Genomic DNA, 43,297 nt, shown 5'->3' with positions numbered 1-43,297 from the left:
ATCTCTTGAAAAGAGAAGTACACTACATATACAAAAAATAGTCTTTGCGTATGAATGTGATATTTAAAATTAGAACAAACAGGAAGGTTGGACATAAGGTAATCAACGGCCTAGAAAACCAAAGACATATATTAGTTTGAAGAACGATGTCACTGGATAGTACAGAAATTCTTACTAATGCCCAGGAGGGCACTTTTAATAACGAAGTAAAGATTGATTTTACTTCGGAAGGGGAAATTTTGCCCCAATATCAAGAACCAAAAGTATGGTGTTATCTTTTTGTTCACCATAAAAAAGTTGATATAGTAAGAGTTAAATTAGAAACACATTTCCAAACTTTTGTGCATAAAAATATTGTCTATAAGCGTGAGAATAAACTGATAAAGAAAGAAGAGCGACCTACAGTTGCTGGACTCTTATTTGTACGGGGTAAAGTTCAAGAGATACAGGCTTTTCTTTCTGAAAATTTTTGGGGGCTGCACTTAATAAAAGATTGTAGTACCAAAGATATCGCAATTATCCCTGATCGTGTAATGCAATCATTTATGAAAATATCGGAAGTAAGTCCTACCCGGATTCGTTTTATGCCACATTCTTTTGGACATTACTCAACTGGTAACACTTTAGTTCGTTTAACGTCGGGCCCCCTTGTTGGGTTCGAAGGTTATCGGATACGTATTGCACGAGATAAATGCCTTGTAACTTCGCTGGGTGGTATGACCATAGCTATAGGAGGGATACACAAAGACAGCTTTGAAAATATAGATGAATATGTGCGGCAAAGAAGAATACGACTTCAAGAGAGAATTCGGTTTCCAAAAGTAGCTTTAACCCCCAATCAATCTAAAATAGAGGCTTGTTTTTTTATGCCACAAAATCAGTTAGATATTTTAATTATAGCTGAAAAACTTAATCATTGGATTATAATGGCTAAATCGTTAAAAACAGATAAAGATTTTGAGGGTGCAGTGGAAATAGCTCTTTTTATTTTAAAAGAAATCGGAAGTCACTATCAATCTATATATGGTAACACTCGAATAGGAGATTTTACAGAGTTGGACATAGTTTGTCATTCTGCTGACTATGTTTTGAAATCTATTTTAGAAAGTGAAGATGTTTCTGTAGATCTAAAAGAAATTGTAGAGACTGAAAAACAGTTTTTAGTGACTTATTTCCCTTTCTTACCCATAATGATATGATTATTGCAGTTGATTTTGACGGGACGATCGTAGAAAACAAATACCCCCAAATAGGAAGAGAAATACCTTTTGCCATTAGCACTTTAAAAAAATTGCAGTTTGATGGACATATGTTGATCCTTTGGACAGTTCGGGAGGGGAAATGTTTAGAAGAAGCTATAGCTTTTTGCCGTCAGCGTGGTATTGAATTCTATGCGATAAACCGTAATTATCCGGAAGAGACTGATAATAGTATTATTCATTATAGAAAAGTTAATGCAGACTTTTTTATTGATGATCGTAATATCGGAGGATTACCCGATTGGGATACTATTTACAAAATGATTACCGAGGGCTTATCTTATAAAGAGTTAGTACTTCATCTTCATTCTAAAAAACGCAAAAGATTATTCCATTTTTTTTAATAGATCAAAATATGAGTATAAAAAAAGCAATCTTACTACTATTTATGGGATTTTCATTAGTTGGGTGTACTTCGTATAGGAATGTGCCTTATCTACAAAATCCTGAAATAGTTAATGATTTTGAAGCAGATTTACCTATGTATGATGCCAAAATCATGCCTAAAGATTTATTGGTCATAACAGTAAATGCGACAGACCCTTTAGTTGCCGCTCCTTTTAATTTAACAGTTCAAAGTTCAATTAATTCATCTATTACCGCTACTTCTCAACCAGCTTTGCAGCAATATTTAGTAGACAATAATGGTGAGATTAATTTTCCGGTATTAGGGCGGCTTAAAGTCGGTAATTTGACTAAACGGGAAGCAGAAGATTTGATACGTAATAAATTAAAATCCTATATAATAAATGAAGAACCTGTGGTTACGGTCCGTATGGTCAATTACAAAATATCTGTACTTGGAGAGGTGTCTCGTCCTGGAACATTCACGGTAAGTAATGAAAAAATCAATATATTAGAAGCATTAGCCATGGCAGGAGATATGACTATTTACGGTGTCCGTGATGATGTGAAACTGATCCGTGAGAATTCAGAAGGGAAAAGAGAAATTATCAAGCTGAATTTAACTAATGCAGGCATCGTGACTTCTCCCTACTATTATCTAGAACAAAATGATATTTTATATGTAAAACCTAATAAGATAAAAGCAAAAAATTCGGATATAGGGAATACTACTTCTCTTTGGCTCAATACTACTTCGATTTTGGTTTCTATAGCCAGTTTATTAGCAACAATTCTTCTGTAAATTAAAAAGTGATGAATAACAACGATTTATTGAAAGAACAAAAAACTAAAAGTTTTTACACCTTACTTTTTAGATACTTATCTTATTGGCCTTGGATTCTATGTAGCGTTTTCACATGTTGCATTGGTATGTTTCTATTTATTAGTTACGTTCCATCTGTTTATAATATAACATCTTCAGTCTTGATAAAAGTGAGTGACCAAAACCGTAATCCCATTTTTATGAACGATGGGATTATGACGGGGAGTCAGAACCTCGGGATGTTCTCAATGACCAGCAAATTTGAAAATGAAGTGGAAGTGCTTTCTTCCAGAACATTAATACAAAAAGTCGTTTATGATTTGGGATTGTATATAGAGGTAGAAGAAAAAGGATTATGGGGCTATAAACCTCTCTATAAAAACAGTCCTATTAATATTTACATGACACCACAGGAGGCGGACAATTTAAATTCCGAGCTTGAACTTCAAATTAAATATTCTGAGAATGGGAATTTATACGTAAAAGCTGAATACGTTTACATTGATAAATTTGGAGATAAACAAGAAATTGAAGAAGAGAAAAGTTTCAATGTTTTCCCGGCAATACTCCCGACTAAAGTAGGGACTATCAGTTTTACCCGAAATGATTCAGTGGAAATATTAAGCGAAGATAAAAGTGTTCAGCTAAGAGCTTATATCAATTCACCTTTGAATGTAGCAAGTGATTACAAAAAAAACAAACTGATTATCAAACCAAGTTCGCAGATGACAACTATTGCCTTAATATCTGTGGAAAATACAGTAAAAGAGAGGGGGATAGATTTTGTGAATTGTTTAATCGATAATTACAATAAAGATGCTAATGATGAAAAAAATGAAGTCGCCCAAAAAAGCGCTGATTTCATCGAAGAAAGACTGGAAATTATAAATCAGGAATTAAGTTCAACAGAAAATCAACTTGTCAGTTTCAAGCAACAATCCGGATTAACGAATTTGACGAACGATACACAAATCGCACTAGAAGAAAATGCTAAATATGAACAAAAACGTATAGAAAATTCAACCCAAATACGTTTAGTTGAATATTTACAGGAATATATTAATAACCCCAAGAATCGCAATGAGGTAATACCCCTTAATATTGGTTTAGAGAATGCTGATTTGAATATGATTATAACTCGATACAATGATCTTCAATTAGAACGCAAACGCTTGCTTCGTACATCGTCCGAAGCTAATCCTACAGTGATTAATTTGAATACGAGCTTAAATGCAATGTTCTTGAATGTACAAACAATGATACATAATGTCCTTGAAAATTTATGGATTACCCAAAGTGATCTTGATAAGCAAGCTCATAGATATGAAATTCAAATAAACAAGGTTCCACAAAAAGAAAAAGAGTTTTTGACAATATCCCGACAACAAGAGCTTAAAGCATCTCTGTATTCCATGTTATTACAAAAGCGAGAAGAAAATGCTATAACACTAGCTTCTACAGCAAAAAATGGACGTGTTATTGAAAGTGCGGCTGCTGGGAATAAACCAATATTCCCCCGTAATTTACTATTTATGATAGCCGCATTTGGTATAGGTTTGATCATACCTATAGGTATGATTTATTTCCGTGATTATTTTAAATATAAAATAGAAGATATTGATGATGTTAAAGAGAAAATAGATGTGCCAATTTGTGAGATCCCATTTGAAAAGTGGAAAACATTTGGTGGAATAGTCCTCGAAAAGAGTCGTAATATCATAATTGATGAAGCTTTCCGTATATTACGAACAAACTTATTGTTTCGTATGAATGGGAATAATAAGGTTATTCTCGTGACATCCAACATGCCAGGTGAGGGGAAAACATTCATAGCGGGAAACTTGGCGGTGTCTCTTTCTTTCTTAAATAAAAAAGTAATTATTGTTGGCGTGGATCTTCGCAAACCTGGGCTTAATAAAGTACTGAATGTCCCTAACACGTCCAAAGGATTGGTTAACTATCTTGAAGGTACAGAACATGTGCAACTATCAGAATTAATTCAAACATCTTCTTTTTTCGATGGATTAGATATATTAACAAGTGGAAGCATACCTTCTGACCCTACAGAATTACTCGCAAAAAAAGATTTTAGTGAAATAATAGAGCAATTGAAAGAACGTTATGATTATGTTATACTAGATACCGCCCCTATATCTTTAGTAGCTGACACGTCTCTTATTACACACGTAGCAGACTTAAGTATTTATGTATGCCGCATGGATTATACACCTAAAGAAAGTTTGGATAATATTCAACTTCTGAGAAATCAAGACAAGAAGTCGGAAGTAATTTGTGTGTTAAATGGAATTGATATGAATAAGCGAAAGCATAGTTATAAATATAAATATGGAAAACGATATGGCTATCGTTACGGTTATTAAATCCCCTATGATAATATTATAAACACCCATTTCCATACTTAATTTTTAGGTTTCTATAAAACATAATATCTTATGACAAAAAAGTTAATTTTCATCGGATTTCTCTTGTCTGCATTACCGATTGTAATCAATGCCCAAGAGATGAAAAAGGACACGATTCGTACAGAGTTACAGTCTGAATTTATCAAGGCAGTTGGTGATTCAACCGACTTAGTTATAGCCGGAAATGGAAATTCTAATTGGTTTATTAGTTTTTCTGGAGGCATTAATTCTCTTGCTGCAGAGGCAAACCGTAAATATGACAACTTTCTAGACCGTTCAAGGATGTCTTTTAGGTTGGGAATTGGTAAATGGTTTACTCCAATATGGGGATTTCGTGCCCAAATGGGAGTCGGTAAACTGTCCGGTCATTCAAGGCTGCAAACATTTTATTATTACAATATATACGATCAAGGTGACCACACAACCATGCCGGATGAAATGAAACCCTATTTGTCCGAGAAAAATGGAGAATATTGGATACACCGTAAATTTACGTATATGGATTGGTCGGTTAATATTATCACTGATGCTGTTCGTTGGTTTACGAAAGAGCCCCAAAAAGTCGGATTGATATTGTCTGCCGGTCCGGGGTTTAGTCATGCCTTTGGTTCACAAGGATTGTCTGCCAATAATTCTTTTTCTTTTAATGCGGGGCTGCAATTAAATGTAAGCTTGCATGAGAATTGGGATGTTTTTGCTGAATTTCAAGGAACTATTGTGGATGAGACATTTGATGGGCAAATTGGAGGGGAGAATCATCAACGTAATCGGGCAGTAGAAGGCTATGGAGGATTATCGCTTGGTATTACTTACAAGTTCGGAGGAAAAAAATTCAAACGTTATGCGAAGGTTAATCCAATAACTTATGAACAAATTCGTTATATCCCGGCTCCTGAGATCATTTCGACAAGAATACATGCGGATGAAAAAATTACAGATTTTACAGTACGCTTTTTTATTGACAAATACACAATAGAAGATGAGCAAAAACTTAATATAGACAAAGTCGCTCGCTACCTAATACGCAATCCTAAAGCACATGTACAACTGACTGGATATGCTGACAAAGAAACTGCCTATCCGGAATATAACATGAAGCTAAGTCAACGGCGGGTAAATAATGTGCGTGATTATTTAGTAGATTGTGGCATAGCCCCCTCTCGTATTACAACAGAAGCAAAAGGAGATACACAACGTGCATATGATGAGGATTTCCGTTGGAACCGTGCGGTTATTATGAAGATTATTGACAATAAAGAAAAGAATTAATAGTATGAAAAAGATATTGACTGCAATAGGCATAGTTTTAAGCTGTTTTACTGTAGTACAAGCTCAAAACAAAGAAATTAAGCAAATAGTACGGATGGATACAGTTCGTGTTGATTATAAAACGCGCTATACATCCTCTTTTGGGGACAATTTTTATATTGAAGCGGATTTTGTCGGTCGTATGTTGATGGGAGAAGATGACTCACAATTATCGTTCGGAAAAAGACTAAAGCCGGGATTTAGCCTGACATTAGGTAAATGGTTCCATCCTGATTTTGGTGTCCGACTTAATTTTGGCGGGTCACGCTTAAAAGGTTGGAATAGCGGTCCGACTGGAATTTACTCATATGATCATGGATGGGTAACAGGAGACGACCCGGTTCGCCTCTATTGGGAAAATCAAGGTGTAGAAACAAAGAATGGCTATCGACAAGATATAAAGTATTATGAGCTGAATGCGGATTTATTATTTGATTTGTACAATGTATTTCATTCCAATAAACGGTTAAACCGTCGTTGGACTGCTCAAGGATATTTAGGTGTAGGAATGTTGCGAGCGAAAAATTATCATGGAATGGAAGGTAATTTGAAAATAGGATTTAGATTAGGTGTTATTGGAAATTACAACATTACCTCAAGATTGGGGGCACACTTAACAATTGGAAGTGAAATCACCAATTCAAGTTTTGATGGGGAATTAGGTAAAGGCAAGAAATTCTTAGGAATATTAAGCGGATCAGTAGGTCTAAGTTATCGTATAGGTAAGCAAGGGTTTAAAATTGTCCGTCTGGTTCCGGAAGAACAGATCTCAGCGATGAATGAAGCTATATCTTTGATTCGTGAGGAAAAAACCCTTTCTCCAGATACTGTAAGAATTGTAAACAAAGGTTATGCCCATGGCAGTTTATTAATGCCATCAGTCGTTTTTCATAAAAAACAGTTGTCTTTTAATGAAGAGTTACAAATGGTTAATATTTTCCGTGTAGCTCGTTATATGCAAGAACATAAAGATGTCCGGGTTTGCATAGTAGGAAACACCGGAGATGTGAATGAACGTTTAGCACGCAATCGGGCAGAACACATTCGGGATATTTTAATTAACAAATATGGAATAACTCCGGAAAGAACGGAAATACAAGTCTATGATGTAAATGAGAAATATGGAGTAACAGGTTATGAACAATCTGTCAATTTCTCTATCATAGAATAGCTTTAATTATGTCTTCAATAGTGTTTTCTTGATAGATTAATTCTTTCTTAATGGCGAGTTTACTATTAGTCTATTAAGAAAAACACTATTAGAAAAATATATTAAGTTCTCAATATGTATCCCAAAATATCTATAATTATTCCTGTATATCAGGCTGAAAATTATCTTTCACGCTGTCTGGAAAGTTTACTTACCCAAACCTTTTCTGATTTTGAAGTAATTTTAGTAGATGATGGGAGCTCGGATAAGAGCAGAATGATTTGTGATGAATATGCCTTGAAAGATTCTCGAATGCGGGTATTCCATAAAGAAAATGAAGGGGTGTCAAATGCGAGACAATATGGATTGAAACAAGCCAAAGGAGAATATATTATCCATGTAGATCCAGATGATTGGGTAAGCTCAGAAATGTTATTTGAACTTTATCAAATTGCGGTAGAAGAAAACGCCGACATGGTAATATGTGATTTGATAAAGAAATACCGGAACAAAACAAAATATATTATACAGAAACCTTCTCGATTAGATCATATAAGCATATTGAAAGAAATCATAACGGGAAAATTACACGGAAGCCTTTGTAATAAACTGATACGGAAGGCGTGTTACGATAGGTTTACTATCAAGTTTCCTTCAAATATGAATGTATGGGAAGACAGCTATGTATGCTGTAACCTGTTAAAGAACGATATAAAAATATCTTATTTGCCAAAGGCCTATTATTTTTATGACCAATACTCGAATCCGGGCAGTGCTACACGTCGTATATCATTATCAAAAGTTGAATCTCAGAAAATGTTTATACAAAGCATGGAAAAAGAATTCGAAGATACGGATTTTATTGAATGTCTTTATTACAAAAAATCAACGACAAAAGAATCCGCATTTCTTTCCGGATTTTATTCGGATATAGAGATTTGTGAATTATACAAAGAAATCAACTCTCGATATTTACGTGAACATCTTCATTTTAATTCGATAAATAATATTTGTGGCTTCTGTGTATGCCTTTTGCTTAAAGGACATGGATGGATTGCTAAAATTTTACGGGATGTGGCTTATTCAGAAATAGCGTCCAAATTTAAATCTTTTGTATAATGAATGCGGTTGTAATATCTGCTGTACAATCTATAATGGTTTATTTGTCTCTTTCTAGTGTTATGGTTTGGCTTTCTTCTATAAAAAGAGATGGTAAAACCCAGTATACACCTATTTTGATAGCCTTGCTTTTATACTCCATTATCATGGGAGTTCGCTATGGAGTAGGTATAGATCATTTAACTTATAAATATATATATGAAGAATGTTTGTTGCAGGGAGACATTTTCTCTCTACCCAATCTCGAACCCGGATTTCAATTTCTGGTTAAACAAATATCTTCATTAGGTCTACACTATTTATTTTTCTTTACCATAATAGCTTTTCTTCAAATCTTCTTCGTATTTTATTCGGTTAAAGAAACACCTTCAATATACCCATATCTGACATATACTTTTATGTTCAGTTGTGTCTGGTTTAGCTATGCCAATGGTATGAGACAACAATTAGCTTTTTGCATATTCTCATACTCAATGGTATGCTTATTTCATAAAAAAATATTTTGGCATTATTTGTTTATATTGCTGGCTGTATCCGTACACAAATCAGCTATCATACTTGTGATATTCTATCCTATATTCATGTTTAAGAAAGAATGGATAAAGAATATCAAGCTGCAATACCTATTACTTGCCGGTTCGCTTGTATTAATGACTATGAATATTGTTTTTGATGTCATAGGTATTGTTGAAAAATATTTAGTAGCAGCCGATTTTTATTCCGGATACATTGATACAACAGACAAATCAAAACTTGAATTCCTTTCGCGAGATACAGGTTTCGGTGTAGGATTCGTTTTAATGCTTACCATTAATATTTGTATCATATATTACAGTAACGAAGTCAAAAAGCAATTCAAAGACACGTGGGTACCAATCATATATGATTTATACTTTTTCGGAATGCTTTGGAATTACATTTTTATACAGAGTTTAATGTTTAACCGTGTGGCATATTATTTTTATGGATTCAATTTCATAATAGGAGCTTATACCTTATATTTTCTGTATCAGAAAAAAAGAAAACAGTTTTGGGGATTTGCCGGATTATATGCTCTCGTTTTCCTTGGAAACATAAGCCACGTAGGAAGTGGAAATATTACATATATTTTCTTTTGGCAAGATTACTTGTACCATTTAAAGCCTTAAAATAATCAAAATGACAGTAGAAGTCCTTATTTCTTGCATGTATCAAAAAGACTTTTCTATTATTCAACGTAGTAATGTGCAAACTGACGCTTTAATAATAAATCAATGTGATATAGAAAAAGTCGAAGAGTTCCAATTTTATAATACACAAGGGAAAATATGCCACGCCCGAATGATTTCCACTAAGGAACGTGGATTATCCAAAAGCAGGAATATGGCTATAAGATATGCAACAGGAGATATTTGTTTGTTTTGTGATGATGATGAGACTTTAGAAACTGATTATGAAACAAAAATATCAACTTCTTTTGAACGCTATCCTAAAGAGAGTATTCTAATTTTCAAAATTAAACATCCTAAAAAGAGATATTCTTCACAAACATACAGAATCGGATATTTTAAAGCACTTCGTGTATGCTCTTGCCAAATAGCTTTTAGACGAGAACGTATTCCTGTTTCATTTTGTGAGAAAATGGGTAGCGGCACAGGAAATGGAGGTGGCGAAGAGAATAAATTTTTAATAGACTGTTTAAAAAAAGGATTTAAAATCAGATACATCCCATTGTTAATCATGTCTGTGTCACAAACCGATAGTATATGGTTTCATGGGTATGACGCAACGTATTGGATTAATCGTGGCTGGGTAGCAAAGATGATTTACGGAAAATTAGTAGCCTATTTATATATAATATACGTCTTGACCATAAGGAGTCACAAAATAGATAACACTAATTCATGGTTTAAAAAAGCATATTGGATTCACAAAGGTTTCTTTGAAAAACGCTAAGTTCAATATCGATAGAAAATATATCATATGTTACTTTTAAGGAAATGTGCAGACTTATTTTATCGAATAAGCCCACGATGTTATTACGCCACACGGTATTTCCATGTAAGGAAACAATGGCCTAATTTCACAAAACCGACGAATTTATCAGAATATTTACTGTCAGAAATGCTGAAGCCGGAATTTAAGCGGTTTGCAGATTATACGGACAAAATAAAAGTTAGACAATATGTTGAAGAAAAAGGGTTTGCCTCGATCCTTCCAAAACTTTACGGAGTATGGGAGAATGCAAATGACATAGACTTTAATATGCTACCTGAAAAATTCGCGTTGAAAGTGAATAACGGTTGTGGAAATCATATACTATGTAAGACAAAAAGAGAACTTCCTATAGCAAAAGTGAGACGGCTTTTAAATCATCTCATAGCCAAACCCTATAGTATAAGAGAACCACATTATCCATATATTATACCCAAAATATATGCCGAAGAATTTATTGAATGTGATGACGGTTCGTTTCTGACTGACTATAAGTTTATGTGCGTTAAAGGAAAGATCCAGTGTATATTAATATGTAGTAATAGAAGTTCGGATTTTCACAAGATCGATAGAACAACTGTTGATAAAGACTGGAAGCTATTACCATGGATTGTTGGAATAAAAAAATTCTCTCCACCATCTCGACCTACGCATTTAGAAGAAATGAAACATATAGCAGAAACCTTGTCTGCCGATTTTGATTTTGTCCGGGTGGATCTGTATGACACTGGTAAACAGGTTTATTTCGGAGAGTTAACGTTTACGCCTAATAGCTCTCTTCTCACGTTTTGGACAAAAGAAGCCATTACGAATATGATAAATGATTTAAATTAAATATTATGAATATAGTAATTGTCGGTACAGGTTATGTCGGTTTAGTATCGGGTACATGTTTTGCCGAAATGGGAGTTCATGTAACTTGTGTAGATGTATGGGGAAAATCTGTATGATATGCTTACGGATGCAGATGCTCTGTTATTACTATCCGAATGGAAGCAGTTTAGACTACCGGATTGGGAACGGATAAAAAAGTCCATGAAAACTCCATTGATATTAGATGGCAGAAATATCTATAATGCCAAAGAGCTTAAAGAAAAAGGATTTGAATACGAAGGTATAGGTTGTTGATTATGAAAGATTATGGTTTAGTATCCATAATAACCGCTTCTTATAATTCATCTTGTTTTATTGCGAAAACAATTGAGTCTATTCTTTCTCAAACTTATCAACATTGGGAATTATTGATAACAGATGATGCTTCTACAGATAATAGTGTTTCTGTTATTGAAAAATATGCGCAAAAGGATTCAAGGATAAAGATTTTCAAGATGGAGAAAAACAAAGGAGCAGGAGTTTGTAGAAATAATTCCATCAAAGAAGCGCAAGGACGTTTTATCGCATTTTGCGACAGTGATGACTATTGGGAACCTGAAAAACTAGAGAAACAATTATCTTTTATGGTACAAAATCAGTTTGAGTTGACTTATACCTCATACAATGTCATTAATGAGCAAGGCGAAAAAATAGGTCGTATAAAATGTAAAAAGAGAATTTCCTATAAGAGCTTATTACAAGATAACGGCATCGGTTGTTTAACAGCTATTTACGATACGCTTAAATTAGGGAAATGTTATATGCCGGCTATGCGTAAACGACAAGATTGGTGTTTGTGGCTTTTCATAATAAAAAAAACGAAGTATGCCTATGGTTTGCCGGAATATCTTGCTATATACAGAAAAAGGAAAGGTTCTGTATCCTTTAATAAAATTGAAATGCTGAAATACAATTACAGAGTTTATCGTGAATTTGAAGGATATGGCGATTTTATATCATTCTTTCTTTTATTTACATATTTTCTTCCTTACTATTTCTATAAAAGAGTAAAAGATAAAATTTTGTTTCATTTTTAATTTTACCATGCAAAATAAATCCCAACACACATTCATTCCTGATGGCATGAGCGCTTTTGAACGTAATCTAAAACGTATAAGCGACTGTATCATTGCTTTTATATGCCTTATTATTTTTTCTCCTTTATTTTTAGCTTGTTACTTTGCTGTAAAAAGAGAAGATGGAGGACCTGCCATTTTTAAACAGGAACGTATCGGGAGATTTGGGCGTCCGTTTTACATATACAAATTCCGCAGCATGAAAATAAATGCAGAAAAAACTGGACCAGCCTTGTATAAAGGGAGAAATGATGAGCGACTGACAAAAATCGGACGTTTTTTAAGGGTACACCATTTAGATGAATTACCACAATTATGGAATGTATTTGTAGGCGATATGTCACTTGTGGGATATCGTCCGGAAAGGAAGTTCTATATTGACCAAATTATGGAAAAAGATTTGCGCTATGCCTTTCTGTTTCAAATACGTCCGGGTGTAACTTCTTATGCTACATTATATAATGGTTACACAGATACAATGGAAAAAATGTTGCGACGTTTGCGTTATGACCTATTTTATCTTAAACATCGCTCATGGCTTTTTGACATGAAAATATTAATCTCAACTTTCTTGAATATTGTTTTTGGAAAGAAGTTTTGAAAATGACCAATGTATTGAAGACCATTCTATAACTAAATTTTCGAGAATAATGAATAACGAAAAAAATCAAAATACCAATAGACCTGTTCTTGTCAGCATTTGTTGTTTGACATATAACCATGAACTATATATTGAACAATGTTTAAAAGGTTTTTTGTCTCAACAGACAGATTTTGCATTTGAGATATTAATACATGATGATGCCTCTACGGATCGAACACCTTTGATTCTTAAGGAATATGAAAAGAAATATCCCGATTTGATAAAAGTGATATATCAATCTGAAAATCAGTATAGCAAAGGAGTTAATGTACATTTAGTATATAATCTCCCAAGAGTTAAGGGTAAATACATAGCTTTTTGTGAAGGTGATGATTATTGGACAAAACCTTATAAGCTGCAAAAGCAAATTGAGTTTTTAGAAACGCATCCAAATTATTCTTTGTGTTGCCATCATGCTCAGTTATTGATTCAAAAAACATCAGAAATGAAAGATTTACCCCTACCTGCCAAGGCAAAATATATGAATTTTTCCTTTCTGTTAAGAGACTGGATTAAGTTAGGATGGTTTTTCACAACAGCATCTATTGTATTTCGGAAAGATTGTATTGATGAATATTTCTTAAATCAATTTCCAGACTGTAAAGATGCGCATGTTTTTTATTCCTTATTACGAAGAGGAAGTGGATATTTCATGAAAGAAAGTATGTCTGTATATCGCAGGCATAGTGGAGGGGTTTGGAGTTCACTTTATAGAGAACAACAAAATATTATTAACTTAAAGACAGTTTATGAGATTCATAGAATAGAACAAACTTCATATACAAGGGAATGGGTTATTATGAGACTGGCTGGATTAAGTTTGTTTTACATCCGCTCCGGATACATACGGAAATTTATAACGACTTTTTCTTTAACCTATTCATACTTAGGTATTAAAGGAATTGTTGATTTATTAGGTTATGTTTTTAAGAAAATGATTTGTAAACCGTTTCATAAAGCATGAAACCTCTCCAAAAAACACTACTGTTAATGTTAGTCATTTCATGCGGTAAATTTGCTCAATTCTACCCATAGGACTGCCCGGTTTTACCGTTAGCGTTTTTAAGCTCCGAATAATAACCGAATAAAGTTCAAATAAGCTCATTATTCACTATACTTTTATGACTCTACGAAAAAAAACTTTTAATAGTTTTTTATGGAACTTGTCGGATAATTTTTCCGTTCAAATTATTAATTTTCTGACTGGCATCTATATGGCTCGCATTCTATCTCCATCTGACTATGGACTGATGGGGATGTTGTTAATCTTTACGGCTGTTTCAGATGCCATCATGAATGGCGGACTATCTACGGCTCTGATTAGAAAAACTGACAGGACAGAAGTCGATATGTGTACTGCTTTTTATTTCAATATCATTACGGGTATTGTACTCTACACAATTTTGCTTTTATCGGCATCCGCTATTGCATCTTTTTATAGTGCGCCAGAGTTAAAAGATTTGGTGAAAATCGCAGCTATTCCTTTTGTTATCAATGCGTTTAATTTGATACAACGTACCCGCATGATTATACAAATGGATTTTAAAACTCAAGCAAAATATTCCATTGTTTCTGCGTTGATAAAGGGCGGCTCGGGCATTGGATTGGCATATAACGGTTGGGGAGTATGGGCGATTGCTTGGTCCGGGGTGATTGGTACTTTGACATCTTGTATACTTTATTGGTGGCATTCATCTTGGAAACCGAAACTTATATTTTCCATGAAGTCATTCCGTGAATTGTTTGGTTTTGGCTCTAAATTAATGCTGTCAAGCGTGTTAGACGTATTCGGGAACAACTTATATACGCTGATTATCGGTAAATATTTCTCTGCATCCAGTTTGGGTTATTATACAAGAGCCTTCGGGTATGCCTCTTTACCATGCAATGTTTTTTCCGGAGTACTTTCGCGGGTAACATTACCTATGTTAAGCCAAATACAAAATGATGATGAGCGGTTGGCATTTATATATAAACGGTTATTAAGTCTGTCTGCTTTTGTCATATTTCCTTTAATGGTTGATTTGGCTTTGCTGGCACGCCCGTTAATTGTATTGATGATTACTGAAAAGTGGTTGCCCTGTGCTGAATATTTGCAGTTGCTTTGCTTTGCTTTCATGCTTTACCCCATTCATGCGCTAAACTTGAATTTACTTCAAGTGAAAGGACGGTCAGATTTATTTCTTCGCTTAGAAGTCATAAAGAAAGGTATGATGTTATTACTACTTATTATAGCCATACCATTTGGTATCCGTGCAATCTGTATAGGAGCGATTGTCGTTTCTTTTCTTTCTTGGATTCTGAATACATATTATACTGGGAAATTGATAGAAGTAGGATTTATAAAACAAATAACAATTTTGATGCCTGTATTTGGTTATACAATAGTCATGGGGGCTTGTATGTATTTTGTTCAGAAAATCTATACTGAGAATTATATAGAAGAATTGCTATGGGGCATATTTGTTAGTATAACTACATACATAGCTGTGTCATCGCTCTTTCATTCAAAAGATTTAAAATTTTTTTTAGCCCAAGTAAGGCTAAAAAAATAATATAAATCTTCATACAAGATTGAATCTTGAATTATTCGTCTATAAATCAAATATTAAATGTAATGGATAAATTTTTTGTCAAACTAGCTAATGATGAAAGTACTTACAAAAAAGTAGTAGAGTATATGAAAAAAACGGATGCCGATTATGACATTCCAATGAGTATGCGGGTAAATATTGGAGATTATGTAAAAAAAATAATTTCTAAAGCTGTAACTATAGCAGTGATGGAAAATGATGAAATTATAGGTATGGCAAATTTCTATTGTAATGATATGGAAACTAAGACATGTTACATAACCAATGTCAGCATTAGTAAAAAAGCACAGGAGAAAGGCTATCATCTTAATGATTTTGTTCATGCAATTTTAATAATCGCACAAAAAGTAGGAATGAAAAGATTACGTGCAGAAACTACAGATAGACGTGTATTGATATTGCATAAAAGATTAGGGGCTGTTGAGTTTAAACGAGAAGAAATCAACGGAGTTATTCATTATCACAGTTACTTGGAAGATATTGATGGCTGGTTAAAAAAAGATTCGGCACGTCGGATTACTGTTTTGAATTTATAAATAAAAGGTTATATGGGAAATATATACGAAAAGAAAATTATTACAGTTACGACCCCATTATTGCCTGAACTACAGATTTTTAACAAATCTCTTGAACACATTTGGGCACATAAGTGGATAACCAATGGGGGGCCTTTACATCAACAATTAGAAAATGCCTTATGTGAATACCTAAAAATACCCTATATCAGTTTGTTCACTAATGGAACGTTACCCTTAATTATAGCATTGCAAGCCTTGCGTATTACCGGTGAAGTTATAACAACTCCTTACAGTTTTGTTGCAACAACCCATGCTCTATGGTGGAATAATATTACTCCTGTTTTTGTAGATATTGACCCCAAAACAGGAAATATTGACCCCGATAAGATAGAGGCTGCTATCACACCGCATACTTCTGCCATTATGCCTGTACATGTATATGGAAACCCTTGCGATACAAAACGTATACAAGAAATAGCTGATGCATATGGTTTGAAAATAATTTACGATGCGGCCCATGCTTTTGGCGTAGAGATAAACGGAAAAAGTATCTTGGCAGAAGGAGATTTATCAACACTTAGTTTTCATGCTACTAAAGTATATAACACTATAGAAGGTGGAGCAATGGTAATGAGTGATGAATCTACCAAAAAGCGAATTGACAATCTTAAGAATTTCGGTATAACTGATGAAACTCATGTGATAGCGCCGGGTATCAATAGCAAAATGGATGAAGTACGTGCTGCGTATGGTTTGCTAAATTTAAAGCAGGTTGACAAGGCTATTGACCATCGCCACAACGTGGTACTGCGTTATCGGGAAGCATTAAGAAAGGTAAAAGGTATTTCGTTCTTTGATGATTTGCCGGGTGTTAAACATAACTATGCCTATTTCCCAATTTTTGTGAACGAGGAAGAATATGGCATGAATCGAGATACTCTTTATTTTAAAATGAAGGAACAAAATGTGTGGGGACGCCGCTATTTTTATCCATTGATAAGCACGTTTACTCCATATCGGGGATTTGACAGCGCAAGACCGGAACATTTACCCAATGCTACACGAATGGCTGAGCAAGTAATCTGTCTCCCATTACACCATCTTTTGACTGATGAAGATGTAGAACGAATACTTAAATTGGTTGTGAAATGAAAGTAGGGATTATGCAACCGTATTTTATGCCTTATATTGGTTATTTCCAATTGATGAAGGCTGTTGACATATTTGTAGTCTATAATGACGTGAATTATATTAAACGCGGTTGGGTGGCGCGGAATAATATTCTGATCGGAGGGAAGAAACAACTTATCAATATCTGTCTACAAGGGGCAAGTCAGAACAAGCATTTTACAGACATCCGGATTATAGATGATTTTAGTAAGTTGACTAAGACATTGGATTTTAATTATTCTAAAGCTCGTTATTTTCCATCGGTGATGGAACTGATGAATGTGATCTTCTCTTATCCTGAAAAAAGACTGGATTTGTTCCTGACACATAGTTTCAAGCAAATATTGTCGTACTTGAATATCGACACGAAAATTATATTGTCTTCAGATATTGAAAAAGACAATTCATTGAAAGGAACAGATAAAGTGCTGGCAATTTGCAAGAAACTGGATGCGGATACGTATTATAATGCTATTGGTGGGCGGGAATTGTATGATAGAGAAATATTTCAGCGTCATAATATCGTTTTATCTTTTGTGCAGACCGACCAAGAGTTATCATATAAGCAATTCGATAATATGCCATTTATACCTAACCTTTCTATTATAGATGTATTGATGTTCAATTCTCCTTACGAAACTAATCATTTATTAGATCAGTACGAATTAGTTTAAATTATCGATAAAATGATGAGAGGATTGTCTTTTTTATTATTTTCTATTTTATTCTTGATCAATATCATCTCTTGTTCTTGCACGACTGATAATGAATTTGAATATTCTGCCTCAATTATAACATGTATACCTACTGATGAGAGTGGTAATCTTTTAATAAAACAAAAGATTAAGCCATTGAACGGGATGGGAAATGGTCCTTTATATTGGTTTCAGGACAATCGTTTTCATATCGATTGGCGTACGGCTTTTGAGGATTTGAATATTCCGATTATTCGTTATCATGATGTGGAGTTTACGAATGAAAAACAAAATGAGGCAGTCAATGTCAGCAAGATATTCCCTGATTTCAATGCAGATGCTTCTCTGCCGGAATCATATAATTTTGAGGCTACCGATACATTACTCAGTACAGCAAGTCATCTCAAAGCTAAAATAATTTTTCGTTTGGGAGAAAATATAAAAAATGAATGGTATTTTGCTGGAAATAATACCCCACCGAGTGATTTCAAAAAATGGGCATATATTGTAGAACGGATTATCGCTCATTACGAAGATGGGTGGGACAATGGCTATCATTATACAAACATTTTGTGGGAAGTATGGAATGAACCTGATAATAAATCATGTTGGAGTGGTACAATCGAACAGTATTGTGAGTTCTATAAAACAGTGTGTCAGCATATATTGTCTAAACATCCGAACATTGATATTTCACCGGCTTATGCTTTACATCAGAAAAATCGTTTAAAGATATATAAGTGTATAAAGGAAAACAATTTAAGAATCAATCATTGCTTTGTTCATGTTTACACCCATGATTTTTCATCAAGTAAGAATCGGGTAGAAATGTTAAGACAAGAGTTGCAATACTATGGTCTTAATGCTGATCTTATTTTGGGAGAATGGAATTTTTACTCTCCTAATGGTAATATGGAACAAACTTATGATTTTATCCAAACTCAACAAGGAGCCGCCTGGGTTGCAAAGCAACTTGTCCATTTTCAAGCAATCGAAGAATTGAAAGGGGCTGTATATTATGCATCCGATATGCCGGGATTTTGGACCGGACTATATAAGTTGGATTATGAAAAAAGGAATATAGTCTTACTTCCCACCTATACTGTGTTCAAGTATTTTGGCGAGTTATACCGTTTGGGCAATGAAATAATGTTGGAACATATACCGAAAGATATTTATGCGTTGGCCGCAAGTGATGGAAAGGAAACCGGTATCATGGTAGTAAACTATTCAAGCAAGGTCAAGAAAATTAGTATTCAAATTCGGAATATGCCGATAATAAATAAAGCCATACGAGTCAAGGATAAGATATATGAACCGAAAAACGGAATCATATCTTTGTCTTTAGAACCTTATGATGTTTCCTATATCAATATAAATGAAATAAACTCTTCTCTCACAAAATTAGAAATAACAACAGAGGCTTTACATCTCAACAAGGCCAAGGAATAAGAAATACGGTATGCCCATGAACGAGCACCTTTATATATTGTAAACCTTGCAAATCATGGAGAACAAAAACTGTTTTATCCGGCCTGTAAAAACAAAAATGCGGGGGAAACACATGAGGAGCAAAAAGACTATTAAAATAATAGTAAAACAATTACAAGAGAAGTACACCATTTTTTATAAAGATGAATGAGGGTTACGATAAAAGATAGTTTTGATTTTATATCGAACTCACGTTAAATAGCAGGGATTTGTTGTCCAAGGTAACAAGATTATTAAAAGACAATCATGGTTTTACTCGTTGGTAATCATCTATTGGAATACATGTGTTCATAATAATTCATGTAGATACCAACCCAATTCGGCTTGGATCTTAGATGAATCGGCACTATAAAATATTTATAACCTAATCACCTCATCCGCCAACAACCTTATCTCATCCGGATTATGTGATGTAAAAAGAATAATTCGCTCTTCTTTCGTTTGCTTTTCTTGTATTCGTCTTATAATGCGATGGCTTAAGGCTTCATCCAAGCCCTTGAATGGTTCGTCCATCAAAAGGAGGGGGGAAGGGTAGGTCAATGCTCTTGCTATGGCGATACGTTGTTGCTGTCCGTAGCTGAGTTCTTTCGGATATCGGTTTCTGAAAGGTTCCATTTCCATTTCCTGTAAATGTTTTTGGGCGATTTGCCGAGCTTTCTCCTCCGTGAGAAAAGAGGAGAGGGGGAACATGATGTTTTCTTCTGCGGTTAGATGGGATAGGAGTAATGGCTCTTGAAACACGGTGGCGATTCTAAAGTGTATCGTAGGACGTATCTCCCCTTCCGTAGGCGATAAGATACCTCCGATCAAGTTTAATAACGTTGTTTTTCCTTTGCCCGAAGGTGCGCTAATCCCGTAAATAACACCTTTCTGAAAAGAATAAGAAAAATGCCGTATACCGTATAGATAGCTTATTCCTCTGGTGTCTAGAGCAGATAATGTAAGGGTTGGGATGACCTTGTCCTTACTTGCAAATGATATTTTGGGTATGATAACCGATATTTTGCTAATACCCTTGTCAAAAAAGAAACTGATGAATACCGCCACGATAGTCCAAGCAAGCAGCTCAGGGACAGCGATAAAGTTTTGCGCCTTTTTCATCTCGCTTCCGATTCCGAATGCGCATTGAGACAGGACTTCTCCCATAATGATCGCACGCCAACCGAATCCGGTGGCAGAGGCAAGCCCGCTATATAAGAAGGGCTTTAACTGCGGATAGATGATCTGGAATAAGACATTGGAACGTTTGATCTGGAATTGACGAGCCATAATGGATAAACCCGGGCGCAGATCGAGGATTCCCCGTGTCAGATTCTCCGTTAATAACGGAAACATGGTGAGAAAAGCGATCATCAAAGGGATACTTTCCGGGTTTAGGAATATAAGAGCTAAAAGTATAAAGGATATAACCGGGATTGAACGCATGATAGCGAGTAGGGGTCTGAATAATTCATACACCCACTCAAAACGAGCGAATACCCCAGCCATCCCTATCGCGCAAATGAATGAGATCAATATACCTAGGATTCCCCGGAGAATGGTCGCTCCGACCGACTGATAGAAATTACCGGAGACGAGCAGTTCACAAAGTGTCCGTACAAGTTGCGGAAGTGAAGGTATCAGCTCCGGTTGGTTGGCTATAACGGCGAATAATTGCCACCCCGCCAACAGGATAATGGTAGCGACTATCGTTGTGATCGTTTTTCTCAATTTCATTCTTCCTCAGGGATAAATCCGGCATCGGGAAGCTTCCCGCCAACGGCCTTGGGTTCATACTGTTCGATGAGACGAAGGAAATCCATGACAGCGTTTTTCGCCTCGATAGCCGATAAATAATGGATCTTACACCGCTCGACACTTTCTGGGGTCAAGGCCCCTTGGGTGAAGATTCCATGCTCTTCCAAGGATTGGATGGTCTCTTTCGGGTATTGTATTGCTTTTTGGCAAGAGGCTCTTAAGGCATCCTCAAAGACGATACGATATTTCTCCATCGCAGGGGTATATACGACCGCTGTTTGGGCGAATCCGATGGTATCGTTATCTGTAAAATGATTTAAGTCTGCGGTTATTCGTAAACTGCTGTCCTTCCGCAAAGCGATACTTAGAAACGGTTCCCCGAGTACGGCACGATCTACTTTTCCGGCTAAGATACCTTGGGTGATTTCCCCGGCGGTATTGAAAGCATGATTCAAAGGAAAATCCAATCGTTGGCGACTTAGGTAATACCGGGTAAGGATATCAGGAGTCGTACCATTGCCGAATACGTACAACGATATTTCTTTCACCGGGGATCTCTCTACGAGGTAAAGGGTTCCCCAGATCGGACATCCCGCCAACTTAATCTTGATCCCTTTGTTGTATAGGTTCGCAGCGTTAATCATGGGGAGAACGGCTATGTCGGTCTCTCGCTTGATCAATGAGGCTTGTACCAGGTCGGGCGAGTCTACCACTTTCACTTGTACTTTTTTGTTATCTATAGCTGGAGGATTCTCAAGCCAATCGGCGAATGCGATAACGGATGGGCCGCGAAGTACCGAAACCTTGATTACGGCATCTTCTTTTTGTGCGTGCCGGCAACCGGAGCAACAAAGTATGAATAGCAAAAAAATGTATTTAATCATATCTAGACCTCTATAAAATAATTAAGGATTGCCTCCCGGCAACCCCTAACCAACTTTGTTAACCTTAAATCTAATACTATTATGAAAAAACCACAGTGCAAATATACTGCATTCTATATATCTGTCAATAAAATAAGTGCTAATTAGTGTTTTGCGGTTCATAAGAAAAGCTAAACAGTCTTTCTTTGGGTTACCAAGCTAACCAAAACAATCGTTATCGCAGATAATGGTAAAGCGAATAAGATCGGATCTATCGCATACCACGGATATACGTCGATCAAGACATCCTGCCCGAACAAGGCCTTGCAAAACCCAACCGGGGCCGCTTCTGCCTTATGAAGGAATAACATGGCGAATAAACTGGCCAAACCTCCTACCCATAAACTAGCCACGGCCCCTTGCCGGGTAGCCCCTTTCCAGTATAGCGAGCAGAAATAGGCTGGCAGGAATGTTGCCGCGCAAATACCCATGAATAAAGCGGTACCTCGTGCGATGATACTTGCGCTTAGCGCATAGCAGATCACGTAACTAACCAAGATAGAACATAGCACGCCGATACGTACACCCAGCGTAGAGCTCGGATTCTTGCCACGTCCCAGTTTGGGGAATGCGTCTGCTCCGAAAGCCGCTCCCATGGTGTGGAACTGTGCGCTAAGGGTGGACATGCTGGCAGAGAGAATGCATAGCATGAAAACTGCCCCGAACCATTCCGGCATCGCTTTGTTGATAAATAGGGGGATGATCTTATCCATATCTTTCACGGCCTCGGATGCGACTACTCCTTCTGTCTTGAGAAAAAATAGGTTAGACAAGGCACCCACATGGTAAATCGCCCCTACCGTGACAATTAAGAACACGCAACCGATCAACACCCCCCTGTTTAGTTGTTTGGTGCTTTCTACCATCATGAAGCGTACGACTAGCTGTGGTTGTGCCAAGCAACCGATTCCTACGCCAAGGATCAATGAGGTGACCAATGTATACCATTGGGGAGAACCTGCGATGGGCATAGCTGTCCACCCTTGATGCCCCAATGACTTGAAACGCTCGGGCACCATGGGAGCGATATCCGTCAACCTCTGGTTTGCCTCGATAAAGCCCATGTCCATGATATGGTAAAACCAGAATAGTAGGAATAGCATACAGACGAACATGATGACCGCCTGTAGCGCATCAGTATAAAGTACTCCCTTGATTCCACCAGTGATTACATAGGCCGCTACGATCAAGGTGAAAATCAACAAAGCCAGATGGAGATCTATGTGAAACATCTGTTCGATGAAGACGGCACCTCCTTTCATTACCACGGCTGCGTAAAGGGGCATGCCGATAAATATGATCGAGGCAATGAAGATCTGTATGGACCGGGATTTATAGTGCAATCCCAATAATTGCGGGAAAGTCCGTGCGTTATGTTCCTCACCTAGCTTCCGGGTTCTTCGCCCGAAGAAGATGAAGGCTACCACTACGCCCATGAACATGTTCAATAAGCAGAGCCATTGGATTCCCATGCCAAACGTAGCGGCTACACCACCGAAACCAACGATCGCCGATGCCGAGATGAAGGTGGCCCCATAAGACAGGGCCATGATAATGGGGTTTACTTTTCGTCCTCCTAATAAATAATCACTGGCGTTTTTCGTTTGCTTGTATCCGAGATACCCTAACCAAGCGATTACAAACATGTAAATGATAACAATAATGCCTAATGTTAGCGTACTCATTCTCGTGATTCTTTAGTAGAGTTTGTTTTTTCGTCGTCTTCTTTATTCCAGGTGGTTATTCCGAACCAAATGGAAAACAGGAGGCAGGCGAACGCTAGAAGGTAAGCCAGCCAAATACCGGGGTTGCTGATTCCGAACATATATCTGTATCTGTTAAAGTTTAATTAGGTCGCTCTCACAGATATACTCAAGGTTCTGTCGGCGGATTACCTCGCGGGCGCTTTCCCGATTGTTTGTTCGCAAGATCAAGATCGCTTTCTCGCGGATGGAGAAACAATACATATACTCTATACTGATTCCCGCTTTCGTGAAAAGAGATAATGTTTCGGCGAAACTTCCGGCGCACGAGCTGGTTACGATCGCCAATACATCGGTCAGGTTCGCGCTGACATTGTTCTCTTTTAATATCTTGTATGCCTTCTGGGGATCGCTTACGATGACACGAAGGATTCCATACTCGGACGTATCGGCTACGGTAGCTGCGATAATACGGATGTGTTCTTCCGCTAATAACGCTAATATCTCGCTTAATTTCCCGTACTTGTTTTCAAGGAAAATAGAAATTTGATTGACTGTCATAAGGTATTATTTTAATTGTTTCTTTTTAACAAAGCTTGCGATGGTCTTTCACTCGTACAGCCTTACCATCGGTAATTGGCAAAGATCCTTTGGCTACCAGCTTAATACGTGGCGTAAGTAGTAATTCATCCTTTAACTGTCGGGTGATATCTTTTGTCAAACGCTGCAAAGCGGAGTAATCATCGGTGAATAGGTCGCTTAGCTCTACTTCTATTAACATCTCGTCGCTGTTACCGATCGTCTCGAGCGTAATCAAGTAGTTACTACCTAATTCCTTGAACTGCATCAATATCTTCTCGATCTGGATCGGGAACAGGTTCACGCCTTTCAAGATAATCATATCATCGCTACGTCCTTTGAAACGGGCGAGGCGTTTGTGAGTACGTCCGCAAGGACAATCGCCCGGCAGTACGCAGGTAAGGTCACGGGTACGGTAACGGAGTAAAGGCATTGCCTCCCGGTTGATGGTCGTTAATACCAATTCGCCAACTTCCCCTTCGGGTACCGGTCGCAAGGTAACCGGGTCTACGATTTCTACGATCACGTTGTCTTCCCAAATATGCAGGCCGTTTTGCTCCGTACACTCGAACGCTACACCCGGCCCATTCATTTCCGACATGCCAAAACAGTTGTAGGCTTTGACACCCAGAAGCTGCTCGATGCGTTTGCGTTGCTCTTCCGAGTGAGGCTCGGCTCCGATACATACGGTATGCAGTTTGGTATCCTTTCTCGGATCTATCCCTTCCTCATACATCACCTCAGCTAAACGGGTGGCATAGCTCGGTATGATATGTAGGCAGGTCGTGCCGAAGTCGGTGATGAATTTGATTTGCCGCTTGGTGTTACCTGCGGCGGCGGGTACGGTCAACGCTCCGAGTCTCTCTGCGCCGTATTGAAAACCAAGGCCCCCTGTAAACATACCGTAGCCGGATGTATTCTGGAATACGTCCGTATCCCTTAGCCCTACCATATACATACAACGAGCTACTTGATTAGCCCATTGATCCAAGTCTTTGGCAGAATGTAAGACAACGGTAGGATTGCCTGTCGTTCCACTGGAGGAGTGGATACGCACGCATTTCTGTAGCGGGATAGCTGCCAATCCGAACGGATAGTTATTTCTAAGATCATCTTTCGTTGTAAACGGAAGTTTTTGCAGGTCTTCCAAAGACTGAAAGCTGTCCGGGGTGATTCCTCTTTCTTTGAATATCTTACCGTAAAAAGGAGAGTTTCCCGCTAGCTTTATGGTTTGTTTCAGTCGTTCCAGTTGAAGTTTCTCCAGATCTTTACGATCCATGGTCTCTATTTCTTTCTGCCAATACATCATCGTTTTTTCAATTAGAGTGTGTTAATTCATGAAATTAGATTGCAAATGTATCTTTTATTTTGGATAATGCCATGCTTTTGTGTCAAAATATTAGTAATAACCATTTAAAAGTGAGAATTATTAGGAAGTAAGCCGTTGTAAATAAAAAAATAATAGTTATTTTTGTCCGTTACGCAATTTAACTTTATATATAGGCCATGGGAAAATATGACCACCTTTCCAAAGAAGAATTGATTCAAAAGATCGAGAAACTGGAGGCCGATCTGGAAAAAGCCACTTTGACACCATCTGCAAGCGATAACGAGCGTGAGATGCGGCAAAGCCAGCATACGATTAACTTCTTGAATATCTTAATGGATACGATCCTGTCGAACGTATTTGTGGAGATCATGGTGAAAGATATTTTCAATGGTTTCCGGTATATCTATTTTAACAAGGCGGCTGAGGAGTTTATGGGAGCTAAGGCCGCAAATATTTTGGGGAAGACGGATTTCGAGCTTTTCCCCGATTCCCGGCGGGCACACGAGATACGGACGGAAGATTATCATACGATCAAGACAGGGCGTATGGTGAAGGAAATGGCCGAGTATGAGAAACCGAATGGAGAGGTGAGTATTGTAAATATCGTACGTCTGCTGATTACGAATCCAGATCCGGGAGCCTCGCCTTTGCTGTTGGTCATGCTGAGTGATATCACGAAACAACGTCGGGACCAATTAGAGCTGGTGAGAGTACAGGAAGCTGATAAAATGAAAAACGCTTTTATCGCAAACATGAGCCATGAGATCCGTACTCCGCTGAACGCTATTGTTGGTTTCGCCCATCTCGTGACGGAAACGGGCAATGCCAGTGAACAAAGGGAATGCTTCTCGATCATAAATAAGAATTGCGATTTGTTGTTGAAATTGATCAACGATATCTTGGACTTGTCGAAAATTGAATCCGGTTTACTCAATTATAACGTATCGGAAGTTGAGTTGAAGGATATTTGCCAAGAGGCCTATGTGGTACAATCTCTGAAGATGACTTCCGATGTGGCATTGTTGTATAACTCGGTCGCTATGCCTTCCGTCCGTCTGTGGATTGATCCGCACCGGGTAGAACAGGTTCTGTTGAATCTTCTATCTAATGCTATAAAGTTTACTTCTAAGGGGTTTATCTCACTCTTTTATGAGGTGGAGGATCTCTTTGTGCGCATCTCCGTGATGGACACCGGAATCGGGATACCGGAAGATAAGCTGGAGTCGGTCTTTGGACGCTTCGTGAAACTGGATGATTTTTATCAAGGAGCAGGTCTGGGACTATCAATCTGTAAAATGATCGTAGAGCAATTGGGAGGCGAGATCGGCGTACGGTCGGAGCTTGGCAAAGGTTCCACTTTCTGGTTCACCTTGCCATTGCTTGTTGCGAATAAGGCTGCTATGGAATGTAGGTGATCTTTCTGTTTAGAATACATTCTACTATTAAATAAAAAAGAAATGAAAAATGCGGTTGTCTTTTTAGCGACAGGCTTCGAGGAGATAGAAGCCCTGGGTACGATTGATGTCTTAAGACGTGGTGGCGTACGGGTTATGATGGTATCCATTACGGGAGACCGGTTGGTGATAGGGGCGCATGACATTCCTGTCATGGCTGATTATCTTTTCGAGGAGGCGAATTTCTGTTGCGTCGATGCCTTGGTCTTGCCGGGTGGAATGCCTGGGAGTAACCATTTGAACGCACATGCTCGTTTGAAAGAACTGGTCAAGGTGAAAAACGAGGAGGGCGTACTTATCGGGGCTATCTGCGCCGGACCGATGGTTTTAGGAGGCTTGGGGTTGTTGAAGGGGAAAAAGGCTACGTGTTTTCCTTTCTTTGAACCGACGATGGTTGGCGCTATTCCTACAGATAATGGGGTAGAGCAGGATGGAAATATTATTACAAGCCAAGGCCCGGGCTTTATGTTCGAGTTCGGCTTGGCCATCTTAAGGAACTTGAAAGATGAGGAAATCGCCATGGAAGTGGCAGATGCCTTATTATATGACGCTTTATTGCATGGAGCGCAACGTTAGCGCCAGAGATCAAAGTTAAAATCCATTGAGGAAATACCTATAGGCATTCCCTCAATGGATTTTTACCGTAAATGAGTTTCCTTTTCCTGAGTTATTTCTGGAAAGATTTTTTCATTCGTGCGATATCTGTCAGATAATCTTGCAGATCTTGCTCGTGTTCTTCTTCCTCGGCCAGGATGTGCTTGGCGATATCACAGGTGGTGAAATCGATGCCGTCCGTGAATTTAGCGATCTCTTGATAACGTAAGATAGCGCAACGCTCGGAGGCCACGTTCTGGTTTAGAAGGCTTACTACATCAAAGTCTGTCGGTGAATCGTATTTACATCTGGCTAACTCGAACCATTGTTTCGGATCGAGCACCGGGATTCCTTCCAACTCAATGATCCGGTCTGCCAATAATTGGGCATGGTGCCTCTCTTCCTCGGCATGTTCCTCAAACTCTCCTTGTACGTCGGAACGCATGGCTCCTTCTACGACCAAGGCTCCTACCCAATATTGATAATATGCTAGCCATTCTTCCGCTAACGCAGCGTTTAGCTGGGATAATAAATAGTCGACATCCAATTTTCCCCTTAAAATCTTGACGCTTTTTTTTGCCATAGCTGTATAAATTTAGAATTAAACGTATTGTTGCTCATTTTTATAGTTCTAACAACCTTGCTAGGGCATTGTTTATTGTTTGTCAAAATTTTAACGTTATGCTGGGATCGTTACAACTTGGGTAATTCCCAAGGAGCTCTGTAATATGCTTTCGACAAAGCAGTAGCCTCATCATCGCCGACAAACAAGTTGTTTTTGTCATCCCAATGAACTTCCCGTTGAACCCGGCAAGATATATTCGCCAGGTGAGCCATCTTCGCTACACGGGCACCTATAGCGACATCTGCGTTTGGAAGCTCACGGCTTTTAATGCAACTCAGCATGTTTCCCACATGGTTATAAAGCCCTTTACCTTCTCCTTTCTTAAAAGGAACGGCTTCCATGCGGGCAACGTTCTCGGATACGACCGGTATAACTTCCCAACCAGCCCTATCGAGTACCATCGTGCCATTCTCTCCATAGAACGCTAATCCTTCCTTACGATTATAAAGTCCATGATTGATCCCGCAGGCATGGTCCCAGATGATATTAAAATCTTTATAGGCATAAGTAGCCATCAGCGTATCTGGCGTTTCCATGGCATCGTCCGGATAGGCGAATTTGCCACCGCCCGAGAATACACGGGTGGGAAGGCCTGCGTTCATTCCTTCAAGGGCATAATCCAATAAATGTACACCCCAGTCCGACATCAAGCCTCCGGCATAGTCCCAGAAGAAGCGGAAATTATAATGAAAACGATAAGGATTGAACGGACGCTTGGGAGCCGGGCCCAGCCACATATCATAATCCACGCCGGCAGGAACGTCGCAGTCCGGTTTGACCGGAAGTGTTGGCTTGCCATCTTGGTAAGCCCATACCTTGACCGTACGGATTCGTCCGATATTACCGGCTTTCAAGAAATTGGCCGCTTCGTCCCAATGTGGGTCGCTACGTTGCCATTGGCCTACCTGTACGATCCGGTTGTATTTACGGGCGGCTTTTTCCATCAGATTACATTCCTCGATCGTATTGGAAAGAGGTTTCTCTACATATACGTCTTTTCCCGCTTGACAAGCCCATACCGTCGGGAGGCAATGCCAATGATCCGGCGTACCGATAATGACTACGTCTACGTCTTTGTTATCGATCACCCGCCGCCAGTCTTTATATAAGTGAGGTACTTTTTTCCCTGTTTTCTTCTCAACATCGGCGGCCCGTTTGTTCAGCCATTCGTCATCGACATCGCAAAGCGCCACGCATTCCGTCTCCGGATAATCAAGAAAAGTATTTAAATCCCCGTATCCCATGCTGCGGCATCCTATGAGAGCTACTTTTACTTTGTTGCTAGGGGCGGTTTGCCCGTATATAGAGGAATACGATTTACCGATAAGCGGTGATAAAGTAAGCCCGGACATGATAAGCCCGGTTTTTTGCATAAAAGTACGTCTGTTCATGATATTAGTTTTTTATACTGTTATAAATATATTCCATATCCACGTGCTCCCTTACGAGAGCGGCGAGTTTGTCATACTGCTCTTCCTTAAAAGCGGCATAATCGAAAGGGGCTGTAGTCGTTTCCGTATCAAAACCCTCGGCTAAGTTATCCAATACGACCGGATTATCAAGGATACCATGCATATAACTTCCCCAACATCGGTTGTCGAGGTAATATCCGTCTGTCCGTCCGTCTTCCAGCCGGGCTACGGGTTGCTCGGGAGAGCCGTTTAATAGGGTGGTTCGTCCCATATGTATCTCGTATCCTTTGCAATGCTTGTTTTCGGAGGAGGGGAGGAAAACGAAATCGCTCTGTCTCGTGATTTTTTCCTGTTCGATGATCGTGCATTGAGGTAATAGACCTAGACCGGGAATCGCCGGGATATTTCCTTCGATACCTTCAGGATCTTCCAAGCGGACTCCCATCATTTGATAGCCGCCGCAAATACCGATCACCTTCTTGCCCGCTTTATACGCCCGGATTATCGCCGTCGCTATCCCGTTGGCCCGTAGGCTCTGTAGGTCTGATAGCGTATTTTTCGAGCCGGGAAGCAGGATGATGTCTGCTTTCTCTATCTCATCGATGTTATTGGTGTAATACGGATTGAAACGAGAGTCCATCTCCAATACATCAAAATCGGTGAAATTAGACATTCGTTTCAGCAGAATGATGGCGACATTGATTTTTCCGTCTTTATAGGTGTTGTTTTTCATATCCAACGCGACAGAGTCTTCTTCCTCTATCTTGATATCCCGAAACCATGGGATCACGCCTACCACGGGAATTCCGGTCAATTCCTTTAGTAGGTTCCGTCCTTCATCGAATAAAGAGGCATCTCCACGAAACTTATTGATGATTATTCCTTTCATTAAAGCCCGTTCCTCCGGCCGTAATAGCTCGATCGTCCCATATACGGAACCGAATACGCCGCCCCGGTCTATATCCGCTACCAAGTAGGTGGAAGCTCCAGCGGCCATCGCCATACGCATATTGGTGATGTCTCGGTCTCGCAGGTTCAATTCAGAGATGCTTCCGGCTCCTTCCAGTACGATCGGATTATAGCGGGCTTCCAAGCGATTGAAGGCTTTGATGGCTTCCTTGAATAGCTCCTCTTTCTGGCTTTGTATCCCGAAATAATCTTTGGCAGACATATTGCCGACCGGCTTTCCGTTTAATACGACTTGCGAGCTTTTATCATTTGTCGGCTTCAATAATATCGGGTTCATATCCGTATGCGGGGAAATACCGCAGGCCTCCGCTTGCACGACTTGCGCCCGGCCCATCTCGCCACCTTCCGGGGTAGAGTAAGAGTTGAGAGACATATTTTGTGCCTTGAAAGGTGCCGGCTGATAGCCATCTTGCTTGAAAATACGGCAAAAGGCTGCGTTAATAACGCTTTTACCCGCATCAGAGCAGGTTCCGACAAACATGATAGGTCGTAGGTGTTGCTTCATCTGTATAGATTTTATTTACACAGCGTACAAAGGTAGTATTTTTGGCTTTTTATTAAGGAGAAGATATGAAAAAAGAAGAAGATTTTGTTATGGGCCTGTCGATCTACATGGCTTGTCTGCGTGAGAAAAAACGGTATTCCACGGCTAAGAGTTATCAGGATGCCTTGAATTCGTTCAAGCGTTTCTGCGGTATGGAGTTGATTCCTTATATCCATATTAATAGGAACAGGCTTTTGTGCTATCAATCATGGTTGTTGGACAAGGGGCGTTCGTTGAATACGGTATCTACCTATATGCGCCGGATTCGTCATATTTATAACTTGGCTGTAGAGGCGGGTGAGGCTCCCTTTGTTCCCAACCTGTTCAAAGATGTTTTCACGGGCGTTGAGAGTAAGCGGAAGAAGGCGTTGCCGCAAGAGATGCTGGAGCGTATGTTTAACGCTCAATTGGAGGATCGGTCTTTGCGGCGTGTGCAGTTGACCGTCCGGTTGATGTTTGCGTTCAGCGGAATAGCGTTTGTGGATCTTGCGCATTTGAAATGGGAGAATATTCGAGATGGGATATTGCTGTATCATCGGCAGAAGAGCGGGTCTCTCATACAGTTGGAGATCCCTTCCGGGGCGTTGCGACTGCTGGAGGAGTTGTCTGCTTGTACAGCAAAGGGATCCCTTTATTTATTTCCTTTTTTGAGTGGAACGAGAACTGGTGAGGCGGCCTACAAGGAATATAACATGGCCTTGTCTCGCTTTAATCGCGACTTGAGGTCGCTGGCGAGATCGACAGGCGTTACGCTTCCGGTCACCTCGTATACGATCCGTCATTCATTCGCCTCGTTCTTGAAGGAACAAGATGTATCGATCGAGGTTATCAGTGAGTTGCTAGGGCATAAGTCTATTAAGACAACACAGATCTATTTGAAGAGCTTTTCGTTGGAACGTTTATCGACGGTAAACCGGAATTGTTTTGAGAGCGTGTGTAAACCGATACCTAAAGTGGGGTAAGAGGCTTGCTACTTGGGAAGTAGCGTATTTCTTTCACGGCGCAAAAGTAATAAAAAATAACAAATAGCAAACAATCATTGGGCTTTTGTTTGTGCTCCGATCTCGATTCTCCTTAAATCTTCGTTCTTATTCCTAGTGTATAGACATGGCAATAGAGACGAAATGATCTCGTATTTCCTAAATCATCACGTCCCCCTTAAAAATTGAACATACATTCTTGTAGAGACGGGGCGTGCCCCGTCTCATCCCCTCAAAATGGTATTCAAAATTACTATCAGACGGTGGGAGACGGAGCACGCTCCGTCTCTACAACTGGGTGATAACCATTTTCCAGCCTGCTACGCTACTTCCCAAGTAGCTTAATATTTCAAACGATGGTGATTTTCAGAAAAGCCATTTTGAAAAGATATAAAGTGTTGTTTATCAGGAGTAAATAGGGCGCTCTTGGTAGGGCTTTGAATTGTTGTGAGACTTGGGTGAATATCTTGATATAATCTTAGGAAAAGATAATCATAATGGTGAATGTTTTGAGAGACGGTTACTCGGAGAGGGGTATGGCGCAAGTTGGTAAGCGCTATGATCTGAAGGTCGTACGCTGGTACGTGCTCACGCTTCCAACCGCAGGTGGTGGGAGGCGCGACAAGATCAGCCCCGCAAAAAGCTTGGATGCCGAGCTTTCCCGGCGCAAGCGTCGTGGGGAAACGTTGTTCGAGTATTTCGCCCCCTCATATGTGGAAGTAAGAAAAGTGGACGGAAAGATGGTTAACACGAAGCGGCCCCTGCTGTTCAACTATGTGTTTGTCCGTGCCTCGGTAGAGGAGATCTTCCAGATGAAACGTACACTTCCCCTATACAATTTCCTTCCCCGGGTTTCTTCCGGAGGCATAACCCATTTCCCTTATCTCTCGGATGACGAGATGGGGAATTTACGTTGGGTGGCGGAATCTTATTCTAACGAGCTTCCAGTGTACGTGCCGGACAGCGATCGCCTGCTGAAAGGTGATTGTGTGCGTATCACGTCCGGTTATTTCGCCGGAATGGAAGCGGAGGTGGTGATCCAGCCGGGTGGCGGGCATAAAAATGTTATGGTGCGTATCCTAGATTGTATGTGGGTTCCCTTGTTTGAGGTGAAAACGGGTGAGTATGAGTTGATCGAGCTGAACACCAAGGGTAAGCACGTCTATACCCATTTGGACAACGACCGCCTGCGGGAGGGTTTGCACGATGCTTTGGGGCGTTATCACACCTCCGGTAGCGTAGTGGAGGAGGATACCCGCTTGGCACATGAGGTGTTGAGGTGCTATGGTTCCCTGTGCGTGGAGACGGATGTGATGCGTTGTAAGATTTACTCGTCTCTTCTTCCTGCCTACAAGCTGTTGGGCGAGGAGGATGAGTTCGTGCGCTTGCTCGCCACGATGCGAAGCATGCTCCCTGTGGTAAAGGCGGCGCAATCTCGTGCCTTGTTGCTGGTCACGCTCTACGGCTGTACGGACAGCAGTCTCTACCGACAGATGGCACACGAGGTGGTAGATCCGTGGCGAGGTGAGTCTTCACCCAAGAAAAGCAAGTTGTCCTTGATCCGTAGGCTGGACGATTACGATCGCTGGCTAAAACACCAATAGAGTTGACAAGTGACAGTTTAAATCAAAATTCATAATTCAAAATATGTCTTCCCTTCCTTCCGGCGTTCGTTTGGTGAGGTTGCTGAACGAGCATTTGAGTGATATCATGAACCGTGAGCGTACGAATACCGCTTCCATCCACCTGTATTGTACGGGTCCTTACTGGGTGGCTTTCGAGTGTTCGGCCTATCAGTTGCGCCGCACGTTCCCAGATAGCGAGACCACGCCGATGCGTTTGTTCGGCTACCCGTTTCCTGTGGTGATGGTATCTGTGACGGATCGTTCGCTCCGTTCGTATGCCCGCAAACACATCTTGCGAAGGAACGATAAGGATTACAAGCAATTAACTGTACCCGGAATCTCCTTGGAGGACTACCAAGAGTGGCACGCCGGCGAGGTGAAAGGATTGCCTTTATTGAATGACTGATTAGACATGATTATAAAAGAGAGTTTGGAAAAACCTGCTGATTTTATCCCGGATGGGATGAATGCCTTCGAACGGAATGTGAAACGAGTAGGGGATTGCTTTTTGGCTTTCATCGCCTTGATCATATTCTCTCCATTGTTTTTAATTTGCTATATCGTCGTGAGGCGTGAGGATGGCGGCCCGGCTATCTTCAAACAAGAGCGTATCGGTCGTTTCGGCCGTCCGTTTCATATCTATAAGTTCCGCAGTATGCGGCTGGATGCTGAGAAATTCGGACCCGCCCTTTACAAAGGAGGTGCGGACCCCCGTATGACCCGTGTGGGCAAGTTCCTGCGTGAGCATCATTTGGACGAGTTGCCTCAATTGTGGAATGTCTTTATCGGTGATATGTCTTTTATCGGCCCCCGTCCGGAACGAAAGTTCTACATCGACCAGATCATGGAACGTGATCCCCGCTATCGTTATCTTTATCAGATCCGTCCGGGCGTGACTTCTTACGCTACGCTCTACAATGGCTATACGGACACGCTGGAGAAGATGCTTCGTCGTTTACGCTATGACTTGTTCTATCTGGAGCACCGCTCGTGGTGGTTCGATTTCAAGATATTGGTGAAGACTTTCTTGAACATAGCGTTCGGGAAGAAATTCTAATAAGGACAACCAAGGAGAGCGATTCTGCCCTCCTTTAAATCAAAAATACCATGAAGAAAGTTTTGAAAGGTTGGCTTATTGACAATGCGGTGACCACCGACAACAAGACTGACAACCAAATCGTCATCACCATCATCTTCCCTCCTCGCTCACGCTGCTTTTACCCGCTGGCTTGACCGAGGTCAAGTACACGTTGACAGTGACAATGCAGTTGCTGGCGCAGGCCATCTACTAACGCCCTATAGTGTGAGTACGTAAGTCTGGATCGGCGGCAAACCGACTGATGGCGGTGGTGATAGTGAAAGTCCGGATGAGATTTGACGGACCTGATAAGTCACTATTACCTGATCGGGTAAATGGCTTAGAAGTGTACTGTATCCCATGCCTTGGGACAAATTGAATGTAGTAATAAATCAAATAACAATATGTCAAAAGAAATCAAGATCGCCGTGGCCGGAACTGGTTACGTAGGATTGAGTATCGCCACTTTGCTGGCGCAGCATCATCCGGTTACGGCCGTGGACGTGATACCGGAGAAGGTAGAGCAGCTGAACCGTAGGCAGTCTCCTATCCAGGATGAGTATATCGAGAAATACTTGGTAGAGAAGAATTTGCGATTGACGGCCACGTTGGATGGAGCGTCTGCGTATCGTGATGCCGATTTCATTGTTATTGCGGCTCCCACGAACTACGACCCGGTAAGGAATTATTTCGATACGCACCATATAGAGGATGTGATCGACTTGGTGTTGAGTGTCAATCCCCATGCCGTGATGGTGATTAAATCCACTATTCCTGTAGGCTATTGCCGGAGTCTTTACTTGAAATACGCCAATAAGGGGATTGAGAGCTTTAACCTGTTGTTCTCCCCGGAGTTCCTACGCGAGAGCAAGGCCCTATACGACAACCTCTATCCCAGCCGTATCATCGTTGGTTATCCGAAGCTGATCGCCGACGAGCGGTTCAAGGAAGAAAACGAGGCCATCTGCCGTATTGCTAATCTTTCGGTATTGGAAGAGGCGGCTCGAACATTTGCCGCCCTGTTGCAAGAGGGAGCTATTAAGCAGGATATCCCCACCCTGTTCATGGGCATGAAGGAGGCTGAGGCAGTGAAGTTGTTTGCCAATACCTACCTCGCTTTGCGTATCAGCTATTTCAATGAATTAGACACATACGCTGAGGTAAAAGGGCTGGATTCGCAAGCCATCATCCAAGGGGTAGGCTTTGATCCCCGTATCGGTACGCATTACAACAACCCCAGCTTTGGTTATGGGGGCTACTGTCTTCCCAAGGATACGAAGCAATTGTTGGCCAATTACCAAGACATTCCCCAGAACATGATGACCGCCATCGTGGAGAGCAACTGCACCCGCAAGGACTTCATCGCCGATCAGGTATTGGCGAAGGCGGGATATTACGGTTATAGCGAGCGTAACAGTTTCCTTCAAACGGAGGAAAAGGAATGCGTGATCGGTGTCTATCGCTTGACCATGAAATCGAACAGCGACAACTTCCGTCAGTCCTCTATCCAAGGCGTGATGAAACGTGTCAAGGCGAAAGGGGCTACGGTTATTATCTATGAACCAACGCTGGAAGACGGTAGCTCATTCTTTGGTAGTATCGTGGTGAACGAACTCTCCAAGTTCAAGGAGATGAGCCATGCCATCATCGCCAACCGCTATGATAGTTGTTTGGACGATGTGGTGGGGAAGGTTTATACGAGGGATATTTTTAGGAGGGATTAAAGATTTTATTCGAAAGGATGAGGTTCTTGAAGGAAAGGCTCGGTAGGAACAAGACCGTATTGGCCAATTTCTCCTATTTAAGCATATTGCAGGTATTTACGATCCTGTTCCCTTTACTGACCTATCCCTATTTGCTGCGGGTCATCGGGTTGGAATTGTATGGGGTGATCGTATTCGCCCAAGTGATCATCAACTATGTATCGTTGGTGATAAATTTTGGGTTCAATATGTCTGGGACGAGGAGTGTAGCGGTCTATAAGGAGGATAAGACGTTATTATCTAGGATTGTATCATCCACATATTTGTGTAAGTTCATCCTTTGGTTCATTTGCCTTGTCATCTATTTATCGGTTATAACCATCGTTCCGTTTTTTCGGGATCATTATTGGGTTTATCTCCTCTCTTTCCTGTTGACATTCAATGAGCTTCTGTTACCCATCTGGTTCTTCCAGGGGGTCGAGAAGATGAAGTATATCACGATCGTGAACCTGTCAGCCCGCCTGTTGTTCGTGGCGGCAATCTTCCTGTTTGTCCATGAGCAAAAGGATTATCTGATCGTTCCCCTGTTAAACGGGATCGGGTCCATGTTTGCGGGTTGCCTTTCTTTGTATATCGTGTTGAGGAAGGAGAGGATAAAGTTGTCTGTGATATCTGTGCGGGAATTGAGATCGGCTTATAAGGAGAGTTTTCCGTTGTTCGTGTCCAGTCTATCCACACAGATTTACGTGAATGTAAACAAGTTGGTGATAGGGTCCTTCCTGGGGATGTCCGAGGTCTCCATTTATGATATGGCAGATAAGGTATTGCATTTGATGAAGCTCCCTGTCTCCATGATGGCGCAAGCTGCTTTCCCTAAGATTTCTCGGGAACGTAATATCCGTTTCGTGAACCGGGTGATGTTTTTGGTGGCGGGAGCCGTGTTACTGGCTTACGTCTGTATGTTTGTTGGTAGCAACTGGATCGTGTATCTTTTCACCGGGGAATATATGGAGGAAGCCTCTACCGTCATGCGGTTGCTGGGTATATCTGCTCTCTTTGTCTCTTTCAATTCTTTTATGGGAGGGAATCGGCTTGTCCCATTCGGATATTCATCGGTATATATGAAGGTGATGGTAGGTAATTGTCTGTTTTTCTTGTCCGGCATCGGGCTGTTGGGGCTCGCAAGTAACATCTATATGTATACGGTGACAATGATGGCGGTAGCGGTAGAGGCTTTTTGTTTTGTTTCTTTACTTTTTCTGAATAAGAAATTAGGATTATTATATAGCACAATATGAATATATTAAAAAACTAGGAATAGTTATTATGGGTGTTTTGTTGGGAGAAAGTCATGGAGCAGTCAAGAATTTTTCATATGTAGACATGAATGAAGTCTTAAATAATATAAGAGTAATCCTATGGCAGGATGTGAATAGTTCTAAGGTTCTAGATCAAGCTAAGAAATGGAAAAAACTATCAAGGAAAATAGCAGTTGGACAGATATTGATTATCAAGATAAATCAAGGAATCCTTGGTCTCCACAGCAACATTTGAATCGTATATTGGAAATGAGCTTCGCTTATACGGGTGAGGGCATGGATACATTAAAAAATATAGATCTGGGTAATACCATCGTTGCCGCATTAAACTATTGGATGAATGTATTACCGATATGTACGAATTGGTGGTTTAATGATATATCTGTTCCTCAGACGATTGGTGAGATATTGATTCTCTTAAATGAAACGGAATGTCTGAATATGGAATTACGGGATCGGTTGATCTTGTGTATGAAAAAAGGAGATCTTATAAAACATGAGGGAGCAAATAAGACGGACATTACTTTATATTATCTGTTTCGAGCTACTCTGACCGGAGATGAAAGGTTGATGAGAGAGACCGTAAAAGAGGCTTTCGGTGTACTTTCGAAAGGAAAGCGGGAAGGCATACAAATAGATGATTCCTGTCATCAGCATGGAGATCAGTTGTATATATCTGGTTATGGGGATGTGTTGATCGAGGGCGTATTATCTATTGCCCGTTACCTGAAAGGGACTGATTACAGTTTATCAAAGGAGCAGTTAAATGTTTTGTTGGACTTCGTGTTGAATGGATATGGTTCTATTTTCAGATCTGTTTATAAGGACTATAATGCCGGGGAACAGCTTCTTTTGCGGAAAAGCGTATTAAAAAAGAGCGATATTATAAAAAATTAGAGTTGTTATCAGAACTAGATATACAGAATGAACTAAAATATCGAGAGCTTGTGCGGGAAATAGCATCGGTGTCTAACGTTAAGTAATGAATATAATCGATTGTTTTGGTGTTCCGATTATATGGTACATAATAATCCTTCCTATCAAGCATCCGTACGATGTTATAAGGCTGAGACCGGAGGTAATGGAGAGAACTTGAAAGGGACTTTATTGTCTGCAGGATCATTTTCTGTACGTGTATCGGGAGATGAGTATTTTAATATTTTTCCTTGTTGGGATTGGGCGAGAGTACCTGGTGTGACATCATTGTATCGGGTCCCGTCTTATACCAAGGAATGGGGAAAATCAGGCAAGACAACTTTTGTGGGTGGAGTTTCTGATGGAAAGACTGGGACTTTTGCTATGGATTATGCGGAATATGGTGTGAAAGCTCGTAAAGGTTATTTCTTTTTCAAGGATGAGATCATTTGTTTGGGGGCTGGCATAGAAGGGAATGGCCCAAATGTGGAAATCATTACTTCTATTAATCAATGCTTGCATAGAGGAGATATGATACAAGGTATTGGATCTGTTTGTCACGATCATATAGGTTATTATAGCATAGATTCTCCTGAAATGATAGTAGAGACAGATGTCTACCAAGGAAGTTGGAGAGATATCAATTTAACTCAATCGAGGGATCTTGTACAACAGAAAATATTTTCTCTATATATAGATCATGGAAAAGGTATAAAGAATGGGAAATATTCGTGTGTGATTGTTCCGGGTTTAACGCAGGATGAATTCAAATCTCATTCGATCCATCATATGGAGGTGTTGCAAAATGACATATTTGTACAGGCGGTAGCTAATACTGAAACACATACGTTACAAGTCGTGTTTTATGAGGCTGGAGAGTTTGATTGTAAGGGATTAAAGTTACTTGTGGATTCTCCTTGTGCTATTTTAATGCCCGATTATAAACGGCTTGATAAGCTCTATATCAGTGATCCTTCACAAAAGAAGGAACAAATCACCCTCAACCTTAATGAGAAAGAATATACAATCCGGTTACCAAAAGGAAATCTGGATGGTTCTTCTATATCTATACATATTTGAATATGGAAACACTCTCATTACGTATAAGCAAGGACACTATTCGGCAATGTTTGTCTAAAATAAGCATAATGATCCTTTGTGTCATAATGCTTTATTCGATGAAGCCTTGGTTCTTTTGGAATGAAACAACGCCTATATTATATGTTTTGATCCTTTTATTTATTATCGTAAGGATTCCCTTTTTAGGAAAAATATTAAAGAGGAAGCAATTTGTTCTTTGTTGCTTGTGCCTGCTTATGTATAGCAGTGTTGATTTGTTAGATCTTGTTCATCCGGTTTTTATTATACAATATTTATTTAGGAATTTACTGCTGGTCTTCTTTGTTATTCTTTTTTCGGATGATGAAAAAAGGAATTTAGTGAGGCTTTTTACCAAAGTATATTCAGTTATACTATTTATGAGTATAATAGCTTATGTATTTTACTTATTGGATATAAGTATGCCATATACAATCATGAGGTATGAGTATAATACCGGGTATCCTAGTTTTAGAAATTATACATTCTTGATAATACGGAACGAAACAGAATTCTTCTCTCGTTTTCAGTCTATTTTCTTGGAACCTGGACATGTGGGGATGATTTCTTCTTTATTATTATATGTAAATCAATATAATTTAAAAAGGATACCAGTATTTGTTATTTTTATATCAGTGCTGCTTTCTTTCTCCTTGGCAGCGTATGTGTTGCTTGTGTTAGGTATGACATTGTATTATGTGATGAAAAGTAAACATTATTTTAGAAGAGTTTTGCATGTGTCTTTTTTTCTTGGTTCTGTTGTGGTGATCTCTGTGATCTTTTATGTAAATAATCCCGATTCCGTTTATTCAAAATTTGTTGTAGCTCGGTTGGATTATGATGAGGAACGAGGGATCTCTGGAAATAATCGTACGAACAATCAGTTTGATTATTATTATGATAAAGTTTTTTTGCAAAGTAATGATGTTTTGCTCGGAATAGGAGATGAGGAATTTGCTAGGAGATTTGGTAGTGGAAATAGCTCTTATGAAACATTTATAGTTCAAAATGGGGTAATAAGTTTGATCTTTCTGTTTGTTTTTTATTGTATACTTGTTTGTCGTTGCTTATCTCCTGTTTATGTTGGATTGCTAATTCTTTATGTTGCGTCGTTCTTGCAAAGACCATATGCGTTATGGGAGGTTGAGTTGTTTCTTTTTATGAGTGCAGGATCTATCTTAAAGTATAAATGTAATGATAAATTATTCGATTATTATTCCACATAGGAATATACCAAAGTTATTGCAGCGTTGTTTGGATTCTATTCCGTATAGAGATGATATTCAGATTATTGTAGTGGATGACAATAGTGATCCTAAAGTGGTGGATTTTGATAATTTCCCAGGGATGAATGCTCCTAACGTAGAAGTATATTTTACAAAAGAAGGGAAAGGAGCTGGATATGCTCGGAATGTAGGATTAGAACATGCAAAAGGAAAATGGATATTGTTTGCAGATGCTGATGATTATTTTACTCAAGAATTGGTGACAATTCTTGATACATTGAAAGAATCAAATAATGATCTAATATTCCTTGGGTCTAAATGTATTGATGGAGTCACGAAAAGAATACATAAAAGAGATCTTAAGTATTCTAAATTAATGAAAGAAGCATTAGCAGGAAATAAGGATAAGTATAGATATAATGCATATGTTCCGTTTGCAAAGATTATTCGTTCTGATTTGATACGGGATAATTATATTTTATTCGATGAGACTATAGTTGCGAATGATATGATGGGATCAATCAGAATGGCTTATTGTTCTAAATCTACAGGATTTGATGATAGATGTATTTATATTAGGGAAGTACGGAATGGATCTTTGATGTCAAAACGAAGTATACAATATTTGATTTGTCGATTTAATGTTTGGTTAAGAGTTAATGATTTCTTAACTGATATAGGTTTTTCTAAATATCATATAAATCTAATACCAACGTTAATAAAAATATTACTTAAAGGTAATATAGATGTTTTTTTTGATCTTATTTTTATATTATTGAAAGATAATAAAGTTAGTGCTAAAAAACAAATATTAGATTTGTTTATGTATCAAATATTAAAAATAAAAAAATCATGAATGTATCTTTAATATTTGCAGGAGGATCAGGCCGTCGGATGAATACGAAAGGTCGCCCTAAACAATTTTTGGAATTTCGTGGAAAGCCTATTATCATTTATACGTTAGAATTGTTTGATAATCATTCTGAAATTGATGCTATTGTAGTGGTGTGTCTTAGAAATTGGATTCCTTATTTAGAAAAGATGCTCCGTAAATTTGAGATTACGAAGGTGAAAGCTATAGTCTCGGGTGGAAGTACTGGACAAGATTCTATTTATTCAGGTTTAAAAGCGATAGCGGAGAACTTTTCGTTAGACAGCACTGTGTTGATTCATGATGGAGTGAGACCTTTGATTACGGAAGATACCATTAGTGAAAATATAGAATGTGTTAAGGAACATGGTTCTTGTATCACTTGTATTCCTGCAACGGAAACTTTTATTGTCTCACGTTGGGATGGTAGTTTAAATATTCCTTCTCGATCGGATTCTTTTATTGCTCGTGCTCCTCAAAGCTTTATTTTATCAGATATTCTTTCTGCACATAAAAAGTCTTTACAAGAGAATAGGCATGATTTTATAGATTCTTGTTCTATGATGAGTTATTATGGTTATAAGTTACATACAATTATAGGACCTATGGAGAATATAAAGATTACTACACCTACTGATTATTTTATATTCAAAGCAATGGTTGATGTACACGAAAATCAGCAGATATTTGGATTTTAATATTGAATATTCATGAATAAAATAATAGATAAACTACGGTCTAAATCTATTTTGATAACTGGGGCCTCTGGTTTAATTTGCTCTTCTTTTATAGATCTCCTAATGTACTATAATAAACAAGGAATCCATATAAGTATTTATGCGATGAGTAGAAATGAAGAATATGCTCACAAGCGCTTTGAGACCTATTGGGGGAATCCATTGTTTACTTTTATCGAACATGATGTAATAGAGCCTTTTTCATTGGATCTATCGTTGGATTATATTATTCATGGAGCAAGTAATGCGTCTCCGAAGCGTTACACTACCGATCCGGTAGGAACTATGAAGTCTAATCTTTGGGGTGTATCAAATTTATTGGAGTTGGCAAAAGAGAAAAAGGCAAGGCTCCTATATATATCTTCAGGAGAGGTGTATGGAGAAGGAGGTGGGGTGGATTTTGTTGAGGGTTAT

43 protein-coding genes and 1 pseudogene (1 of these 44 running past the window's edge) are annotated in these 43,297 nt (G+C 39.2%); 35 read left to right on the top strand and 9 right to left on the bottom strand.

From position 1 onward, the window contains the following. The first annotated feature begins 146 nt into the window (after positions 1 to 146). From Q0110_RS06480 to Q0110_RS06390, 20 genes and pseudogenes are all read left to right on the top strand, one after another. Positions 147 to 1,199 (top strand): transcriptional regulator, encoded by a 1,053-nt coding sequence (locus Q0110_RS06480; RefSeq protein WP_297904493.1) that lies wholly within the window; start codon positions 147 to 149, stop codon positions 1,197 to 1,199. Then, on the top strand, positions 1,196 to 1,603 hold the full coding sequence (locus Q0110_RS06475) for a BT0820 family HAD-type phosphatase (protein ID WP_297904489.1): 408 nt from the start codon (positions 1,196 to 1,198) through the stop codon (positions 1,601 to 1,603). The genes Q0110_RS06480 and Q0110_RS06475 overlap by 4 nt, the downstream gene beginning before the upstream one ends. 11 nt (positions 1,604 to 1,614) lie before the next feature. Continuing rightward, on the top strand, positions 1,615 to 2,406 hold the full coding sequence (locus Q0110_RS06470) for a polysaccharide biosynthesis/export family protein (RefSeq protein ID WP_297904486.1): 792 nt from the start codon (positions 1,615 to 1,617) through the stop codon (positions 2,404 to 2,406). A 221-nt stretch (positions 2,407 to 2,627) separates the two neighbouring features. Further along, positions 2,628 to 4,808 (top strand): tyrosine-protein kinase family protein, encoded by a 2,181-nt coding sequence (locus Q0110_RS06465; protein WP_297904483.1) that lies wholly within the window; start codon positions 2,628 to 2,630, stop codon positions 4,806 to 4,808. 72 nt (positions 4,809 to 4,880) lie between these two features. Then, on the top strand, positions 4,881 to 6,119 hold the full coding sequence (locus Q0110_RS06460; RefSeq protein ID WP_297904480.1) for an OmpA family protein: 1,239 nt from the start codon (positions 4,881 to 4,883) through the stop codon (positions 6,117 to 6,119). A gap of 4 nt (positions 6,120 to 6,123) precedes the next feature. Beyond that, the gene (locus Q0110_RS06455; RefSeq protein WP_297904477.1) at positions 6,124 to 7,329 is read left to right on the top strand and encodes a hypothetical protein; all 1,206 of its coding nucleotides are present in this window, start codon (positions 6,124 to 6,126) and stop codon (positions 7,327 to 7,329) included. Between the two features lie 114 nt (positions 7,330 to 7,443). After that, positions 7,444 to 8,427: a glycosyltransferase family 2 protein gene (locus Q0110_RS06450; RefSeq protein WP_297904474.1), complete on the top strand. Its 984-nt coding sequence runs from the start codon at positions 7,444 to 7,446 to the stop codon at positions 8,425 to 8,427. Beyond that, positions 8,427 to 9,575 carry an EpsG family protein gene (locus Q0110_RS06445; RefSeq protein ID WP_297904471.1) on the top strand — a complete coding sequence of 383 codons (1,149 nt, stop codon included), beginning with the start codon at positions 8,427 to 8,429 and terminating at the stop codon, positions 9,573 to 9,575. Before Q0110_RS06450 ends, Q0110_RS06445 begins: the two co-directional genes overlap by 1 nt. 10 nt (positions 9,576 to 9,585) lie before the next feature. After that, positions 9,586 to 10,362 carry a glycosyltransferase family A protein gene (locus Q0110_RS06440; RefSeq protein ID WP_297904468.1) on the top strand — a complete coding sequence of 259 codons (777 nt, stop codon included), beginning with the start codon at positions 9,586 to 9,588 and terminating at the stop codon, positions 10,360 to 10,362. Positions 10,363 to 10,530: 168 nt separating this feature from the next. Beyond that, positions 10,531 to 11,235 (top strand): ATP-grasp fold amidoligase family protein, encoded by a 705-nt coding sequence (locus Q0110_RS06435; RefSeq protein ID WP_297904439.1) that lies wholly within the window; start codon positions 10,531 to 10,533, stop codon positions 11,233 to 11,235. Positions 11,236 to 11,240: 5 nt separating this feature from the next. Beyond that, positions 11,241 to 11,351: an NAD-binding protein gene (locus tag Q0110_RS18305; RefSeq protein WP_366139652.1), complete on the top strand. Its 111-nt coding sequence runs from the start codon at positions 11,241 to 11,243 to the stop codon at positions 11,349 to 11,351. Further along, positions 11,332 to 11,529 (top strand): annotated as a pseudogene (locus tag Q0110_RS06430) (UDP binding domain-containing protein); the annotation flags it as partial. The gene Q0110_RS18305 and the pseudogene Q0110_RS06430, both read left to right, overlap by 20 nt. A gap of 2 nt (positions 11,530 to 11,531) precedes the next feature. Next, the gene (locus tag Q0110_RS06425; RefSeq protein ID WP_297904436.1) at positions 11,532 to 12,311 is read left to right on the top strand and encodes a glycosyltransferase; all 780 of its coding nucleotides are present in this window, start codon (positions 11,532 to 11,534) and stop codon (positions 12,309 to 12,311) included. Positions 12,312 to 12,318: 7 nt separating this feature from the next. Beyond that, positions 12,319 to 12,951, top strand: a complete 633-nt coding sequence (locus Q0110_RS06420) for a sugar transferase (protein ID WP_297904434.1) — start codon at positions 12,319 to 12,321, stop codon at positions 12,949 to 12,951. Positions 12,952 to 13,000: 49 nt separating this feature from the next. Further along, positions 13,001 to 13,957, top strand: a complete 957-nt coding sequence (locus Q0110_RS06415) for a glycosyltransferase (RefSeq protein WP_297904431.1) — start codon at positions 13,001 to 13,003, stop codon at positions 13,955 to 13,957. A 157-nt stretch (positions 13,958 to 14,114) separates the two neighbouring features. Then, the gene (locus Q0110_RS06410) at positions 14,115 to 15,548 is read left to right on the top strand and encodes a lipopolysaccharide biosynthesis protein (protein ID WP_297904428.1); all 1,434 of its coding nucleotides are present in this window, start codon (positions 14,115 to 14,117) and stop codon (positions 15,546 to 15,548) included. 62 nt (positions 15,549 to 15,610) lie between these two features. Then, on the top strand, positions 15,611 to 16,123 hold the full coding sequence (locus Q0110_RS06405) for a hypothetical protein (RefSeq protein ID WP_297904425.1): 513 nt from the start codon (positions 15,611 to 15,613) through the stop codon (positions 16,121 to 16,123). 12 nt (positions 16,124 to 16,135) lie between these two features. Continuing rightward, positions 16,136 to 17,257, top strand: a complete 1,122-nt coding sequence (locus Q0110_RS06400) for a DegT/DnrJ/EryC1/StrS family aminotransferase (RefSeq protein WP_297904422.1) — start codon at positions 16,136 to 16,138, stop codon at positions 17,255 to 17,257. Further along, positions 17,254 to 17,949, top strand: coding sequence for a WbqC family protein (locus Q0110_RS06395; RefSeq protein ID WP_297904420.1), 696 nt, complete (start codon positions 17,254 to 17,256; stop codon positions 17,947 to 17,949). Before Q0110_RS06400 ends, Q0110_RS06395 begins: the two co-directional genes overlap by 4 nt. A gap of 12 nt (positions 17,950 to 17,961) precedes the next feature. Then, complete coding sequence (locus Q0110_RS06390; RefSeq protein ID WP_297904417.1) at positions 17,962 to 19,422, top strand: hypothetical protein; 1,461 nt, start codon at positions 17,962 to 17,964, stop codon at positions 19,420 to 19,422. Between the two features lie 396 nt (positions 19,423 to 19,818). Here Q0110_RS06390 and Q0110_RS06385 read toward each other — a convergent pair whose 3' ends face one another. The 6 genes from Q0110_RS06385 to Q0110_RS06365 form a co-directional block, all read right to left on the bottom strand. Continuing rightward, entirely contained in the window at positions 19,819 to 21,177 is a 1,359-nt protein-coding gene (locus Q0110_RS06385; RefSeq protein ID WP_297904414.1) for an ATP-binding cassette domain-containing protein, read from the bottom strand. Next, a complete protein-coding gene (locus Q0110_RS06380; protein WP_297904411.1) occupies positions 21,174 to 22,082 on the bottom strand; it encodes an ABC transporter substrate-binding protein in 909 nt (302 codons plus the stop codon). The genes Q0110_RS06385 and Q0110_RS06380 overlap by 4 nt, the downstream gene beginning before the upstream one ends. A 170-nt stretch (positions 22,083 to 22,252) precedes the next feature. Beyond that, positions 22,253 to 23,806, bottom strand: coding sequence for a sodium:solute symporter family protein (locus tag Q0110_RS06375; protein ID WP_297904408.1), 1,554 nt, complete (start codon positions 23,804 to 23,806; stop codon positions 22,253 to 22,255). After that, on the bottom strand, positions 23,803 to 23,946 hold the full coding sequence (locus Q0110_RS18300) for a symporter small accessory protein (RefSeq protein WP_366139651.1): 144 nt from the start codon (positions 23,944 to 23,946) through the stop codon (positions 23,803 to 23,805). The genes Q0110_RS06375 and Q0110_RS18300 overlap by 4 nt, the downstream gene beginning before the upstream one ends. 13 nt (positions 23,947 to 23,959) lie before the next feature. Then, positions 23,960 to 24,385: an acetolactate synthase gene (locus Q0110_RS06370; RefSeq protein ID WP_297904405.1), complete on the bottom strand. Its 426-nt coding sequence runs from the start codon at positions 24,383 to 24,385 to the stop codon at positions 23,960 to 23,962. A 25-nt stretch (positions 24,386 to 24,410) separates the two neighbouring features. Beyond that, entirely contained in the window at positions 24,411 to 25,712 is a 1,302-nt protein-coding gene (locus tag Q0110_RS06365; protein ID WP_297904402.1) for a phenylacetate--CoA ligase, read from the bottom strand. Positions 25,713 to 25,909: 197 nt separating this feature from the next. Between Q0110_RS06365 and Q0110_RS06360 the strand changes: the two genes are divergently transcribed. Beyond that, entirely contained in the window at positions 25,910 to 27,148 is a 1,239-nt protein-coding gene (locus Q0110_RS06360) for an ATP-binding protein (protein ID WP_297904399.1), read from the top strand. A 42-nt stretch (positions 27,149 to 27,190) separates the two neighbouring features. Then, positions 27,191 to 27,763: a DJ-1 family glyoxalase III gene (locus Q0110_RS06355; protein WP_297904390.1), complete on the top strand. Its 573-nt coding sequence runs from the start codon at positions 27,191 to 27,193 to the stop codon at positions 27,761 to 27,763. Positions 27,764 to 27,854: 91 nt separating this feature from the next. Here Q0110_RS06355 and Q0110_RS06350 read toward each other — a convergent pair whose 3' ends face one another. The 3 genes from Q0110_RS06350 to Q0110_RS06340 form a co-directional block, all read right to left on the bottom strand. After that, positions 27,855 to 28,364: a ferritin-like domain-containing protein gene (locus Q0110_RS06350; RefSeq protein ID WP_297904387.1), complete on the bottom strand. Its 510-nt coding sequence runs from the start codon at positions 28,362 to 28,364 to the stop codon at positions 27,855 to 27,857. Positions 28,365 to 28,474: 110 nt separating this feature from the next. Then, positions 28,475 to 29,797, bottom strand: a complete 1,323-nt coding sequence (locus Q0110_RS06345) for a Gfo/Idh/MocA family oxidoreductase (protein ID WP_297904382.1) — start codon at positions 29,795 to 29,797, stop codon at positions 28,475 to 28,477. A gap of 4 nt (positions 29,798 to 29,801) precedes the next feature. Then, positions 29,802 to 31,292, bottom strand: coding sequence for a cobyric acid synthase (locus tag Q0110_RS06340; protein ID WP_297904379.1), 1,491 nt, complete (start codon positions 31,290 to 31,292; stop codon positions 29,802 to 29,804). Positions 31,293 to 31,357: 65 nt separating this feature from the next. On the opposite strand from Q0110_RS06340, the gene Q0110_RS06335 reads away from it, so the two are divergent. From Q0110_RS06335 to Q0110_RS06275, 13 genes are all read left to right on the top strand, one after another. Further along, on the top strand, positions 31,358 to 32,293 hold the full coding sequence (locus Q0110_RS06335) for a site-specific integrase (protein ID WP_297904376.1): 936 nt from the start codon (positions 31,358 to 31,360) through the stop codon (positions 32,291 to 32,293). 515 nt (positions 32,294 to 32,808) lie between these two features. Continuing rightward, the gene (locus Q0110_RS06330) at positions 32,809 to 33,915 is read left to right on the top strand and encodes a transcriptional regulator (protein ID WP_297904373.1); all 1,107 of its coding nucleotides are present in this window, start codon (positions 32,809 to 32,811) and stop codon (positions 33,913 to 33,915) included. Positions 33,916 to 33,958: 43 nt separating this feature from the next. Continuing rightward, complete coding sequence (locus Q0110_RS06325) at positions 33,959 to 34,342, top strand: hypothetical protein (RefSeq protein WP_297904370.1); 384 nt, start codon at positions 33,959 to 33,961, stop codon at positions 34,340 to 34,342. A 6-nt stretch (positions 34,343 to 34,348) separates the two neighbouring features. Beyond that, entirely contained in the window at positions 34,349 to 34,993 is a 645-nt protein-coding gene (locus tag Q0110_RS06320; protein WP_297904367.1) for a sugar transferase, read from the top strand. 50 nt (positions 34,994 to 35,043) lie between these two features. Continuing rightward, positions 35,044 to 35,169 (top strand): hypothetical protein, encoded by a 126-nt coding sequence (locus Q0110_RS06315; RefSeq protein ID WP_297904364.1) that lies wholly within the window; start codon positions 35,044 to 35,046, stop codon positions 35,167 to 35,169. A 249-nt stretch (positions 35,170 to 35,418) separates the two neighbouring features. Further along, positions 35,419 to 36,738 (top strand): nucleotide sugar dehydrogenase, encoded by a 1,320-nt coding sequence (locus Q0110_RS06310; protein WP_297904361.1) that lies wholly within the window; start codon positions 35,419 to 35,421, stop codon positions 36,736 to 36,738. Positions 36,739 to 36,755: 17 nt separating this feature from the next. Further along, positions 36,756 to 38,015 (top strand): oligosaccharide flippase family protein, encoded by a 1,260-nt coding sequence (locus tag Q0110_RS06305; RefSeq protein ID WP_297904358.1) that lies wholly within the window; start codon positions 36,756 to 36,758, stop codon positions 38,013 to 38,015. Positions 38,016 to 38,180: 165 nt separating this feature from the next. After that, positions 38,181 to 38,933, top strand: a complete 753-nt coding sequence (locus Q0110_RS06300; protein ID WP_297904355.1) for a hypothetical protein — start codon at positions 38,181 to 38,183, stop codon at positions 38,931 to 38,933. 99 nt (positions 38,934 to 39,032) lie between these two features. Beyond that, on the top strand, positions 39,033 to 40,031 hold the full coding sequence (locus Q0110_RS06295) for a polysaccharide lyase family 8 super-sandwich domain-containing protein (RefSeq protein ID WP_297904352.1): 999 nt from the start codon (positions 39,033 to 39,035) through the stop codon (positions 40,029 to 40,031). 98 nt (positions 40,032 to 40,129) lie between these two features. Continuing rightward, on the top strand, positions 40,130 to 41,275 hold the full coding sequence (locus Q0110_RS06290; protein WP_297904349.1) for a hypothetical protein: 1,146 nt from the start codon (positions 40,130 to 40,132) through the stop codon (positions 41,273 to 41,275). Further along, on the top strand, positions 41,244 to 42,131 hold the full coding sequence (locus Q0110_RS06285) for a glycosyltransferase family 2 protein (RefSeq protein ID WP_297904346.1): 888 nt from the start codon (positions 41,244 to 41,246) through the stop codon (positions 42,129 to 42,131). The genes Q0110_RS06290 and Q0110_RS06285 overlap by 32 nt, the downstream gene beginning before the upstream one ends. Next, positions 42,128 to 42,844 carry an IspD/TarI family cytidylyltransferase gene (locus tag Q0110_RS06280; RefSeq protein WP_297904343.1) on the top strand — a complete coding sequence of 239 codons (717 nt, stop codon included), beginning with the start codon at positions 42,128 to 42,130 and terminating at the stop codon, positions 42,842 to 42,844. Before Q0110_RS06285 ends, Q0110_RS06280 begins: the two co-directional genes overlap by 4 nt. 12 nt (positions 42,845 to 42,856) lie before the next feature. Then, positions 42,857 to 43,297, top strand: partial view of an NAD-dependent epimerase/dehydratase family protein gene (locus Q0110_RS06275; RefSeq protein ID WP_297904340.1) — the 5' portion only. The gene runs 537 nt beyond the window's last position; 441 of the gene's 978 nt are visible here — the first part of the coding sequence; it begins with the start codon at positions 42,857 to 42,859; its stop codon lies beyond the right edge, outside the window.

The sequence above is a fragment of the uncultured Parabacteroides sp. genome, assembly GCF_947855115.1.
Lineage (GTDB): Bacteria > Bacteroidota > Bacteroidia > Bacteroidales > Tannerellaceae > Parabacteroides.
The sequence above is the reverse complement of the archived record's forward strand: the minus strand, read 5'-3'. Positions and strand labels throughout refer to the sequence as shown.

Bases quoted from the DNA above. Each gene is read 5' to 3' on its own strand.
- Q0110_RS18305 (WP_366139652.1), top strand. From the start codon at position 11,241: ATGAATATAGTAATTGTCGGTACAGGTTATGTCGGTTTAGTATCGGGT.
- Q0110_RS06360 (WP_297904399.1), top strand. From the start codon at position 25,910: ATGGGAAAATATGACCACCTTTCCAAAGAAGAATTGATTCAAAAGATC.
- Q0110_RS06325 (WP_297904370.1), top strand. From the start codon at position 33,959: ATGTCTTCCCTTCCTTCCGGCGTTCGTTTGGTGAGGTTGCTGAACGAG.
- Q0110_RS06465 (WP_297904483.1), top strand. From the start codon at position 2,628: ATGAACGATGGGATTATGACGGGGAGTCAGAACCTCGGGATGTTCTCA.
- Q0110_RS06440 (WP_297904468.1), top strand. From the start codon at position 9,586: ATGACAGTAGAAGTCCTTATTTCTTGCATGTATCAAAAAGACTTTTCT.
- Q0110_RS06415 (WP_297904431.1), top strand. From the start codon at position 13,001: ATGAATAACGAAAAAAATCAAAATACCAATAGACCTGTTCTTGTCAGC.
- Q0110_RS06305 (WP_297904358.1), top strand. From the start codon at position 36,756: ATGAGGTTCTTGAAGGAAAGGCTCGGTAGGAACAAGACCGTATTGGCC.
- Q0110_RS06470 (WP_297904486.1), top strand. From the start codon at position 1,615: ATGAGTATAAAAAAAGCAATCTTACTACTATTTATGGGATTTTCATTA.
- Q0110_RS06475 (WP_297904489.1), top strand. From the start codon at position 1,196: ATGATTATTGCAGTTGATTTTGACGGGACGATCGTAGAAAACAAATAC.
- Q0110_RS06350 (WP_297904387.1), bottom strand. From the start codon at position 28,364: ATGGCAAAAAAAAGCGTCAAGATTTTAAGGGGAAAATTGGATGTCGAC.
- Q0110_RS06400 (WP_297904422.1), top strand. From the start codon at position 16,136: ATGGGAAATATATACGAAAAGAAAATTATTACAGTTACGACCCCATTA.
- Q0110_RS06390 (WP_297904417.1), top strand. From the start codon at position 17,962: ATGATGAGAGGATTGTCTTTTTTATTATTTTCTATTTTATTCTTGATC.
- Q0110_RS06480 (WP_297904493.1), top strand. From the start codon at position 147: ATGTCACTGGATAGTACAGAAATTCTTACTAATGCCCAGGAGGGCACT.
- Q0110_RS06315 (WP_297904364.1), top strand. From the start codon at position 35,044: ATGAAGAAAGTTTTGAAAGGTTGGCTTATTGACAATGCGGTGACCACC.
- Q0110_RS06375 (WP_297904408.1), bottom strand. From the start codon at position 23,806: ATGAGTACGCTAACATTAGGCATTATTGTTATCATTTACATGTTTGTA.
- Q0110_RS06370 (WP_297904405.1), bottom strand. From the start codon at position 24,385: ATGACAGTCAATCAAATTTCTATTTTCCTTGAAAACAAGTACGGGAAA.
- Q0110_RS06300 (WP_297904355.1), top strand. From the start codon at position 38,181: ATGGAAAAAACTATCAAGGAAAATAGCAGTTGGACAGATATTGATTAT.
- Q0110_RS06450 (WP_297904474.1), top strand. From the start codon at position 7,444: ATGTATCCCAAAATATCTATAATTATTCCTGTATATCAGGCTGAAAAT.
- Q0110_RS06435 (WP_297904439.1), top strand. From the start codon at position 10,531: ATGCTGAAGCCGGAATTTAAGCGGTTTGCAGATTATACGGACAAAATA.
- Q0110_RS06385 (WP_297904414.1), bottom strand. From the start codon at position 21,177: ATGAAATTGAGAAAAACGATCACAACGATAGTCGCTACCATTATCCTG.
- Q0110_RS06280 (WP_297904343.1), top strand. From the start codon at position 42,128: ATGAATGTATCTTTAATATTTGCAGGAGGATCAGGCCGTCGGATGAAT.
- Q0110_RS06285 (WP_297904346.1), top strand. From the start codon at position 41,244: ATGATAAATTATTCGATTATTATTCCACATAGGAATATACCAAAGTTA.
- Q0110_RS06355 (WP_297904390.1), top strand. From the start codon at position 27,191: ATGAAAAATGCGGTTGTCTTTTTAGCGACAGGCTTCGAGGAGATAGAA.
- Q0110_RS06460 (WP_297904480.1), top strand. From the start codon at position 4,881: ATGACAAAAAAGTTAATTTTCATCGGATTTCTCTTGTCTGCATTACCG.
- Q0110_RS06365 (WP_297904402.1), bottom strand. From the start codon at position 25,712: ATGATGTATTGGCAGAAAGAAATAGAGACCATGGATCGTAAAGATCTG.
- Q0110_RS06290 (WP_297904349.1), top strand. From the start codon at position 40,130: ATGAAGCCTTGGTTCTTTTGGAATGAAACAACGCCTATATTATATGTT.
- Q0110_RS06445 (WP_297904471.1), top strand. From the start codon at position 8,427: ATGAATGCGGTTGTAATATCTGCTGTACAATCTATAATGGTTTATTTG.
- Q0110_RS06380 (WP_297904411.1), bottom strand. From the start codon at position 22,082: ATGATTAAATACATTTTTTTGCTATTCATACTTTGTTGCTCCGGTTGC.
- Q0110_RS06340 (WP_297904379.1), bottom strand. From the start codon at position 31,292: ATGAAGCAACACCTACGACCTATCATGTTTGTCGGAACCTGCTCTGAT.
- Q0110_RS06345 (WP_297904382.1), bottom strand. From the start codon at position 29,797: ATGAACAGACGTACTTTTATGCAAAAAACCGGGCTTATCATGTCCGGG.
- Q0110_RS06405 (WP_297904425.1), top strand. From the start codon at position 15,611: ATGGATAAATTTTTTGTCAAACTAGCTAATGATGAAAGTACTTACAAA.
- Q0110_RS06395 (WP_297904420.1), top strand. From the start codon at position 17,254: ATGAAAGTAGGGATTATGCAACCGTATTTTATGCCTTATATTGGTTAT.
- Q0110_RS06330 (WP_297904373.1), top strand. From the start codon at position 32,809: ATGGTGAATGTTTTGAGAGACGGTTACTCGGAGAGGGGTATGGCGCAA.
- Q0110_RS06310 (WP_297904361.1), top strand. From the start codon at position 35,419: ATGTCAAAAGAAATCAAGATCGCCGTGGCCGGAACTGGTTACGTAGGA.
- Q0110_RS06420 (WP_297904434.1), top strand. From the start codon at position 12,319: ATGCAAAATAAATCCCAACACACATTCATTCCTGATGGCATGAGCGCT.
- Q0110_RS06425 (WP_297904436.1), top strand. From the start codon at position 11,532: ATGAAAGATTATGGTTTAGTATCCATAATAACCGCTTCTTATAATTCA.
- Q0110_RS18300 (WP_366139651.1), bottom strand. From the start codon at position 23,946: ATGTTCGGAATCAGCAACCCCGGTATTTGGCTGGCTTACCTTCTAGCG.
- Q0110_RS06320 (WP_297904367.1), top strand. From the start codon at position 34,349: ATGATTATAAAAGAGAGTTTGGAAAAACCTGCTGATTTTATCCCGGAT.
- Q0110_RS06410 (WP_297904428.1), top strand. From the start codon at position 14,115: ATGACTCTACGAAAAAAAACTTTTAATAGTTTTTTATGGAACTTGTCG.
- Q0110_RS06335 (WP_297904376.1), top strand. From the start codon at position 31,358: ATGAAAAAAGAAGAAGATTTTGTTATGGGCCTGTCGATCTACATGGCT.
- Q0110_RS06455 (WP_297904477.1), top strand. From the start codon at position 6,124: ATGAAAAAGATATTGACTGCAATAGGCATAGTTTTAAGCTGTTTTACT.